General features: G+C 69.8%; 53 protein-coding genes, 1 pseudogene and 2 riboswitches (1 of these 56 only partly in view). Of the genes and pseudogenes, 24 read left to right on the top strand and 30 right to left on the bottom strand.

Annotated elements, in window-relative coordinates; genetic code table 11:
- The 3 genes in view from iolD to PKE84_RS00270 are tightly spaced (at most 26 nt apart) and all read left to right on the top strand, a layout consistent with a single transcriptional unit that may run on beyond the window.
- On the top strand, window positions 1–278 hold the end of the coding sequence (gene iolD / locus PKE84_RS00280) for a 3D-(3,5/4)-trihydroxycyclohexane-1,2-dione acylhydrolase (decyclizing) (RefSeq protein ID WP_271175740.1). The gene continues 1,624 nt to the left of window position 1, outside the view; the window shows 278 of its 1,902 coding nt (coding positions 1,625–1,902); its start codon lies beyond the left edge, outside the window; it ends in the stop codon at window positions 276–278.
- Complete coding sequence (locus tag PKE84_RS00275; RefSeq protein ID WP_271175197.1) at window positions 275–1,192, top strand: sugar phosphate isomerase/epimerase family protein; 918 nt, start codon at window positions 275–277, stop codon at window positions 1,190–1,192. Before iolD ends, PKE84_RS00275 begins: the two co-directional genes overlap by 4 nt.
- Window positions 1,193–1,218: 26 nt before the next feature.
- Complete coding sequence (locus PKE84_RS00270; protein ID WP_271175196.1) at window positions 1,219–2,238, top strand: Gfo/Idh/MocA family protein; 1,020 nt, start codon at window positions 1,219–1,221, stop codon at window positions 2,236–2,238.
- Between the two features lie 43 nt (window positions 2,239–2,281).
- Here the strand turns inward: PKE84_RS00270 and PKE84_RS00265 are convergent, their stop codons facing one another.
- Window positions 2,282–3,043: a GntR family transcriptional regulator gene (locus tag PKE84_RS00265; protein WP_271175195.1), complete on the bottom strand. Its 762-nt coding sequence runs from the start codon at window positions 3,041–3,043 to the stop codon at window positions 2,282–2,284.
- Between the two features lie 64 nt (window positions 3,044–3,107).
- Window positions 3,108–3,689 carry an exonuclease domain-containing protein gene (locus tag PKE84_RS00260; RefSeq protein WP_271175194.1) on the bottom strand — a complete coding sequence of 194 codons (582 nt, stop codon included), beginning with the start codon at window positions 3,687–3,689 and terminating at the stop codon, window positions 3,108–3,110.
- A gap of 95 nt (window positions 3,690–3,784) precedes the next feature.
- Here PKE84_RS00260 and PKE84_RS00255 point away from each other — a divergent pair, with 95 nt between their 5' ends.
- From PKE84_RS00255 to PKE84_RS00225, 7 genes are all read left to right on the top strand, one after another.
- Window positions 3,785–4,531 carry a class I SAM-dependent methyltransferase gene (locus PKE84_RS00255; protein WP_271175193.1) on the top strand — a complete coding sequence of 249 codons (747 nt, stop codon included), beginning with the start codon at window positions 3,785–3,787 and terminating at the stop codon, window positions 4,529–4,531.
- 38 nt (window positions 4,532–4,569) lie between these two features.
- Complete coding sequence (ychF, locus tag PKE84_RS00250) at window positions 4,570–5,661, top strand: redox-regulated ATPase YchF (protein WP_271175192.1); 1,092 nt, start codon at window positions 4,570–4,572, stop codon at window positions 5,659–5,661.
- A 33-nt stretch (window positions 5,662–5,694) separates the two neighbouring features.
- Window positions 5,695–6,069: a hypothetical protein gene (locus tag PKE84_RS00245; protein ID WP_271175191.1), complete on the top strand. Its 375-nt coding sequence runs from the start codon at window positions 5,695–5,697 to the stop codon at window positions 6,067–6,069.
- Between the two features lie 332 nt (window positions 6,070–6,401).
- A complete protein-coding gene (locus PKE84_RS00240) occupies window positions 6,402–6,818 on the top strand; it encodes a hypothetical protein (RefSeq protein ID WP_271175190.1) in 417 nt (138 codons plus the stop codon).
- Between the two features lie 450 nt (window positions 6,819–7,268).
- Window positions 7,269–7,640, top strand: coding sequence for a hypothetical protein (locus PKE84_RS00235; RefSeq protein ID WP_271175189.1), 372 nt, complete (start codon window positions 7,269–7,271; stop codon window positions 7,638–7,640).
- Window positions 7,641–7,705: 65 nt separating this feature from the next.
- A complete protein-coding gene (locus PKE84_RS00230) occupies window positions 7,706–8,728 on the top strand; it encodes a hypothetical protein (RefSeq protein WP_271175188.1) in 1,023 nt (340 codons plus the stop codon).
- Entirely contained in the window at window positions 8,725–10,302 is a 1,578-nt protein-coding gene (locus tag PKE84_RS00225; protein WP_271175187.1) for a phenylacetate--CoA ligase family protein, read from the top strand. The genes PKE84_RS00230 and PKE84_RS00225 overlap by 4 nt, the downstream gene beginning before the upstream one ends.
- A 61-nt stretch (window positions 10,303–10,363) precedes the next feature.
- Here the strand turns inward: PKE84_RS00225 and PKE84_RS00220 are convergent, their stop codons facing one another.
- Window positions 10,364–10,906 (bottom strand): sugar O-acetyltransferase, encoded by a 543-nt coding sequence (locus PKE84_RS00220; protein WP_271175186.1) that lies wholly within the window; start codon window positions 10,904–10,906, stop codon window positions 10,364–10,366.
- An 80-nt stretch (window positions 10,907–10,986) separates the two neighbouring features.
- Between PKE84_RS00220 and PKE84_RS00215 the strand changes: the two genes are divergently transcribed.
- Window positions 10,987–11,448 (top strand): DUF8821 family protein, encoded by a 462-nt coding sequence (locus PKE84_RS00215; RefSeq protein WP_271175185.1) that lies wholly within the window; start codon window positions 10,987–10,989, stop codon window positions 11,446–11,448.
- Window positions 11,449–11,492: 44 nt separating this feature from the next.
- Window positions 11,493–12,059, top strand: a complete 567-nt coding sequence (locus tag PKE84_RS00210; RefSeq protein ID WP_271175184.1) for a GNAT family N-acetyltransferase — start codon at window positions 11,493–11,495, stop codon at window positions 12,057–12,059.
- Here the strand turns inward: PKE84_RS00210 and PKE84_RS00205 are convergent, their stop codons facing one another.
- Together PKE84_RS00205 and PKE84_RS00200 are read right to left on the bottom strand one after the other, a co-directional pair.
- Window positions 12,060–12,440: a hypothetical protein gene (locus PKE84_RS00205; RefSeq protein ID WP_271175183.1), complete on the bottom strand. Its 381-nt coding sequence runs from the start codon at window positions 12,438–12,440 to the stop codon at window positions 12,060–12,062.
- 111 nt (window positions 12,441–12,551) lie between these two features.
- Window positions 12,552–13,208: an alpha/beta hydrolase family protein gene (locus PKE84_RS00200; protein ID WP_271175182.1), complete on the bottom strand. Its 657-nt coding sequence runs from the start codon at window positions 13,206–13,208 to the stop codon at window positions 12,552–12,554.
- A 109-nt stretch (window positions 13,209–13,317) separates the two neighbouring features.
- On the opposite strand from PKE84_RS00200, the gene PKE84_RS00195 reads away from it, so the two are divergent.
- Entirely contained in the window at window positions 13,318–14,511 is a 1,194-nt protein-coding gene (locus PKE84_RS00195; RefSeq protein WP_271175181.1) for an epoxide hydrolase family protein, read from the top strand.
- Window positions 14,512–14,575: 64 nt separating this feature from the next.
- Here the strand turns inward: PKE84_RS00195 and PKE84_RS00190 are convergent, their stop codons facing one another.
- Window positions 14,576–15,730, bottom strand: a complete 1,155-nt coding sequence (locus tag PKE84_RS00190) for a chitinase (RefSeq protein ID WP_271175180.1) — start codon at window positions 15,728–15,730, stop codon at window positions 14,576–14,578.
- 229 nt (window positions 15,731–15,959) lie between these two features.
- On the bottom strand, window positions 15,960–18,314 hold the full coding sequence (locus tag PKE84_RS00185; RefSeq protein ID WP_271175179.1) for an arylsulfatase: 2,355 nt from the start codon (window positions 18,312–18,314) through the stop codon (window positions 15,960–15,962).
- Between the two features lie 193 nt (window positions 18,315–18,507).
- Between PKE84_RS00185 and PKE84_RS00180 the strand changes: the two genes are divergently transcribed.
- The 3 genes from PKE84_RS00180 to PKE84_RS00170 all read left to right on the top strand — a co-directional run bounded on the left by PKE84_RS00180 (window position 18,508) and on the right by PKE84_RS00170 (window position 20,264).
- Complete coding sequence (locus PKE84_RS00180) at window positions 18,508–19,338, top strand: mechanosensitive ion channel family protein (RefSeq protein WP_271175178.1); 831 nt, start codon at window positions 18,508–18,510, stop codon at window positions 19,336–19,338.
- A gap of 59 nt (window positions 19,339–19,397) precedes the next feature.
- Window positions 19,398–19,877, top strand: coding sequence for a nucleoside deaminase (locus tag PKE84_RS00175; RefSeq protein WP_271175177.1), 480 nt, complete (start codon window positions 19,398–19,400; stop codon window positions 19,875–19,877).
- Window positions 19,878–19,976: 99 nt separating this feature from the next.
- A complete protein-coding gene (locus tag PKE84_RS00170; RefSeq protein WP_271175176.1) occupies window positions 19,977–20,264 on the top strand; it encodes a DUF4287 domain-containing protein in 288 nt (95 codons plus the stop codon).
- A gap of 41 nt (window positions 20,265–20,305) precedes the next feature.
- On the opposite strand, the gene PKE84_RS00165 is transcribed toward PKE84_RS00170, so the two are convergent.
- Genes PKE84_RS00165 through PKE84_RS00150 form a run of 4 tightly spaced genes read right to left on the bottom strand, consistent with a single transcriptional unit; the run spans window position 20,306 to window position 25,356 of the window.
- Entirely contained in the window at window positions 20,306–21,256 is a 951-nt protein-coding gene (locus PKE84_RS00165) for an NADP-dependent oxidoreductase (protein WP_271175175.1), read from the bottom strand.
- Window positions 21,253–22,350 carry an NYN domain-containing protein gene (locus PKE84_RS00160; protein WP_271175174.1) on the bottom strand — a complete coding sequence of 366 codons (1,098 nt, stop codon included), beginning with the start codon at window positions 22,348–22,350 and terminating at the stop codon, window positions 21,253–21,255. The genes PKE84_RS00165 and PKE84_RS00160 overlap by 4 nt, the downstream gene beginning before the upstream one ends.
- A gap of 43 nt (window positions 22,351–22,393) precedes the next feature.
- Complete coding sequence (locus tag PKE84_RS00155; RefSeq protein WP_271175173.1) at window positions 22,394–23,848, bottom strand: aspartate aminotransferase family protein; 1,455 nt, start codon at window positions 23,846–23,848, stop codon at window positions 22,394–22,396.
- Window positions 23,849–23,871: 23 nt separating this feature from the next.
- The gene (locus tag PKE84_RS00150) at window positions 23,872–25,356 is read right to left on the bottom strand and encodes a CoA-acylating methylmalonate-semialdehyde dehydrogenase (RefSeq protein WP_271175172.1); all 1,485 of its coding nucleotides are present in this window, start codon (window positions 25,354–25,356) and stop codon (window positions 23,872–23,874) included.
- Window positions 25,357–25,447: 91 nt separating this feature from the next.
- Between PKE84_RS00150 and PKE84_RS00145 the strand changes: the two genes are divergently transcribed.
- Window positions 25,448–27,097, top strand: a complete 1,650-nt coding sequence (locus PKE84_RS00145; protein WP_271175171.1) for a PucR family transcriptional regulator — start codon at window positions 25,448–25,450, stop codon at window positions 27,095–27,097.
- Here PKE84_RS00145 and PKE84_RS00140 read toward each other — a convergent pair whose 3' ends face one another.
- Genes PKE84_RS00140 through PKE84_RS00115 form a run of 6 tightly spaced genes read right to left on the bottom strand, consistent with a single transcriptional unit; the run spans window position 27,098 to window position 33,057 of the window.
- Window positions 27,098–27,451 (bottom strand): cupin domain-containing protein, encoded by a 354-nt coding sequence (locus PKE84_RS00140; RefSeq protein WP_271175170.1) that lies wholly within the window; start codon window positions 27,449–27,451, stop codon window positions 27,098–27,100.
- Window positions 27,448–28,311 carry an ABC transporter permease gene (locus PKE84_RS00135; RefSeq protein WP_271175169.1) on the bottom strand — a complete coding sequence of 288 codons (864 nt, stop codon included), beginning with the start codon at window positions 28,309–28,311 and terminating at the stop codon, window positions 27,448–27,450. Before PKE84_RS00135 ends, PKE84_RS00140 begins: the two co-directional genes overlap by 4 nt.
- Window positions 28,308–29,303: an ABC transporter permease gene (locus tag PKE84_RS00130; RefSeq protein WP_271175168.1), complete on the bottom strand. Its 996-nt coding sequence runs from the start codon at window positions 29,301–29,303 to the stop codon at window positions 28,308–28,310. Before PKE84_RS00130 ends, PKE84_RS00135 begins: the two co-directional genes overlap by 4 nt.
- Window positions 29,303–30,481: a polyamine ABC transporter substrate-binding protein gene (locus PKE84_RS00125; protein WP_271175167.1), complete on the bottom strand. Its 1,179-nt coding sequence runs from the start codon at window positions 30,479–30,481 to the stop codon at window positions 29,303–29,305. Before PKE84_RS00125 ends, PKE84_RS00130 begins: the two co-directional genes overlap by 1 nt.
- 1 nt (window position 30,482) lies before the next feature.
- The gene (locus PKE84_RS00120) at window positions 30,483–31,625 is read right to left on the bottom strand and encodes an ABC transporter ATP-binding protein (RefSeq protein ID WP_271175166.1); all 1,143 of its coding nucleotides are present in this window, start codon (window positions 31,623–31,625) and stop codon (window positions 30,483–30,485) included.
- A 25-nt stretch (window positions 31,626–31,650) separates the two neighbouring features.
- A complete protein-coding gene (locus PKE84_RS00115) occupies window positions 31,651–33,057 on the bottom strand; it encodes an NAD(P)/FAD-dependent oxidoreductase (protein WP_271175165.1) in 1,407 nt (468 codons plus the stop codon).
- A 217-nt stretch (window positions 33,058–33,274) separates the two neighbouring features.
- Between PKE84_RS00115 and PKE84_RS00110 the strand changes: the two genes are divergently transcribed.
- Window positions 33,275–33,697, top strand: a complete 423-nt coding sequence (locus tag PKE84_RS00110; RefSeq protein WP_271175164.1) for a hypothetical protein — start codon at window positions 33,275–33,277, stop codon at window positions 33,695–33,697.
- Here PKE84_RS00110 and PKE84_RS00105 read toward each other — a convergent pair.
- A complete protein-coding gene (locus tag PKE84_RS00105; RefSeq protein ID WP_271175163.1) occupies window positions 33,694–35,163 on the bottom strand; it encodes a helix-turn-helix transcriptional regulator in 1,470 nt (489 codons plus the stop codon). The genes PKE84_RS00110 and PKE84_RS00105 overlap by 4 nt on opposite strands.
- A 153-nt stretch (window positions 35,164–35,316) precedes the next feature.
- Here PKE84_RS00105 and aceA point away from each other — a divergent pair, with 153 nt between their 5' ends.
- On the top strand, window positions 35,317–36,618 hold the full coding sequence (gene aceA, locus PKE84_RS00100) for an isocitrate lyase (protein WP_271175162.1): 1,302 nt from the start codon (window positions 35,317–35,319) through the stop codon (window positions 36,616–36,618).
- A 43-nt stretch (window positions 36,619–36,661) separates the two neighbouring features.
- On the top strand, window positions 36,662–38,317 hold the full coding sequence (gene aceB / locus PKE84_RS00095; protein ID WP_271175161.1) for a malate synthase A: 1,656 nt from the start codon (window positions 36,662–36,664) through the stop codon (window positions 38,315–38,317).
- Window positions 38,318–38,334: 17 nt separating this feature from the next.
- On the opposite strand, the gene PKE84_RS00090 is transcribed toward aceB, so the two are convergent.
- From PKE84_RS00090 to PKE84_RS00070, 5 genes and pseudogenes are all read right to left on the bottom strand, one after another.
- Window positions 38,335–38,688, bottom strand: a complete 354-nt coding sequence (locus tag PKE84_RS00090) for a DUF488 domain-containing protein (protein WP_271175160.1) — start codon at window positions 38,686–38,688, stop codon at window positions 38,335–38,337.
- 395 nt (window positions 38,689–39,083) lie between these two features.
- Window positions 39,084–39,521: pseudogene (locus tag PKE84_RS00085) on the bottom strand (GNAT family N-acetyltransferase); the annotation flags it as partial.
- A gap of 69 nt (window positions 39,522–39,590) precedes the next feature.
- The gene (locus PKE84_RS00080) at window positions 39,591–40,523 is read right to left on the bottom strand and encodes a PfkB family carbohydrate kinase (protein ID WP_271175159.1); all 933 of its coding nucleotides are present in this window, start codon (window positions 40,521–40,523) and stop codon (window positions 39,591–39,593) included.
- Window positions 40,516–41,544, bottom strand: coding sequence for an ADP-ribosylglycohydrolase family protein (locus PKE84_RS00075; RefSeq protein ID WP_271175158.1), 1,029 nt, complete (start codon window positions 41,542–41,544; stop codon window positions 40,516–40,518). Before PKE84_RS00075 ends, PKE84_RS00080 begins: the two co-directional genes overlap by 8 nt.
- Window positions 41,541–42,290, bottom strand: coding sequence for a class I SAM-dependent methyltransferase (locus PKE84_RS00070; RefSeq protein ID WP_271175157.1), 750 nt, complete (start codon window positions 42,288–42,290; stop codon window positions 41,541–41,543). The genes PKE84_RS00075 and PKE84_RS00070 overlap by 4 nt, the downstream gene beginning before the upstream one ends.
- Before the next feature lie 74 nt (window positions 42,291–42,364).
- Here PKE84_RS00070 and PKE84_RS00065 point away from each other — a divergent pair, with 74 nt between their 5' ends.
- Window positions 42,365–42,934, top strand: coding sequence for a carboxymuconolactone decarboxylase family protein (locus tag PKE84_RS00065; RefSeq protein ID WP_271175156.1), 570 nt, complete (start codon window positions 42,365–42,367; stop codon window positions 42,932–42,934).
- Window positions 42,935–43,020: 86 nt separating this feature from the next.
- Here PKE84_RS00065 and PKE84_RS00060 read toward each other — a convergent pair whose 3' ends face one another.
- The 7 genes from PKE84_RS00060 to PKE84_RS00030 all read right to left on the bottom strand — a co-directional run bounded on the left by PKE84_RS00060 (window position 43,021) and on the right by PKE84_RS00030 (window position 50,806).
- The gene (locus tag PKE84_RS00060) at window positions 43,021–43,380 is read right to left on the bottom strand and encodes an iron chaperone (protein WP_271175155.1); all 360 of its coding nucleotides are present in this window, start codon (window positions 43,378–43,380) and stop codon (window positions 43,021–43,023) included.
- A gap of 63 nt (window positions 43,381–43,443) precedes the next feature.
- The gene (locus tag PKE84_RS00055) at window positions 43,444–45,030 is read right to left on the bottom strand and encodes an MDR family MFS transporter (RefSeq protein WP_373877089.1); all 1,587 of its coding nucleotides are present in this window, start codon (window positions 45,028–45,030) and stop codon (window positions 43,444–43,446) included.
- Window positions 45,031–45,129: 99 nt separating this feature from the next.
- Window positions 45,130–46,272 carry a cysteine desulfurase family protein gene (locus PKE84_RS00050; protein ID WP_271175154.1) on the bottom strand — a complete coding sequence of 381 codons (1,143 nt, stop codon included), beginning with the start codon at window positions 46,270–46,272 and terminating at the stop codon, window positions 45,130–45,132.
- On the bottom strand, window positions 46,269–47,141 hold the full coding sequence (gene nadC / locus PKE84_RS00045; RefSeq protein WP_271175153.1) for a carboxylating nicotinate-nucleotide diphosphorylase: 873 nt from the start codon (window positions 47,139–47,141) through the stop codon (window positions 46,269–46,271). Before nadC ends, PKE84_RS00050 begins: the two co-directional genes overlap by 4 nt.
- Entirely contained in the window at window positions 47,135–48,700 is a 1,566-nt protein-coding gene (gene nadB / locus PKE84_RS00040; protein WP_271175152.1) for an L-aspartate oxidase, read from the bottom strand. The genes nadC and nadB overlap by 7 nt, the downstream gene beginning before the upstream one ends.
- A gap of 1 nt (window position 48,701) precedes the next feature.
- A complete protein-coding gene (gene nadA / locus PKE84_RS00035; RefSeq protein WP_271175151.1) occupies window positions 48,702–50,000 on the bottom strand; it encodes a quinolinate synthase NadA in 1,299 nt (432 codons plus the stop codon).
- The gene (locus PKE84_RS00030; RefSeq protein ID WP_271175150.1) at window positions 49,997–50,806 is read right to left on the bottom strand and encodes an NUDIX hydrolase; all 810 of its coding nucleotides are present in this window, start codon (window positions 50,804–50,806) and stop codon (window positions 49,997–49,999) included. Before PKE84_RS00030 ends, nadA begins: the two co-directional genes overlap by 4 nt.
- A gap of 234 nt (window positions 50,807–51,040) precedes the next feature.
- Window positions 51,041–51,141: riboswitch (glycine riboswitch) on the top strand.
- Between the two features lies 1 nt (window position 51,142).
- A riboswitch (glycine riboswitch) is annotated at window positions 51,143–51,242 on the top strand.
- Window positions 51,243–51,306: 64 nt separating this feature from the next.
- Between PKE84_RS00030 and gcvT the strand changes: the two genes are divergently transcribed.
- From gcvT to gcvP, 3 genes are read left to right on the top strand one after another with little or no spacing between them, the layout of a single operon-like run.
- Window positions 51,307–52,476: a glycine cleavage system aminomethyltransferase GcvT gene (gcvT, locus tag PKE84_RS00025; RefSeq protein WP_271175149.1), complete on the top strand. Its 1,170-nt coding sequence runs from the start codon at window positions 51,307–51,309 to the stop codon at window positions 52,474–52,476.
- A 2-nt stretch (window positions 52,477–52,478) separates the two neighbouring features.
- Window positions 52,479–52,850, top strand: coding sequence for a glycine cleavage system protein GcvH (gcvH, locus tag PKE84_RS00020; RefSeq protein WP_271175148.1), 372 nt, complete (start codon window positions 52,479–52,481; stop codon window positions 52,848–52,850).
- Window positions 52,851–52,864: 14 nt separating this feature from the next.
- On the top strand, window positions 52,865–55,813 hold the full coding sequence (gene gcvP, locus PKE84_RS00015) for an aminomethyl-transferring glycine dehydrogenase (RefSeq protein ID WP_271175147.1): 2,949 nt from the start codon (window positions 52,865–52,867) through the stop codon (window positions 55,811–55,813).
- Window positions 55,814–55,859 lie beyond the last annotated feature (46 nt).

The following is a 55,859-nucleotide window of genomic DNA, read 5'->3' as shown; positions in this document are numbered from 1 at the left end:
CCAGCCTCGGGGTCGAGGTCATCCGCATCGAGCCGGGGCCGGATTCGATCGCCGCACTCGGCGCGGCCGTCCGCCGCGCGAAGGAGTCGGGCGTTCGTGGCCCGACGCTCATCCATATCAACAGTGACCCCCTGCTCTTCGCGCCCGACGGCGAAGGGTGGTGGGACGTGCCCGTCGCGGAGGTGTCGGCGCTCGACAGCACGCGAGCAGCCCGGGCGGAGTACGACGACCACAAGAAGCGGCAGCGGCCGTACCTCGGCGAAGGAGAAACGCGATGACCACGGACAGCACCGGACTCCGGATCGGCACGGCGCCCGACTCGTGGGGGGTCTGGTTCGCCGACGATCCGCGCCAGATCCCGTGGCAACGCTTTCTCGACGAGGTGGTCTCGGCCGGGTACACCTGGATCGAACTGGGTCCGTACGGCTATCTGCCGACCGATCCCCACCAGCTGCAGGACGAACTCGGGTCGCGCGGGTTGAAGCTGTCGGCGGGCACGGTCTTCACCGGCCTGCACAAGGGCGGCGACCAGTACCAGCGCGCCTGGGACCAGGCGCTCGCCGTGGCAGGGCTGGCGACTGCGGTCGGTGCCGAGCATCTGGTCGTCATCCCCGACCTGTGGCGGAGCGACGCGACCGAAGAGGTCCTCGAGTCGCGCACGCTCGACGACGAGCAGTGGGCGCGACTGGCGGCCGGGCACGACCGGCTCGGCAAAGCGCTGCTCGAGGAGTTCGGGGTGCGTCAGCAGTTCCACTCCCATGCCGACAGCCACGTCGGCACGCAGCGCGAGGTCGAGCGCTTCCTCACCGAGACCGACGGGCGCTACACGAACCTGTGCCTCGACACCGGCCACCTGGCGTACTACCTCGGTGATCCGCTCCGTCTCATCGGGGCGTACCCGGAGCGCATCGGCTACCTCCACCTCAAGCAGGTCGACCGCGACATCCTCGCCGAGACCCTCAAGAACGACGTGCCGTTCGCCACCGCGGTCGCGCGTGGCGTGATGACGGAGCCGCCGACGGGGGAGCCCCCGTTCGCCCCGATCATCGAGGCCGTCAGCGCGATCGACCCGTCGATCTTCGCCATCGTCGAGCAGGACATGTACGGCACCGACATCGACCGCCCGCTGCCGATCGCTCGACGCACGCGCGAGCACATCTTCGGCTGCACCCGGCTGGCCCGCCAGGACTGACCCGCAGAGGCCCGAAAGGAATCAGCATGACCAACGAACCCCTCCGTGTCGCCGTCGTCGGCGCCGGGATCATGGGCGCCGACCACATCGCGCGCCTCACCGACCGCACGATCGGCGCCACTGTGGCCGCCGTGGTCGAGCCGGATGCTGCACGTGCGGCCGCCGCCGTCGCCCATCTTCCCGGGGTCGCCACGCGCACGCGCATCGAAGACGCCCTCGAGCACGACGGTCTCGACGCGGTCGTCATCGCGACGCCTGGGCCGTTCCATGAGGCCGTGCTGATGCCGGCGCTCGAAGCGGGCGTCGACATCCTCTGCGAGAAGCCGCTCGCCCCGAGCAGCGAAGCGGCATGGCGCATCCTCGAGGCGGAGCGGCGCACCGACCGCCCCCGGATCCAGGTCGGCTTCATGCGGCGCTTCGACGAGGAGTACATCCAGCTGAAGCGGTTGATCGATTCCGGCGACAGCGGCGCACTGCTCGCTCTGCACTGCGCGCACCGGAATCCATCGACGCCCCCGGGATATACGGAATCGATGCTGATCACCGACTCGGTGGTGCACGAGATGGATGTGGTCCCGTGGCTGGTCGGAGAGCCGATCGCCGCCGTCGAAGTGCGCAAGACGCGCCGCAATTCACTCGCGCCGGAGGGACTCCGCGAACCCCAGCTCGTCCTGATGGAGACCGAGTCGGGCCTGCTCGCGGATGTCGAGATCAGCGTCAACCTGCAGTTCGGCTATCAGGTGACGACCGACGCGGTCTTCGAGCGAGGCGTCGCGGAGATCGGCAGAACCGGTGGGCTCGCGCGCTACGCCGACGGGGCGTTCCGCCGTGCCGAGCACCAGTCGTACACGACGCGGTTCGCGCGCGCCTACGACTCGGAGGTGCAGCGCTGGGTCGACGCCGTGCGCCGCGGCACGATCGACGGCCCGAGCGCTTGGGACGGCTACCTCGCCGCGCTGGTCTGCGAGGCGGGACTCGAGGCGCAGGGCTCGGGTCGCCGGGTCGAAGTCTCCTACGGGGCGAAGCCGACCTTCTACGACAGCTAGGGAAGGCAGGGCGCGTCGGCCACAAGGCGCCGCGGGTGTGCGCCTACTTGTCGACGAGCGTGATCTCGAACGAGTAGAGGTCGGGGCGGTAGCAGTGATGACCGAACTCGACCGCGCTGCCCGAATTGTCGTAAGCCGTGCGATCCATGGTCAGCACGGGACCGCCATCGTCGATCTCGAGCAGGGCGCTCTCGTCTCCCGAGGCGCGCCGGGCTCCGATCGTCTGCCGGGCGACGCGCATCGTGGTGCCGCGGCCGCGCATCAACTGGTAGAGCCCGTGCTCGGCGAGGTCGGCCTCCGTGATGTCGAAGAACGCGTTCGGCAGATAGTTCTCGAGGATGCCGACGGGCACACCGTCCGCGCTGCGCAACCGGCGTACATGCAGCACCGGCGCGTTCTCCTCGAGGTTCAGCGTCGAGGCGACGCGCGGTCCCGCCGGCACGATCTCGTGCAGCAGCACGGTGGTGGTCGGTTGCTGCCCGCCGCCCGCGAGGTCGTCGTACAGGCTCGTCAGCTCGACCTTGCGCGTGACCGGACCGTGCACGACCTGCGTGCCGATGCCGCGCCGGCGCACCAGCAGCCCCTTGTCCACGAGCTCCTGGATCGCCCGACGAACCGTCGGCCGCGAGAGTCCGAGCCGCTCGCCGAGCGCGATCTCGTTCTCGAGCCGTGACCCCGGAGGCAGCTCGCCGTCGAGGATGGCCGTCTCGATGCGCGTCGCAACCTGGAAGTAGAGGGGGACGGGACCGGAATGGTCGAGGTCCATGAACAGCGTGCGCGGCAGTGAGCCGTCCGATTCGGACACTCGTCACCTCGCTCCCGCGGCGGATGCCCGCCTCATATGTCAAGACATTAGCATCCAGTGCGGGTCAGGCGGCTTGAGCGGCTCCGATGCGTCCGACGCGCGAGCCAGTGATCGCCGCGAGCTCGCTCACGGTCATCACGTCGTGCCGGCGTGCGGCGTGCACCATGATCGCCGCGCACGCTTCAGCGTCGGCGAGGGCGTCATGGTGGTGGAAGTCTTCGAAGCCGGCAGCCATCGCGGCCACCGGAAGGCGGTAGGACTCGAGGCTGTACGTCTTTCTGGCGACCTGCAGACTACAGACGTAGCTGAACTCGGGGCACTCGACGGCGGTCGCGGCGCAGGCCGCGCGGATGACGCCCATGTCGAAGCCGGCGTTGTGGGCGACCAGGTGGTCGCCCTCGGCGAAGGCGATGAGGTCGGGAAGCTGCTGCACCCAGCTCGCGGCGCCGATCACGTCGTCGGCGGTGATGCCGTGGATGCGCGTGTTCCACTCCTGGAAGAAGTCGTGGCCGAACGGCGGCTGGATGAGCCAGCCCGCGCGGTCGACGACGCGGCCGTCGCGCACCTTGATGAGGCCGACGGAGCAGGCCGACGCGGCACTCCCGTTAGCGGTCTCGAAGTCGATGGCGGTGAAATCCAGTGGCACGGCTTCATGCTCGCATGGCCCACCGACGGCGCCCGTCACCGCGCCCGCGTGCCGCGCATCCGGATGTGCAGGGGAGCGCGGCGTACGATCGGCTCATGCGCGAACGGAACGACAAGGATGCCCACGCCCGCTCGTTCGACAAGGCCGCCGACGTCTATGAGGCGGCGCGGCCCGGGTATCCGGCCGAGGCCGTCGCCTGGCTGCTCGAGGGCGTCAGCGGCCCTGTCCTCGATCTCGGGGCGGGAACCGGCAAGCTGACGCGCTCCGTTCTGGATCGGGGCTTCGATGCGGTGGCCGTCGACCCGTCGCCGGCGATGCTCGGCGTGCTCGCGGAGGCGCTGCCGGAGGTCGACACGCGCGTCGGATCGGGGGAGCGCATCCCGCTCGACGACGCGAGCGTGGGTGCCGTGGTCGCCGGCCAGGCGTGGCACTGGGTCGACCCGGCCGTCGCCGTTCCCGAGGTCGCGCGGGTGCTGCGACCGGGCGGGACGCTCGGACTCGTGTGGAACTTCCGGGACGAGAGTGTGGACTGGGTACGCGAACTGGGTCAGCTCATGCAGACCGAGACGGCGTACGCGAGCGACGAGGCGCCGCCCGTCGTCGGCCCACCCTTCGCCGAGATCGAACGCCACGACGTGCGCTGGGTGCAGCCGATGACGGTCGACGGGATGCTCGACCTGGCGCGGTCGCGCAGCTACTTCATCACGAAGGACGCCGACACGCAGGCCGCGGTGATCGCCTCGCTGCGGCGGCTCGCGTCCGAGCATCCGGATCTCGCGGGGCGTGACGTGTTCGAGCTCCCGTACGTGACCGAGTGCTACCGGGCGCGGCTCGGCGCCTAGGGCACCCGCTCAGCGCCCGGCCCGTAGAATGGTCGATCGTGGCTCTCACTATCGCAATCGTCGGACTCCCCAATGTGGGCAAGTCCACCCTGTTCAACGCGCTCACCAAGAACACCGTGCTCGCGGCGAACTATCCGTTCGCCACGATCGAGCCGAACGTGGGCGTGGTGAACCTGCCGGATGCGCGCCTCGACACGCTGGCCGGCATCTTCAACAGTGAGCGCATCCTGGCCGCTCCCGTGTCGTTCGTCGACATCGCCGGCATCGTCAAGGGTGCGAGCGAGGGCGAAGGCCTGGGCAACAAGTTCCTGGCGAACATCCGCGAGGCCGACGCGATCGCGCAGGTCGTGCGCGGCTTCGACGATCCGGATGTCGTGCACGTCGACGGCAAGGTCGACGCCGCCGGCGACATGGAGACGATCAACACCGAGCTGATCCTCGCCGACCTGCAGACCCTCGAGAAGGCCGAGGCCCGGTACGAGAAAGAGGTCAAGGGCCGCAAGCTCGACCCCATCGTGCTCGAGACCGCGCGTGAGGCCCACGCCGTGCTCGACTCGGGCAAGCCGCTGTCGAGCGCGACCATCGACCTCGAGCCCATCAAGGAGCTCGGCCTGCTGACGGCCAAGCCCTTCATCTACGTCTTCAATGTCGACGAGGCCGTACTCACCGACGACGCACGCCGTGCCGAGCTCGCCGCGCTGGTCGCCCCCGCTCAGGCGGTCTTCCTCGACGCCAAGCTCGAGTCGGAGCTCATCGACCTCGACCCGGCGGACGCCGCCGAACTGCTCGCCTCGACCGGCCAGGAGGAGAGCGGCCTCGACCAGCTCGCCCGCATCGGCTTCGACACCCTCGGCCTGCAGACCTACCTCACCGCCGGCCCCAAGGAGTCGCGCGCGTGGACGATCCACAAAGGCTGGAAGGCCCCGCAGGCGGCAGGCGTGATCCACACGGACTTCGAGAAGGGCTTCATCAAGGCCGAGGTCATCTCGTTCGACGACCTGGTCGAGACCGGATCGGTGCACGAGGCCCGCGCCAAGGGCAAGGCCCGCATGGAGGGCAAGGACTACGTCATGCAGGACGGCGACGTGGTCGAGTTCCGCTTCGGAAGTACATCTACGTCGAAGGGCTGAGGGCTGTGGCGGCTGCGGAAGATCAGTGTCGTCATGTCTCGTTCGTTCACTGATCACGAACGGAACGTCCTGCTCAGGCTTGTAACGGGAGCACAGCAGGAAGACGTCCTTCGTGCGCAGATCGACGCGAGCGAGTATGGCGAGCCCTGGTTCCGAGGGGCCCGGAGCTTCACCATCATCCCGGTGTCAAATGCGCCTGTCTATGAGGCGGACTCGGGGCCATCGGCGGAGCGAACACCCGGTCCCGGAGCACAGGTGCTGAAAGACGGCTCGCAACCCCTGCACGAGGGGAATCTCATCGGGGAGGTCTTCCTCTGGCTCCGCGCCGGGAAGATCAGCGACCTCGAGTATTCGTGGGTGACCGACGAAATGCCGGACTCTCTTCCGGCCCTCGACCAGTTCAGATGACAAGTGGCGACGTGGTCGAGTTCCGCTTCGGAAGTGCATCTACTTCGAAGGCTGACGTTGGTCAGCCTGTCCACTCCCGCGCTAGAGTGCCGGCAGGGGCGAGCGGATCGAGCACTTCCTCGACTGGGCTGCTAAGCCGAACGGACCGAATGGCGGGAAGGATCTGCGGGTATTTTGGAACGCAGTGCCTCATGCCGAGGGTGAAGCGCACACCGACGACAAGGATTGGGCCGCCAGCGAACCAGACCCAGACGCGCGCTAACGGGGCGATTTCCTCAACGACAACGCGCAATCGCGTGGAGTTCCGCTTTGGGTCACAGTGAAGGACTGCCATGACAAGCGGTGAAATGCCGATCGACGTACTGTCCGAGCTGCTCGGCGACCGCATGTATTCCGTAGAGTTCGTGGTCAACGACTACGTGCAGTTCAGATTCGACGGGCAGACGGGTACTAATCATCCCGTCGTCCTCAACAGTTATGTCTGGCCTTCCATTGAGGCGCTGGGTCGAACGTGGCACGAGACGGATTTGGGCTACGCGGATGCCATTCGTCAGCTGGCACCCGGCGTGGTGCAATCAGCTGTCGAAGCGACGGGCACGGGCATCCGGATCGAACTTGATACCGGAGTGATAGTGATCCACCCCTTGTTGGAGGAAGTCTTCGTCGAGATAGCTGAGCTCATGGGACTTCGCAGCGGGGCGTGGGTGGTCTGGCGTCCGGGCGAAGAGAGCTTTGAGGATCTGGTTTGACGTACCGTGACGTGGTGGAGTTCCGCTTCAACGTGTAGTTCCCTGCGGGGTCGCTCAGCCCTGCGCTCGCAATTCCGGAACTCTGACGCAGGATCGGGCCACCCTTCCGGAATTACGGGCGTGCTGCCGGCGTGTTGCCGCAGACTTCCGGAATTGAGCGGCGATCCCTGACTGGTGCAGGATGCTGCCCGCCGGTCCGCGTGCGATGCTGCCACGCACAACTCCGGATGTTCCGTGGGGGAACCGGCTGACCGTCCGGAGTTCGGCCGCGTCTAGCGGTGGGTCGAGGCGAGCTTCCGGACCTGCGAGTCGCGACAACCCCGACCTCGAACGGGGGGCACCGGGTTCCGTGGAGGCACGGATACCCCGCTTGTCATGAGACCAATACGATCCGAATCACGACATGACCGCCGTTTTATGACTGAAGCGGCATATGCGCGAGGAGGAGCTATGAGAGCGACGACGGCACCCGTCACCGTTGCGACACCACGGCGTCGATCGATGTGGCGCGCCGGCATCGTCATCCTGGGCCTGGATGCGGCCGGGATCGCCGTCGCCGGGCTGCTCTACGCCATCGGCGCCGTGTGGCCGCACGCGCTTTCGACCGAGACGGCACTGTTCGCCGCCGCTTTCCTCCTGCTGGCAACGCCGATCCTTATCACGGCACTCGCATTTCTCGTCTGGGCGCGTTGGGGGCGCACCTCACCCGCAGGGGACGCCGTCGCCGCTCTGGCGATCGTGCTGCTCGGGATGGCTTCGTTCATCGCAGAGATCATTCTCATCGTCAACGATTTCGTCGCGCACTCGAAGATGGCCCTCTGATGACCGGGCGAACCGCACGACTGATCCCCGAACCATTGCACCGACGCGAAGGAACCCGACCCGACATGCCCATCTGGCACGACATCATCGACGACGCCCGCCGCTACCCGAGCCCGCACAATTCGCAGCCGATCAAGGTGCGCCCCCTCGACGACGCGACCGCAGCGCTGTACTACGACCTCGACCTCGGTCTCCCCGCCGAATCGTTCGGCATCCCGTTCGGGCATGTCTGTGCCGGCGTCTTCCTCGAAGGTCTCCGCACCGTCGCGGCCGGCCACGGGTTCGACGTGACCGAGCAGCTGGCGTACTCCGAGATGGACTTCGAAGCCCGCGATCGTCTGCACCCGCTCGGAACCGTCAGCCTGAGCCCGCGCCCCGCCACCGACGGCGACCGCCGGCGACACGAGCTGTTCCTCTCCCGGCAGACGTCGCGGCGTCCCTATCGGGCGAAACTCGTTCCGGCGGACGTGCTCGCCGACGTGGCCGCGGTCGGCGCTGAAGGCGGGCACCGGTTCAGGACGACGGCGGACGCCGAGGCCGTTCACGAGCTCGTGCACATCAACCAGGCGACGCTCTTCTCCGACCTGCAGAACGACGCGGTCTACGACGAGATCATGCACTGGCTGCGGTTCACCGAGCAGGCAGCCGCCGAGACGGGCGACGGGCTCAGCGCGCGCGCCATGCTGATGCCCGGTCCGATCCTCCGGTACGCGATGAGTCACCGGAACCTCTGGTCCGCCCCGGTCATCGGACCCGTCATCCGCTCGATCTACCTCAACACGATGCGGGGTGTCCGCCAGCTCGGCTGGCTCGAGGGACCGTTCGAAGACCCGCGGGACTTCATCGAGGCGGGCCGGACCTTCATGAGGGTCTGGCTGACGCTGACCGCACACGGCGTGCACCTGCACCCGTTCGGAACCGTCATCACGAACCCGGGTTCCCACGCGGCGTTCGTGGAGGCGGTGGACGCGGACGAGACGGGTGGCCGGATGGCGTGGATGCTGTTCCGCTTCGGGTACTCCGCGACACCGCCGGTCGCGCATCGTCGACAGACCTCCGCGATGCTTCTCGAAGGGGCCGACCGATGAAGAAGTCGCTGATCTTCGGGTTCGTGTGGGCGCAGGACGGCTTCGTCCGCCTGTTCACCCACAGCGTCCACACCCACAAGGTCCTCCTCGGCCCCGGCATCGAGCCGTTCCGCTGGCTGCTCGGTCGCTGGCGCGCGTGGCGCACGTTCGAGCTGGCAGCGAAGAGCGTGCCCGCGTATCGCGCCTTCCTCGCCGAACGCGGCTCGGCCCCGACCCTCCGCCCTGGAAAGGACCTGGCGCGCGCGTACGCCGCCATCCCTGAGATGGACAAGGATTCGTACATCAAACGGTGGTCCATCCCGGAGCGGTCCCTCGGCGGCAAGCTCCCGCGACGGGGTGTCGTCGTCGATGAGTCATCGGGCAGCTCCGGCACCCCCACGAGCTGGGTCCGCGGAAGGGACGAGCGGCTCGCGACCAGGCAGCTCCTGCAGGTCGGCTTCACCCGCACGGCCAACGGACTCCCCAAGCAGCCGTTCGTGCTCAACGCGTTCTCGCTCGGCGCGTGGGCGACCGGCATGAACGTGACGACATCGCTGACCGAGGCGACGATGATCAAATCCATCGGGCCCGACCGGAACAAGATCATCGCGACGATGAAGGAGTTCGGCCCCGGCTACACGTACATCATCCTCAGCTACCCGCCGTTCTTGAAGGCTCTGTTCGACGACGACCGGATCGACTGGAGCGCCTACGACATCGTCGCCGCGTTCGGTGGCGAAGGCATCAGCGAGAACATGCGCAATCACATCCTGCGGTTCGCGCACACCGCGTTCGGCTCCTACGGGGCATCGGACCTCGAGATCAACATCGCCATCGAGACCGACTACACCGTCGAACTCCGCCGGGCCATCGCCGCCGACCCGGAGCTGGCCGCCCGGATCACCCGGCAGGGCGAGTACGGCGTGCTGCCGATGGTGTTCCAGTTCAACCCGTACGACTACCTGATCGAGACGAACGAGGAGGGCGAGCTCGTCATCACGATCGTGCGCAAGCAGAACATCAACCCGCGCATCCGGTACAACATCCACGACCGCGGGCACGTCATGCGGCTGCGGCACCTCACACCGATCCTGAAGGAGCTCGGGCACCAGAACGTCATCGACGAGCAGTTCCTCGACCTGCCCGTGCTCTTCCACTACGGACGCTCCGACCTCTCCGTCGACTACAACGGCGCCGTCGTGGCACCGGATGCCCTCCGGGATGTGATCTACGCCGACGAGAACCTGCTCGGCGCGATCGAGAACCATCGGCTCATCTCATTCGAGGACGCCGACGGCGACCGGCAGTTGCACATCGCGCTGCAGCTCACCGAGGCGGCCACGGCATCCGGCACTCTCGACGAAGCCGGCTACCGCCCGAAGGTGATCGCCGAGCTGCGGCGCGCGAACGGCGACTTCAACAACGCCATCCTGACCGCGCCCGACGGAACGCTGCCCACCATCGCCTTCTACGGGTATCGCACCGGGCCGTTCCAGCGCGACGGCGCCAAACTGAAGAACGAGTACGCCTGGCAGCTCACCGCCGACGAGATCGGGCTGTGGGACGTGAACCTCGACGACAGCTGCACGCGCTGACCGGATGCGGGTCGAGCGGCTGGACGCCCCTCGAGCGCACCCCGGACGAGCCGGCGCGCCCTCACCACTGCCGGCGGACGGAAGCCTTCGTGCCCGTGACCAGGCTCGCCGCCGGCACGTCGTCGGCCACCACGGAGCCGGCGGCGATCACCGAGTCGCGGCCGATCGTGACGCCCGGCAGGATCGTGGCGCCGGCGCCGATCCAGACGTTCTCCTCGACGACGATCGGGCCGCCGGTGAGCCACACTCGGCGTTCCTCCGTGTCGACCGGATGCCCGACCGTGATGAACGTCGCCTTCGGGCCGACCATCACGCGATCGCCCAGCCGGATGCCCGCGTAGTCGAGGAACGTGCAGTTCTGGTTGATGAACACCCGCTCGCCGAGCTCGAGATTCAGCCCGTTGTCGGTGAAGAACGGCGGGTAGATCGTGACGCGCTCCGGCAGCGGCCTGCCCAGGATCTGCTCGAACAGGTCCGCTTTGCCGGCGGCGTCGTCGAACGGCAGCACATTGAGTCGGGACGTGAGCTGGGTGACCGCGAGCACCCTCTCGGACATCGCCTGGAACTCGGGACTGTGGATGCGCAGGAGCAGGTCTTTGGTCACCATACGATCCTGGCACCGGGCAGCGCAGCGGCGCGCGATCACGCTACCGTTGGGTGCATAGTTGCTGATCAGGAGGACCCATGCCGTACGTCGTCGACTTCGTGAACGTTTCCACCGTCGGGCTGGAGTCGTCTCCGGTCGCTGAAGCGCTCGCCGGGTTGCGCGCCAACGAGGCCCGCTACTTCAAGAACAAGTACGATCACGTCTTCACGACGACGCCCGCGGACGAGGACCCGGAAACGCTCGACCGGATCGCCCGCATCCTGAAGGAGGAGCGCGACATCGTGATCGCGTCGCCGGCGCTGGAGGTGACGGCGTTCGAGGTCGACGGCATCCGGATGGCCTACGTGTTCTACCAGTCCGGGCTCTCGATCAACGTGATGTACACGATCGACGATGCGGGCAAGCGCGCGGTGGGATTCAAGCTCTCCGACGGCATGGAGGTGCCCGAGGAGCTGGCGGCCTTCAAGTTCGCGCGTCAGAAGTCGAAGCTCGCGGGCACCATCCGCGGGTCGTACTTCGTGATCAAGGGTGAGTACTGAGCCGACTCCGCTCCGATATCGGTGGCCCCGGGTACGCTGCGGACATGTCCATCGACGTACTCCCCGCGACCGGGCGCTGGGACGACTTCGCCGCCTTCATGGTGCCGCGCAAACCCGGTGGCGGCGGCTGCGTCTGCATGTCGTATCGGGATGCTCGGCTCGCCATGCCCGAGCGCGTGGAGTACATGCATGACGAGTGCTCCCGCGAGCCAGGGCCGGGAGTCCTCGTCTACGTCGACGAGAAGGTCGCCGGCTGGTGCTCCGTCGCGCCCAAGTCGACCTACCGCCGGCTGATGCACTCGCGGACGATCCCGCACCTCGACGAAGAACTCGACCCCTGGTCGATCGTCTGTTTCGTGGTGCGGGGCGGATTCCGCAAGCGCGGACTCATGCACGAGCTGCTCGACGGTGCCGTCGAACACGCGCGAGCATCCGGGGCGGCGATCGTCGAGGGGTACCCGGTCGATACCGACGGCGATCGGGTCGACGTGATCAGCGGCTACGTGGGCACGGTGAAACTCTTCGAAGCGCACGGATTCACACGGCACCAGCTCACGGATGCGCACTCGGGCGGCGCGCAGCGCTGGGTCATGCGACGCGACCTGACCTGATCAGTCCTGCGGGCCCGTGACCTGCTCGCGGATCCGGGCCGCCAACTCGACCAGCGCATCCTCGTCGCCGGGGCCCTCGCCCGGGAGCTCCGGGCCGGTCGAGAGGTTGTACGCCCGGAGGCCGATGAAGTTGATCGCCGTGAGATAGACGGGGCTCTCCGTCTGCAGCAGGTGGTAGGTGCGATCGAACTCGTCGCTCGGCAGGAAGACGTTGGTGTACGAAGCAGTCACCTCGAGCCAGGCGGCGCGGGGCGTCGGCTCGAACGCGAGGAAGGCCGTGTGCCCGGACTCGGTCGTGAGCCGCAGAACGCGCGTATAGGTGACGACATCGTTCTTCAGGACGGTGGCGGTGTAGTCGGTGACCTTTTCGCTGAGCGGCATGGAGGCTCCTTACTCTCACGGAGATCGCAGCGTTGCGCCTCGGCACGAAGCCTTCACCCGATCGGCGGAGGTGTCAACAGCAGGCGGGCTCTCTCGGTCGTCCGTCGATGGTCACGCGGACGCGAGCACGTCGTCGATGAAGTCGAGGACCGAGCTCGCGACGAGCTCGGCGACGGCGCGCGCGTTCACGGGTGACGACGCGAGCACCTTCATGCCGTGATCGGCGCCCGGGACCGGGATGACACGGATGTTCGCGCGGTCGGCCGCCTCGGAGGCGACTGTCGCCGCGGAGCCGAAGGTGTCCCGTTCGCCCTGCAGCACCAGTACCGGGACCTCCGGGGCCAGCAGTTCCTCGAGCCGTGACTTCTCGGGGCGGCCCGGCGGATGCAACGGGAACGCCAGGCACACGACGGCGACGGCATCGACGGATGCGGCGGTGCGGCAGGCGACGCGTGCACCCGCACTGCGACCGCCGACGATCAGGGGAAGCCCGTCGGCGAGGTCGGTCACCGTCGGCGCCGTCTCCTGCCACGCGATATCGAGAGCAGCCGGGCGCGCTGCCACTCGGCGGCCGGCGACGCGCCACGGCTGTTCGTAGCGGGCCACGGTGATGCCCTGCGCCGGGAGGCGGGCAGCCAGCGCGGCGAGGTCGATGGCCCCGATGCCTCCACCCGCTCCATGACCGAGCCACAGCACGGCGCGCGGGTGTTCGGCCGCGTCGACGACCAGCTTGCCGGGACCGAGAGACGTCGGCACATCGATATCCATGACTCCGACGGTACCCGCAGCGCCAGGCGGTGTCCCTTCAGGCGGTGTCCCTTCCGGGCCGTGCGGTCGCGCACTAGCGTTGGCCCGTGGGCGATCGAGGGCAGCGCTGATGATGGACGACCGCATCCGGCCGTTCGCGTATCGGGCGAGCGATCGCGAGCTCGCCGAGCTGCGCCGGCGCCTGCGCCGCACGCGCTGGCCCGACCGCGAGACCGTCGGCGACTGGTCGCAGGGGGTGCCGCTCGCGTTCCTCCAGGACCTCTGCGCCTACTGGGCCGACGGCTACGACTGGCGCGCGACCGAGGCGCGGCTGGCGCGCATCCCGCAGTTCGTGACCACGATCGACGGCGTGGACATCCAGTTCCTCCACGTCCGTTCACGTGAGCCGGACGCGACTCCGATCGTGCTCACGCACGGCTGGCCCGGGTCGTTCTTCGAGTTCGAGGCGGCGATCGGCGCTCTGACGGATCCGGTCGCGCACGGGGGAGAGGCGGGGGATGCGTTCGACGTCGTCGTTCCCTCGGTTCCGGGGTATGGGTTCAGTGGCAAGCCCGCGACGACCGGATGGGGCATCCACCGGATCGCCGACACCTGGGCCGAGCTGATGGCGCGTCTGGGCTACCGGCGATTCATCGCGGCCGGCAGCGACTGGGGCACGAGCATCTCCACGAGCCTGGCGCTTGAGCACCCCGACCGGATGCTCGGCATCCACCTCGTCCCGCCGCTGGCGGCCCCGGATCGCGACGCTCCCGACCTCACCCGGGCGGAGCGACAGGCGCTCGCGGAACTCGACGAGCGGGGCGCGACCGGATCCGGGTACTCGGCGGTGCACGCGAGCCGCCCCCAGACGATCGGCTACGCGCTCGTCGATTCGCCGGCCGGTCTTGCGGCCTGGATCGTCGAGAAGCTCTGGGAGTGGAGCGATCGGGACCCGGATGCCCGCAGCGCGCTCACCCGCGACCGGATGCTCGACGACATCACCCTCTACTGGCTGACCGGCACCGCGGCATCGTCGGCCCGGCTGTATGCCGAGAGCATCGCGGAGGTCTCCGCCTGGTTCACCACGGCGAACGGTCCGCCGGTGACGGTGCCGACGGCGGCGACGGTGTTCCCGCGCGAGGTGCCGCGTCCGTCCCGGCGCTGGGCGGAGCGTCGCTTCACGAACATCGTGCACTGGGGTGAGCCGCCGCACGGAGGCCACTTCGGCGCGTGGGAGCAGCCCGATCTCTTCGTCGCGGAGCTGCGCGCCGGCGCCGCGGCGATCGCCGCCGCCCACGGCGCGCCGCCGTCGTTTGCCAGTTGATGCGGTCTCAGCCCCGGTCTCACCGCATCAACTGGCAAATGACGAACGCGCGATGGCCGCTGGGTCAGTACCACCAGCTGGCGAACCGGGCGAAGGCCTTCGAGAAGGCCCACGGTGCCTGAACCACGCCGGAGCAGTCGTTCGAGCCCTTCACGCCGGGGCACGAGCCGTTGTCGCGCTGCAGCGCCCAGAAGCTCAGCATGTTGAGGTGCTTCGAGGCCGCCCAGGTCACCAGGGGCGACGCCTGCGCCACGGTGAACGTCTCCTCGGGCCCGAAGTCGTCGATCCCGTTCATCTGGATGATCCCGACCGTGTGCCAGAGGGCCGCATCCGAGGCGTGCGGGGCGATGGTCGCGCGCAACTGGGTGACGAGGCCGGCCGCAGCGCTCTTCGCGTCGGCGAGCATGTCGTGGGTGAGGCCGTCCCAGTAGTCGAACGTCATGATGTTCACGGCGTCGATCGGCGCGCGGTACTTGGCCGCCGACTGGAGGAGCGCGACGCCGGTCGCACCGAGCCCCTGCGGGGTCGAGGGCAGGGTGTAGGCGATCGACAGCGGGCGATGCTGCTTCGCGGCCCAGGCCTTCACCTCGACGATGGCCTGGTTGCGGCGGTCGATGCCGGCCAGGTTGCTGAGCGAGTCGACCTCGATGTCGAAGTCCAGCCGCTGCGCCTTGTAGGTCGTGATGACCTTCTCGTAGGCGAGGGCGATCTTGTGGACATCCGTGCAGCTGTCGGCGATCTCGGTGTTCGTCGTGTCGGCCGAGTAGCCGCCGAAGGAGGGGATCACGTCGCCACCGCGCAACCGGATGCGGTCGATGGCGGCTCCGAACGTGCTCGCGGCGACCGGCGTGGCGGTGTTTCCGGCCCAGTACACGGTGCAGGATCCGGGCGCCTCCGTCTGGAGGAACGCCAGCGAGAGCACCTTCGAACCGGACTGCGCGGAGATGTCGGCGAGGTCGCTGACCGAGGTCACGTCCACGTAGGGCGCGGAGAAGTGCGGCGGGAGGGGGAGCGCGGGCAGGATGAACGGCGCATGCGACCCGGCGGAGGCTGCGGTGGCGGCAGGGGCTGAGCCGACAGCGACAGAGCCGGCGGAGGCGGCGGCTGAGCCGGCAGCGGCTGGGCCGGTGGTGGCGGCGCTGGCCGGGGCGACGGCGGCAGCGACGTAGAGCGCCGCCCCGAGCATCCCGGCGGCCAGAGTGTAGGCGGCACGTTTCATGTACGACTCCCTCGATGTGTACGAGCGCACAGGATCGTCCGCGCACCCGTTGAGCGAATATCACCTTTAGTTAGTAAACCCAACTAACAAACACCGAATGTAGCAGCAGGCGCATCGCCCCCACAAGGGGGACAGCGAAGAAAGGATTCACCGCACCACGCGCCGCGAACGCGACGAGGGCCGGGCATCCCGGAAGATGCCCGGCCCTCGTGCGACGCGAAGGGCGCGTCTACTGGTGCCGCATGGCAGCGGCCAGCCACTCCTCGGGGTCGAGGAGATGGCTGTGGTCGTCGAGCCCGAGGTCGATCTGCGCCCAGTCGATCGTGCCGGTGAACGTGCCGTTCGGTGTCGTGTAGCCCTCGTAGGCAGGCATCCCGGTGTCGGTGCCGACATCGAGACCCTCGTCGAACGAGAAATACATCGGGTGGGTCCGTTCGACCACGGCGCTGCCCGAGGCGTCGCCGTCGATGAACAGCGTCACGGTCCCGCCCTTGCCGATGCCGCCGCCGTCGTAGGCGAACTCGGCCCGCACCTGGTGGCGTCCCGCGCCGATCCGCTTCTCGGAGAGGGCCGTGCTGCGCAGCAGCCCGCAGAAGTTGTAGTGGAAGCCGAGCTTGCCGCCCTCCGCGAAGAAGGACCAGCCACCGGTGCGACCGCCCTGCGCGAGGATCGCGCCGTCCACCTCGCCCGAGCCCGGGACCACGATCTCCGCGGTCGCCGACCATGACCGGTTCTTCACGTTGATCGCGACGTTCTCGTTGAGCCGCACCATGCCCGGGTACAGCCGCAGGGTGTTGCCGCTGACGAGAGTCGGACGTCCGGCGAACTCCGGATTCATCCGCTGAGCGGCGCGGTCGTCGAGGGGGAGCACGTTGTACCGGGTCGCCTCGATGAGGAAGAGCTGCTGCAGCTCCGCCAGCTTCTCGGGGTTGGACTTCGCCAGGTTATTCGACTGGGTCCAGTCCACGGTCGTGTCGTAGAGCTCCCACACGTCATCCGAGAAGTCGGGCGCCGCGCTCACCACATCCCAGGGCGTGCGGTGCCGGGTCTGCGCCGTCCAGCCCTTGTGGTATATGCCGCGGTTGCCCATGATCTCGAAGTACTGCGTGAGGTGGCGCTCGTCGGCGGCCGCATCGTTGAAGCTGTAGGCCATCGAGACCCCGTGCATCGGCACCTGCGTGACGCCGTTCACCGTGTGCGGCTGCGCGAGCCCGGCCAGCTCCAGGATGGTCGGCGCGATGTCGATCACGTGGTGCCACTGGTTGCGCACCTCGCCGCGGGCCGGGATGCGACTCGGCCAGTGCACGATGGTGCCGTTTCGGGTTCCGCCGTAGTGGCTGGCGACCTGCTTGGTCCACTGGTACGGGGTGCACATCGCGTGCGCCCAGCCCACCGCGTAGTGGTTGTACGCCTCGGGTCCGCCGATCTTGTCGAGGTTCTCCTTCCAGAAGTCGACCGTCTCGTACTCGGCCCCGCCGTTGGCGGCGGTCGAGAGCATGAACGCCCCCTCGAGGCCTCCCTCGGCGGAGGCGCCGTTGTCGCCGATGATGTAGATGACCAGGGTGTCGTCGAGCATCCCGAGCTGGTCGATCGCGTCGATCACGCGGCCGGTGTGGTGGTCGGCGTATTCGAGGAAGGCGCCGTACACCTCCATCTGGTGGGCGAGGATCGGCTTGCGCTCCTCCGGCACGTCGTCCCAGGCCGGGATGCCCTCGGAGCGCACCGTCAGCTCGGCTTCCTCCGGCACGATGCCGAGCTGCTTCTGCCGGGCGAACGTCTCCTCACGCAGAGCGTCCCAGCCCTGGTCGTAGCGGCCCTTGTGCTTCTCGATCCATTCCTTCGGCACGTGGTGCGGCGCGTGCGTCGCTCCGGGCGCGAAGTACACGAAGAACGGCTTGTCGGGCGTCAGCGCCTTCTGCTGGTCGATGTACTGGATGGCCTTGTCGGCCAGGTCGGGCATCAGGTGGTAGTCGGGGTCGTTCGGCGGCTCGATGAGCGACACCCCGTCGATCAGTGCCGGCGTCCACTGGTTGGTCTCGCCGCCGATGAAGCCGTAGAACTTCTCGAAGCCGCTGAAGGCGGGCCAGTGGTCGAACGGGCCGGTCGGGCCGCTCTCCCAGACGGGCACCTCGTGGCACTTTCCGAACTGGGCGGTGTTGTAGCCGGACTGCCGCAGGATCTCGGGCAGTGGAACGCACGAGTTGGGCCGCGTGGACCGGTAGCCGGGCGCCGGCGTCGCGGTCTCGGTGATCTGGCCCATGCCGACCTGATGATGGTTGCGTCCGCTGAGCAACGCTGCACGTGTGGGGGAGCAGATCGCGGTGGTGTGGAAGCGGCTGTACCGCAGCCCGGCGCCGGCCATGCGCTCGGCCGTCGGCATCGGCACCGGTCCGCCGAAGGCGCTCGACGCGCCGAAGCCGACGTCGTCGAGGAGCACCAGCAGTACGTTCGGCGCCTGCTTCGGTGGCCGCTTCACCTCGATCGGCGGCAGCTTCTCTTCGAGCTTCTTCGCGTCCATCACGATCGGGCCCACATAGGCCTGATCGGGCGTCGGAAGCACCGTGCCTGGCAGATTGTCGGACATACCCCACCCCTCGTCGAAGCGGACCAGCCGGGACGGGAGGCCCGCACCTCGACCCTGGCATATGGGAATATCGGGCGACAAGGGAACGATCGCGGAATACAGCAGACGCGCGGCGAACGGATGGACACCGTCCGGTGACCCCGGCTAGATTGCAGCAGACGGGGCGTCCGGCCGGGCGCAGGAGGGGGCGGCAGTGCTTCGTTTCGCGACGCCGGATGCCGCGGGCTTCTTCTCGACCCTCGACCCGTGGGCGGTGGTGTTCGCCATCGTCGCCGTCGTGCTCGGTGTGGTGCTCGGCATTGCCGCGAAGCACGGAACGCTGGCGTTGCTGTCGAAGGTCAACGGCCTGTCGACGGATGCCCGCAACCGCATCGCGCGGTCGGTGCGCCTCACGATCATCCTGCTCGGCATCGGGGTCGCCATCGCGTTCCTCGGGGCTCCCATCCAGCCGGTGATCGCGCTGGCCATCATCGTGGCGGTCATCGCCGTGCTGGCGCTCCGCGGTGTCTCCGAGAACTTCGCGGCGGGGATCGTCATCCAGACGCGCCGTCCGTTCGTGATCGGCGACGTCGTGGACATCGACGGATACACGGGCACGGTGCGCGAGCTGAACGGGCGCTCGGTGGCGATCGACACGGCGGATGGGCGCGTGGTGCACGTGCCGAACTCCGTCGTGCTCGGGTCGACCTTCGTCAACGACTCCCAGCGCGCCGGTCGCCGTAGCGAGGTCCACGTGCGCGTGGGGCGCGCACCGAGTGAGACGCCCGCCGACCTCGCAGAGCTTCTCGCGACGGCCTGCGCGTCCGCCGACGGCGTGCACCGGCGCGAGGATGTGCGCGTGCTGGTCGACACCGTGGAGCCGAAGCGGGTGACCCTGCTGGTGCAGTTCTGGCACCATCCGGCGCACGGGCCCGCGGTTCGCTCCGCGGTGGTGCAGACGCTCGCCGCCAAGCTCTCCGATCGGGAGGCGACCGTCAGCTCGGCGGAGTCCGCCGCTCCGGTAACCCCTCCACCCGCCATCTGACGAAGCCGACACGTCGCCCACTGACGAGGCGCGACACGATCCCGATCGAGGAGACCAGCATGATCGACGACACCGACGTGGAACGGCTGGCCCGGGCGGTGGAACTCGCCCGCGAGGCGCTCGAAGCCGGCGACGAGCCGTTCGGCTCTGTGCTCATCGCTCCGGACGGCCACGTGTTGTTCGAGGACCGCAACCGTGCCGGCGGCGGCGACGAGACGCGGCATCCGGAGTTCGAGATCGCCCGCTGGGCAGCCGGCAACCTCACACCAGACGAGCGGGCGTCCGCGACGGTCTACACCTCGGGGGAGCACTGCCCGATGTGCTCGGCCGCGCACGCGTGGGTCGGCCTCGGGCGCATCGTGTACGCCGTCTCGAGTGCGCAGGTCAGCGGCTGGCGGGCGTCGTGGGGGCTCGCGGCCGGGCCGGTCGCGGCGCTGCCGATCACCGTCGTGGCGCCGGACATTCCCGTCGACGGGCCGGTGGCGCGGTACGAATCCGAGGTGCGGGAGCTGCTGCACCGTTCCGCCGTCCGCGCCTGACCGCTACAGTCTGATCAGCGCTCGCTACGGGCGCTCGGTCTCGTGACGATCACCGAGGGGTGTCACGCGACCGCGTCACGACTACGAGGGGGAGACCGCATGTCGTTCCAGGCATATCTCGACAACATCGAAGACAAGACCGGCAAGACGCCGCGCGAGTTCGTCGAACTCGCGACCGAACGCGGCTACGGACCCGGCACCAAGGCCGGCGAGATCCTCGATTGGTTGAAGACCGACTACGACCTCGGGCGCGGGCACGGCATGGCGCTCGTGCACGTGATCACGAAGGGTCCGACGATCAGCGAAAAGTTCGTCGGCGACGACGGGGTTCACCGCGACGAGTCCGTCACGCTCTGGCTCGACGGCAAGGCCACCAAGCCCCAGTAACGCGCCCAGCGCCGCGACCCGCCGTAGCGCCGCGACCCGCCTCAGTGCCGCGGCGAGAGCAGCGCCAGCTTGCCGCCCGGGTGACCACTCTGCAGAAACGTGAGCGCCTCGCGCGCATCCGGTAGCGGATACGTGCGCGCGATCGGCACGACGAGTTCGCCCTCTCCTGCGCGGCGCAGCAGGTCGGCCCGCACGCTGTCGCGGTACTCCATGCTCTGCGGCTGCCGCCCGTTGATGGCGACGAAACCGTTGCGCTCCGCACGGGGCCCGGCCGCGATGGTGACGATGCGCGACCGGTCGTCGACGAGCTCGAGCGACGCATCCACCGCTTCGTCGGTGCCGATCGCGTCGAGCGCGGCGGCGAACCCGTCCGGCGCGGCGTCTCTGGCCCGCTCGACCAGTCCGTCTCCGTACGTGATCGGGATGCCCCCGAATCGGCGGACCTCGTCGAAGCGCGCCTCGCTCGCGGTGCCGACGACCCGCACGCCGAGCGCTCGGGCCTGCTGCAGCACACTCACGCCGACAGCACCGGATGCGCCGTGCAGCAGCACCGTCTCACCCTCGGCCGCTCGGACGACGTGGAGCATCTGCGATGCCGTCGACCCCGCCAGCAGCAGGTTCGCCGCCTCGGGGAAGCCCAGCCCGTCGGGCTTGGCCAGCACATCGCCGGAGGGCACCGTGAGCTCGGTCGAATAGCCGCCGCTGATCCGGAACGCGACGACCGGGTCTCCGACGCGTCCGCCTCCGGTGGCGATCTCGGTGTCAGGTCCGATGGCCGAGATGATCCCCGCCACCTCGTACCCGATCGGCACCGGCAGCTCCAGCCCGGGGTTCGGCATCGACACGTGCTTGTAGTCCGCGGGGTTGACCCCGGACGCCCGCACCCGGATGCTGACCTCGCCCTGGCCGGGAGCCGGCACCTCGCGCTCGATGAACTCCCAGTCGTCGAAGCCGCCGAAGCGGGTGGCCACCCAGCCGTGCGCCGTGGTCATGACGACGACGCCCGTCGCGGGGTGCGCTTGCGGGGCGGCGGGGGAGACTGCGGCTTCGAGCGCAGCAGGAGAGCGGTCGTGCTGTCGTCGAGATCGACGAGCTCGTCGCGCGACTTGAGGAAGTCGCTGAACGACCGGAAGCCGAGCGACTTCTCGCTGAACGACGGATCCATGCGCTTGATCTGCGACTTCACCGACGAGCTGTGCAGCCACTCGGCGTCGTCCTTCTCGTGACCGAGCTGCATCGCACGCTCGAGCAGGCGGGTCGCGGCGGCCTGCCGGTCGGCGATCGACTCCTGCTCCTCCACCGGCTGCTCCTCGACGGCGGCGGGGGCCGTCTTCGGGGCGCGGGTCGACTTCTTGCGAGGCGTTTTGGCCGGCGCGGCGGTCTCCGCAGAGTCGCTGCCCTCCGCGCCGGAGGCGGCGCCCCCGGCGGTGCCCTCGGCCACCGGTGCCACGTCGCCGGCGGCGACGAGCGACTCCTCGACCTCGTCGAGCGTCTGGTCGGTTCCCGCATCGATCGGGGCGACACCGGGCAGGTCGTCGTAGATCACGAACTCGTCGCACGCGGCGGCCAGCGCCTTGCTGGTCGAGCCGGCCATCCCGATGCCGACCACGTAGCGGCCGAGCCGCTTGCAGCGCTGGGCGAGCGCGATGTAGTCGGAGTCGCCGGCCACGATCACCACGTGGGTGAGGTCGGGCAGGCGGAAGAGGTCTTCGACCGCGTCGACGGCCAGGCGGATGTCCGCACCGTTCTTCGCGTACGCGGCCGCCGGGAACAGCTGGACGAGGTCGACCGCGCGGGCGACCAGCTGCCCGCGGTAGTCGGCGTTCACCGCGGCCGACCAGTCGGCGTAGGCGCGGTCGAGCACGAGGGTGCCGAACGACGAGGCGAAGTCGATCACCGCCCCGAGGTCCACGGTCGCCTTCTGGAGGCGCTGGGCGATCTTGGGATCCGTGGCCATGCCGTCTGCGCCCGCCTTGGCGCGATCGCGCTGGAACTGGCTGCGCCCGTTCACCTGGTCGTAGCGCGAGATCACGATGTTGTCGAAATCGATGTAGACGGCGACGCGGCCGTCACCTGGTTGACTCATGACCTCAGTCTGGTCGATGTGCGCGGCCGGCGCACACCGACGGCTAGCGGACGTACCCGTCGGCCACCGTCAGCGCGTCGTCGATCGCCGCCAGCCCGCGGCGCAGTTCGGCCTCCTCGATCACCAGCGGCGGCGCGATGTGCATCCGGTTGAAGTGCGTGAACGGCCAGACGCCCGCCGCCTTGCACGCGGCGGCCACGGCGCCCATCGGCGCGGCGTCCGCTCCCGTGGCATTGAACGGCACGAACGGCTCCCGGGTCTCCCGGTCGCGCACCAGCTCCAGCGCCCAGAACAGCCCACGCCCGCGCACCTCGCCGAGCGAGGGGTGCGTGTCGAGCCACGACGTGATCTCCGGCTCGATCACCCGGGACCCGAGGTCGCGGACGCGCTCCAGGATGCCGTCGCGCTCGAACACCTCGAACGTCGCGACACCGGCGGCGCAGGCCAGCGGATGCCCGGAGTAGGTGAGGCCGCCCTGGAACGGCACGTCGTCGAAGAAGTCGGCGATCCGGTCGGAGATCACGACGCCGCCGAGCGGCACGTATCCGGAATTGACCCCCTTGGCGAAGGTGATCAGGTCGGGCACGACATCGAAGGCGTCGACGGCGAACCACTCGCCGATGCGGCCGAAGCCGACCATGACCTCATCGGCGATGTAGACGATGCCGTAGCGGTCGCACAGCTCGCGCACCCCGGCCAGGTAGCCGGGCGGAGGGACCAGCACGCCGTTCGTGCCGACCACCGTCTCGATGATGATCGCGGCGACAGTCGCAGCGCCTTCGAGCACGATGACGTTCTCCAGGTGCTCGAGGGCACGCTGCGTCTCCTCCTGCGGCGTCGTCGAGTGGAACGCCGACCGGTACAGGTAGGGGCCGAAGAAGTGCGCGACCGACCCGTCGCTCGGCTCGTTCGCCCACCGACGCGGGTCACCGGTGAGCGAGATCGCGGTGGACGTGCCGCCGTGGTACGAGCGGTACATCGAGAGCACCTTGCGGCGTCCGGTGACGCGGCGCGCCATCCGCACCGCGTACTCGTTGGCGTCGGCGCCGCCGTTGGTGAAGAACACCCGGTTGAGCGTTCCGGGCGCGACCCGGGCGATGCGGCGCGCGAGCTCGCCGCGCACGTCGTTCGCCATCGACGGCTGGATGGTCGCCAGCCGGCCCGCCTGCTCCTGGATGGCGCGCACGAGATCCGGATGCTGGTGGCCGAGGTTGAGGTTCACCAGCTGCGAGCTGAAGTCGAGGTACGCGTTGCCGCGATAGTCCCAGAACGTCGAGCCGGCGCCGGCGGCGATGGGCAACGGGTCGATCTGGGCCTGCGCGCTCCAGGAGTGGAACACGTGGCTGCGGTCGTCGCTGCGCACCTGCGTCTCGGCATCGCGGTCGCCGAACGGGTGCGAGGCGCCGTTCCGATCGGTGAAGCCGTCGCGGGCCGGAGCGGCCGGAGCGGACGGAGCGGACGGGGCGGACGACGTGCTGGTGTCGATGGTGTCGGTCATGGCAGGCCTCTCACTGGGCGGGATCAGGAGTTTCCGGGGAACGCGAGTTCGATCTTCGAGTGCAGCGGGTCGGGCCAGCGCGAGGTGACGACCTTGCTGCGCGTGTAGAAGTGGAACGACTCCGGCCCGTAGATGTGCGCGTCGCCGAAGAGCGAGTTCTTCCAGCCGCCGAAGGAGAAGGCGCCGATCGGAACGGGGATCGGCACGTTGATGCCGACCATGCCCACCTCGATGTCGAACTCGAACTGGCGGGCGGCGCCGCCGTCGCGGGTGAACAGCGCGACGCCGTTGCCGTACTGGTTCGCGTTGACCAGGGCAACTGCCTCCTCGAAGGTGTCGACCCGGACGACCGACAGCACGGGGCCGAAGATCTCGTCGGTGTACACCTTCATCCCGGTGGTGACGTCGTCGATGAGACTCACGCCCACGAAGAAGCCGTCGGAGTCGAACTGCTTCGCGGTGCCGTCGACGACGACCGTTGCGCCCTCGGCACCGGCGCCCGTGACGTATGACGCCACCTTGTCGCGGTGCTCGCGGGTGATCAGCGGACCCATCTCGCTCGCCGCGTCGGTGCCGTCGCCGATCACGAGGGAGTCGAGGCGGCGTTCGATCGCGGGGACGAGCCGGTCGCCGACGTCGCCGACGGCGACGAGCACGCTCACCGCCATGCACCGCTCGCCGGCGGACCCGTAGGCAGCGGAGACGGCGGCGTCTGCAGCGGCCTCGATGTCGGCGTCTTCGAGCACGACCATGTGGTTCTTGGCGCCGCCGAGCGCCTGGACGCGCTTGCCGTTGGCGCTCGCGCGCTGGTAGATGGCACGCGCGATCGGAGTGGAGCCGACGAAGCTGACGGCGTCGACATCCGGGCTGTCGAGGAGGGTGTCGACGGCGACCTTGTCACCGTGCACCACGTTGAGCACGCCGGCAGGGAGTCCCGCCTCGCGGAACAGCTCGGCGAGGTAGACCGACGCGCTCGGGTCCTTCTCGCTCGGCTTGAGCACGACGGTGTTGCCGCACGCGATCGCGCTGGCGACCATCCAGAGGGGCACCATCACGGGGAAGTTGAACGGCGTGATGCAGGCGACGACGCCGACCGGCTGCTTGACGCTGTGCACGTCGACGCCCGAGGAGACCTGCTGGCTGTACTCGCCTTTGAGCTGGTTGATGAGCCCGGAGGCGAACTCGACGTTCTCGAGGCCGCGACCGATCTCGCCGGCCGCGTCGGAGAGCACCTTGCCGTGCTCACCGGTGACGATCGCGGCGAGTTCGCCCGACCGCTCGGCGAGCAGGTGACGGAGGCGGAACATCACGTCTGCGCGCTTCGTGAGGCTGGTGGCGCGCCATCCGGGGAGGGCGGCGCGGGCGGCCGCGATGGCCTGCTCGACGTCGGCGGCGCTGCCGAGCACGACGTCGTGGCGACGCTCGCCCGTCGCTGGGTTGAAGACGGGTCCGGTGCGGACGGGGTCGCCGGTCGCCTGACCGTCGATGTAATGGCGGATGAGGGCCACGCGGCTTCTCCTCGGTGCTTGTCGGACGGATTGCCCGGATGGAACTGTAGGCTTACATGCCAATGATCACAGAGAGCGAGGCGAGTGGTCGATGCCAGAACGTCGCACGTTGGAGCCCGACAGAACAGATCGTCCGGACGAGGCGGCGACGGTGCTCCTCCCCACCGTGCGGGAGATCCTGCGGTACGACGACGTCGCGCGTGCGCTGCCGGAGGTGCTGTCGGGCGATGCCGCCCTCGATCGGCCGGTTCGCTGGGTGCACGTGTCGGAGAGTGCGCAGTCGGCACGCCTGATCAGCGGAGGTGAGCTGCTGCTCTCGACGGGTGTTGGGTGGCCTTCCGACGAGCGAGAGCTCGCCGCGCTCGCCGACCAGCTGATCCGCGACGGCGTCGCGGGCCTCGTGCTCGAGCTGAGTGACCGGATGCCCACAGCGCCGCCCGCGCTGGTCGCCGCGTTCCAGGCAGCCGGTCTCCCGTTCGTCGTGCTGCACCGCGAGGTCCGCTTCATCGCCATCACCGAGGCCGTGCACTCCCGCATCATCGACGACCAGATGGTGGCGCTGCGCGCCCGGGACGAGATCCACGCCCTGTTCACCGAGTTGAGCCTGCGCGGGAGCCCTGCGGACTTCATCGTCTCGCAGGCCGGCCGGGCGCTGGCAGCGCCCGTCGTGCTGGAGGACGTCAACCATCAGGTGATCGCCGCGGAGACGCTCGGCGCCGCCGACGACGCTCTCGACGATTGGGAGCACCGCTCACGGGCCGCCCACCGCGGCGACGGCGACGGCTGGCTGATCACCCCGGTCGAGGCCAGGGGGACGCGATGGGGTCACCTGATCGCGCTGCCGGGGGAGCCGCATCCCGCCGGCCGGTCGAACGTGCTGGAGCAGGCGGCGGTGGCGCTGGCGCTCAGCCGGCTCGCCGACCGCGACGACGACGAGTGGACCCGCCAGAGTCACGATCGGCTGCTCGGTGCGTTGCTCGGGCGCCGCTTCGCCAGCGAGAGCGGGCTCGTCGCCCGCGTCGAGGCGGCCGGATTCGCGGTGACGGGGCGCACGCTGATCGGTGCGGCGGTGACGGTTCGAACGGCCGGCGCGGATGCCGCACGTGTCGTCGCGGCCGCGCTGACGGCGGCCAGGGAGGTCGGAGCCGATGCGCTCGCCGCCGCCCACCCGTCCCAGAACCGGGGAACGGTCGTGCTGGCGCTCTCGGTGCGCCGCGGGCGCCCGATCACCGACGCCGTGTTCGGGGACATCGCCCGGGCGGTCGCACGAGAGCTGCGGTCGCCGGAGAACTCGGTGCAGCTCGCCGTGGGATCCGAGGCTCCGGGCATCCCGGGACTGCTGGCCTCGATCGAGGAGGCGACCGAGCTGCTCGGCCGCGCGGACTCCGGGCGCGGGCGAACAGCCGTGGTGCACCGGGTCGAGCGCCGGCCGCTGCTGCGGCTCGTGAACGCGATGGGAAGCGATCCGCGCATGCAGGAGCACAGCGAGCAGATGCTGCGCCCGTTGATCGAGTACGACCTGGCCAACGGCGGCGACCTGCTGGAGGTGCTGCGCGCGTATCTGACGCACCCGGGCAATCGCACGCGGGCGGCGGGGGCGAGCCACCTCTCCCGCTCGGTGTTCTACCAGCGGATCGCGCTGATCGAGGACCTGCTCGGGATGGACCTCGACGACGGCGAGACCCTGAGCGCCCTGCATGCCGCACTGCTCGCGCGGCGTGCGGACGGGTACCCGCGCTAGCTACGTCAGGTAGACCTTGCGCAGCGTCTCGGTCACGGTCCAGGTGGTGCGGTCTCCCTCGGTGAGCCGCACGATGTCACCCGGTCCGATCGCCAGCACCACTCCGGATGCCTCGAAAGCGATCGTCGCCCGCCCGGCGACGACGACGAACAGCTCGTCCGCCTCGACGTCGGTCATGGCTCCGGTTGTCATCTCCCAGACGCCGATCTCGAGACCGCCGAACGTTCCGAGTTCGACGAGCCCGGTCGCCGGCTCTCCCGAGACCCGTTGGTCGTCCTGAACGATCTCGTGAGCCAGCGGAAGGGCGGCCGCGCCGATCAGGGCTGTGGTCTCGAAGGCGTCCATCCCGGTCATGCGCTCGCCAGGGTCTTGGCCATCTCTTCGGTGTTCGCGCCACCGCGCCGCAGCACGAGGGCGACCACCGCGAGGGCAACGAGCGTCAGCACGAACATCACGGCGGAGACCGCAGCGATCTCCGGGCGCAGTCCCACCCGCAGCGAGCTGAAGATGTACACCGGCCAGGGTGTCGAGCCGGGCACCTGCACGAAGCTGGAGACGATCGTGTTGTCCAGGCTGAGGGTGAACGACATCAGCGCGCCCGCCCAGATGGCCGGGCTCGCGACGGGCAGGGTGATCTGCCAGAACCGCTTGAGCGGCGGCGCGTACAGGTCGGCGGCCGCCTCCTCGAGCGACTCGTCCATGCCCTGCATCCGTGCCCGCACGATGAACGTGACGACGGCGACCGACAGCACGGCGTGCGAGACGACCAGCCGCACGAGACCGTCGCTGAACATCCCGATCCCGAAGTCGGTGCCGAGGCTGACGAACCAGGGGAGCATCGACACCGCGTCGACGATCTCGGGGGTGAACAGGGTGATCGAGAGCAGCAGCGTCGCCCACAGCACCCAGGAGGTGCGCGCCTTCGACCGGGCGAGGGCGAGACCGCCGAGCGTGCCGAGGATCGTCGACAGCACGGCGGCGCCCAGGGCGGCCTCGAGCGAGGTGACCACCGACCCGCGGATGACCGGGTTCGCCCAGGCGTTCGCGTAGGCGGTGACGCCGAAGCCCTGCCAGGTCGCGAGCAGCCGCCCGGTGTTGAACGAGTAGACGAGCATCACGACGATCGGAAGGAACAGGAACGCGAACACCAGCACGCCCCAGACGGTGAGTCCGATGTGCACGCCATCGCGGCGCCGGGCCCGCTTCGTGCTCATCGCGCGTCTCCCGTCGCGACTGCCGTCAGGTCGACACTGCGCGACCTTCGGAGCGCCCAGCGGGCGATCAGCAGCACGGCCCCGACGATGACGACGGCGGCCGCGATGAAGAGCATCAGCAGCACCGCCATCGCCGAGCCGAGCGCCCAGTTCTGCGCGGTGTTGAACTGGCTGGCGACGAGCTGGCCGACCATGTTGCCCTGAGCGCCGCCGAGGACCGAGGCGGTCACGTAGTCGCCCATCAGCGGGATGAACACCAGCAGGCAGCCGCTGGCGATGCCCGGCGCCGCCAGGGGGAGGGTGATCTGCAGGAACGTGCGCACCCGGTTCGCGCCCAGATCGGCGCTCGCCTCGCGCAGCGGCTGACCGGCGCGATCCATCGCGACGTACAGCGGCAGGATCATCAGCGGCAGATAGTTGTACACGACGCCCAGCTGCACCGCCGCCTGGGTGTACAGGATGTCGAGCTTGCCGTGCAGGAGTCCCATGCTCTGCAAGGCGTTCGAGAGGAAACCCTGCGGGGAGAGCACGATCTGCCAGCCGAGGGTGCGCACCAGGAAGTTCGTCCAGAACGGCACGAGCACGAGGGCCAGTGCGAGCGCCCGGTACTGCGGCTTGAGCTTGACCGCGAGCCAGTAGGCGAACGGCACAGCGATGACCAGGCAGATCGCGGTGCCGAGCAGCCCGATCTTCAGAGTGTTGAGGAACGTGCCGAGGAACGTCGCATCCAGCGCTTCGCCGTAGCGGTCGAAGGAGAGCCTGTCGTTGGCGTGCGCGGAGAACAGATCGGGCTTGTAGCCGAAGCTGTACCAGAGCACCAGCGCCAGCGGGATGATGAAGAAGAACAGCACGAAAGCCCAGGTCGGGAAGCCGGCGATGGTGGTGCCGGAGACCCGGAGCCGCCGGCGTTTCCGGGGCGGTACGGGCGGTACGCCGGTCGCCGGTGCGAAACGCTCCGTTCCGAGCGGGGTGTCGGTGAGAGCGGTGGTCATCACGAACCTGCCTTCGCCATCATGCGGTTGACGATCGAGACGAGGCGCTCCGCCGCGTCGTTGAGCTCGGCCGGGGTGAGCCGTGAGATGACCTCGGCGGAGGGGAAGACCAGCTCGGGGAGGTCGAAGCCCTCCTCCTTCGCTCGTTCCTCCAGGCCCTTCACGCCGGTCGAGTAGCCGATGTAGTCGACCTCGCGGTACGACGCGTCCGGCTCGAGCATCGCGTCGATGAACGCGTAGGCCGCATCCGGATGCTGGGCGCCCGTCGCGATCGCCCAGGTGTCCATCCAGAGGTTGGCCGTCGGTGTCGGGTACACGAACTTCCAGTTCTTCGGGATCGTGTCGGTCGCGAGCATCCCCTGGCGAGCGTCGCCGTTGAAGGCCTGGATGAGGGAGAAGGTGCCCTCGGGGATGCCGCTGGTGACGGCGGTCGAGTTGAACGCCTTCACGTGCGGGGCGAGCGTGTTCACCAGGTAGGTCTCGCAGGCGTCGAGGTCGGCCTTCTTCGTGGTGTTCGGGTCGATGCCATGGGCGCCGAAGTACATGCTGGTGACCTCCCACGGGTCCTCCAGCACGGCCACGTTCTTGCTGGCCTCGTGCTGTGCGGCGTCGAGGAAGTCGGCCCAGGAGCTCATCGGCCGGGTGATGACGTCGGTGTCGTAGGCGAAGCCGGTCGTGCCCCAGTCTTTGCAGACCGTGTAGCGGTTGCCGGGGTCCCACGACTGATTCGTGTAGAGCGGGTCGAGGTTGCCGATGTTCTTCAGCCGGGAGTGATCGAGCTTCTGCAGCAGCCCGTTGGCGACCATCATCGGCACGTAGTTGCCGGTCGGCACGACGATGTCGTAGCCGCTGGTCCCTCGCGTGGCGCCCAGCTTGGCGATCATCTCCTCATTGGAGCCGTAGCTGTCGAGCTGCACCGTCACGCCGCTCTTCTTCTGGAAGGCGTTGATGTTCGCCGGGTCGTCGTAGTCGCCCCAGCTGTAGACGTTCAGCTGGCTCTCGAGCGTGCCGTCCACTCGCGCGGAGGCGCCGAACGCGGTCTGCCTGCTGCAGGCGGTCAGCACGAGTCCGGCGCCGGCGACGGCGAAACCGCTGAGCAGGGCCCTGCGGGTGAGACGGGAGGAGCCGACCTCGGGGATGAGCGCGACGACGTCGGCGGCGCGGCGGGAGCCCCGCATCTCAGGCGGCCTCGTCGTCGCGGGCGGCGTCGCGTGGCTCGTCGGCGGGGAAGACGTGGAGGTCGGCGTCGCTCCAGCCGCACCAGACGGTGTCGCCCGTGCTGAGCTGCTCGGCCTGGGCCGGTGGGCGGCGCGAGAGCAGTTCCTGTCCGCTCGCGGTCACGACGACGTATTGGATCACGTCGCCGAGGAACGAGATGCCTGCGAGCGTGCCGCGCACGGCGGTGGTGCCCGGCCGCGTGGCGCTCACGGAGACGGCCTCGGCGCGGACGGCGACCCGCACCCGGCTGCCGGGGGCGCCCGGCGCGTCGGGCACGCCCGCCGACCGGACGGCGCCGTCGGCTCCGAGCAGCGCGCCGTCGGGCTGCACCGTCGCGTCGATGAAGTTCTGCTTTCCGATGAATCCCGCGACGAAAGCGTTCGCGGGCGACGCGTACACGGCCTCGGTCGTGCCGACCTGCTGGATCGTGCCGCCCTGCATCACCACGATGCGGTCGCTCATCGACAGCGCCTCCTGCTGGTCGTGCGTGACGAACACAAATGTGATGCCGAGCTGGCGCTGCAGCAGCTTCAGCTCGATCTGCATCTCCTCGCGCAGCTTGCGATCGAGGGCCGACATCGGCTCGTCGAGCAGCAGCACCTTCGGGCGGTTCACCAGCGCCCTGGCCAGGGCGACGCGCTGCTGCTGGCCGCCCGAGAGCTTCTGCGGGCTCCGGTCGGCGAAGCCGCCCATCCGGGCCATGTCGAGCGCGTCGCGCACCCGCGTCGCGACCTCCGAGCGCGGAACCCGCTTCTGCCGCAGCCCGTAGGCGACGTTCTCGGCGACCGTCATGTGCGGGAACAGCGCGTACGACTGGAACACGGTGTTGACCGGGCGCTTGTACGGCGGAATGTCGAGGACGCTGGTGCCGCCGACCTCGATGTCGCCCTCATCCGGATGCTCGAACCCGGCGATCATCCGCAGCAGCGTGGTCTTGCCGCAGCCCGACGGGCCGAGCAGCGACAGGAACTCGCCCGACTGCACGTCCAGGTCGACCCCGGCCACCGCCGTCGCATCGCCGAAGCGCTTGGTGATGCCCCGCAGCCGCACCGAGCCGTCGGCATCGGGGGCGGTCGGGGCAGAGTTCTTCTGGGTGAGCGTCATGCGGGGTCTCCTTGCGGGCGGCTGGTCAGGAGTCGAAGCCGAGTCCGACGGCGTCGAGGGTCTTGAGGAACAGATTGCGGGTGCCCGCGTTGTGGTCGGCCCGGTCGAGGGACCAGCGGGTGAGGTTGATCCCGATCGCCGCCGCCGGCTCGGGCGGGAACGGCAGGGGGCGGCTCTTCACCATCGCGAGCTCGGTGCGCTCGGTGCTGCGGCCGGCGAGCAGGTCGAGCATCACCTTGGCTCCGAAGTGCGTCGCCGCGACACCGAGTCCGGTGTAGCCGGTGGCGTACGCGACGCGGCCGCCCCTGGCGGAGCCGAAGAACGCGCAGAACCGGCTGCAGGTGTCGATCGCGCCCGCCCACTTGTTGGTGAACCGGATGCCCTCCAACTGCGGGAACGTCGTGAGGAAGTGCTCGGCCAGCCGCTCGAAGGTGACCGGCCGGTTCTCGTACTCCTCGCGCACCCGGCCGCCGAAGTGGTAGATCGCGTCGTAGCCGCCGAACAGGATGCGGTTGTCGGCCGACAGGCGGTAGTAGTGGAACTGGTTGGCCGAGTCGCCGAGGCCCTGGCGGCCGGACCAGCCGATGGACGCGAGCTGCGCATCCGTCAGCGGCTCGGTCATGAGCACGTAGTCGTAGACGGGCACGGTGGCCAGCCGGTTGCGCTTGAGCAGGGACGGGAACACGTTGGTGGCGAGGGCGGTGCGCTGGGCGGCGACGGTCGCCAGCGGGGTGCGGAGCGCGGTGCCGTCGCCGATCGACTCGACCGGGGTGTGCTCGAAGATCTCGACACCGGCGGCGACGCAGGCGCGGGCGAGAGCTCGGGCGAGCTTGGCCGGATGCACGAGCGCGGAGTCGCGCGTTCGGAGCAGCCCCGCGAGATAGCTGGGGGAGTCGACCTGGGCCCGCACGGCCTCGGTGTCGAGGAAGACGGCGTCGTCGCCGTTCGCCGCCTCGCGGAGCCAGTCGACCTGGTAGGGCTCGGTGGCGATGTCGATCGCTCCGTTGCGCTCGAAGTCGGCATCGAGCGCCAGCTCGGAGACGGTGCGCTCGATCTCGTCGAGGTTCTCCATGCCGAGGCGCTGCAGCTGGTCGAACTCCTGAGGGAACCGGCTGAGCCCGTTGTCGTCGCCGTGCGTGAGGCTGGCCTCGCAGAATCCTCCGTTGCGGCCGGAGGCGGCCCAGCCGATCCGCCGGCCCTCGAGCAGCACGACGCGCGCGGTGGGATCCTCCCGCTTGGCGAGCAGCGCGGTCCACAGCCCCGAGTAGCCGCCGCCGACCACCACCAGATCGCAGGCGAGGTCGGCCGTCAGCCGCGGGTACGCGTCGCCGGGCGCGTCCTCGATCCAGAACGTCGCCTGACGCGTGCCGTCGAGCGCATGCCGCACGGCCGATGCGTCCGGACGCATCCTCTCGAAAACGGTGTCACCCACGGATCGGTACCCGCCCCTCTGTCGGTTTGTGACATTCTCGCAAGCCTCACCGAACCGTCCCGACGGATTCCGTCGCGAAATCGTGACCATTCCATTCATTCCGTCCGAGGGGTGCGCTCCCTAGACTCTGCAGTGCTGCACACTTCGCACTTCTTCGTGCACCAGCTCGAGTTCGGGGGAAGCCATGAGACATCGGGTCTCCATCATCATTCGGAGCGTGGCGGGGGCCGCGGTGATCGTCGCCGGCCTGTCGCTGGCCGGATGCGCCGGGTCGCCGGCCGCATCGCCGTCGCCGGCGCCGACCGTGACGGTCACGGCCACCGCGACCGCGACGGTCACGGCGACCCCGGCTCCGGTCGCCGCCTCACCGGACGACGCCATGACGCCGCTAGCGGCGTGGACCGCCTGCGCGGTGCTGGGCGCTCATGAGTATCTCGCGCAGGCTCCGAGCACGGAGCTCCGGCCGTACAACGCCGCGCAGCCTCCGACGAAGAACCCCGACGGGTCCTACCAGGCGATCGTCGGCATGACTCTTCCGCCCGGCACGCACGAGGGCGTGGGCAACGTCATCGCCGTCTGCACGATCGGCGGGACGCTCGGCACGCCGACGCTCATCGACTTCACGCTGAAGGACATCTAGCCGTTCGACCGGCCGGCGGGCGCGTGCCGCTCGAGGAACGTATAGACCTCGGTGGCGTCGACGCCCGGGAAGGTCCCCGTCGGCAGGGCCGCCAGCAGACTCGTCGGGGTGCGTGCGCTCGGCCATGACTGGCCCTCCCAGGTACTCGCGAGCGCGGCGGGTGCGCGGCGGCAGCACGCCTCATCCGGACAGGTCGAGATGGCACGGTGCGCGGTCTCGCGGCCGCGGAACCATTTGACGTCGGCAAACGGGACTCCGACGCTCACCGAGTAGTCGCCTTCCTTGGCCTTCTCGATGCGTGAGGTGCACCAGTACGTCCCCCGGGGCGTGTCGGTGTACTGGTAGTACGGGCTGAACCGATCCGCGACGTCGAAGACCGTTCGCGCGGTCCAGCTGCGGCACACCGGTGTCCCCTCGATCGCGCCCAGCGCATCCGACGGGAAGGCGACCGCGTCGTTCTCGTACGCCTTGATGATCGTGCCCGACTCGTGCACCTTCATGAAGTGCACCGGGATGCCCAGCCGGGCGGTCGCGAGGTTGGTGAACCGGTGCGCCGCCGTCTCGTACGACACGGCGAAGGCGTCGCGGAGGTCCTCCATCGAGATGCGGCGGAAGTTCTTGGCCTCGGCGAGCAGGGCGACGGCGTCGCGCTCGGGCAGCAGCAGGGCCGCCGTGAGGTAGTTGGTCTCGACGCGCTGCCGCAGAAAATCGGCGTAGTTTCCCGGCTCGTCGTGGCCGAGCAGATGTGACGCGAAGGCCTGCAGGATCGGCGACCGCGAGTCCCGCGAGGCCGACTGCTCGGTGGGCAGGTAGATGCGGCCGTTGCGCTTGTCGGTCACCGAACGGGTCGAGTGCGGCAGGTCGCCGACGTAGTGCAGCGAGTAGCCGAGGTGGTCGGCCATGTCGGAGACGGTCTGCTGCGAGACGGGGCCGCCGGCGTGCCCGACCGAGGTGAGCAGCGACGCCGCGATCTCCTCCAGCTCGGCGAAGTAGTTGTCGCGGGCGCGCATCGTCGCGCGCAGCTCGGCGTTCGCCCGCCTGGCCTCCTCGGGGGTCGCCGCGCGCTCGCGGTGCAGGCGCTCCACCTCCTGGTGCAGCGCCAGGATGGCGCGGAGTCCGGCGTCCGCCTGGGCTTTCGACACGCGCACGGGCTCGATGCCGAGGGCCGCGAACACCGGCCCGCGCTGAGCCCGCTCGACCGCGATCTCGAGGGCGGCGCGCTCATCCGGAGGCGTCGGATCGAGCAGGTCGTCGACCGTCACTCCGAGCGCAGCGGCGATCGCGCGCAGGAGGGCGAGCCTCGGCTCGCGGTTGCCGTTCTCGATCGTGGACACCTGCGACGGCGCACGATCGATCGCCTGCGCCAGTGCCTCCAGCGTCAGGCCGCGCTGCACGCGATAGGCGCGGATGCGACGGCCCAGCGTGAGGGCGTCCACATTCACGTCGTCGTCGACGGTGTCGGTCATGCAGCACATCGTGACACCCCCGCGAAGTTCTGGCAAACAGAAGAACGCGGATTCTTCTGCCGGGCTTTCTTGGCCGGGACGTGTGCAGCCCGCCCAGGATCGAAGTCACCCAGCCGATTCGATCGACCACATCACACGACCACGGAGGTCAGGATGAGCACTCAAAACACCCGCCCCGGCGACACCGTTCAGACGGCGGCCGAGCTCCAGCTCGAATGGGATGCGGACCCGCGTTGGTCGGGCATCCGCCGCGACTACACCGCCGCCGACGTCATCGCCCTGCGCGGTCCCGTTCGTGAGGAGCGCACGCTCGCCCGCCGGGGTGCCGAGCGGCTCTGGGACGCCATCCGGAGCAGTGACGACACGGCGTGGATCGCGGCGCTGGGTGCGCTCACCGGCAACCAGGCCGTTCAGCAGGTGCGCGCCGGGCTGCAGGCGATCTACCTCTCGGGCTGGCAGGTCGCCGCCGACGCGAACCTGTCGGGGCAGACCTACCCGGACCAGAGCCTGTACCCCGTGAACTCGGTGCCGGCGGTCGTGCGCCGCATCAACAACGCGCTGCTGCGCGCCGGCCAGATCGAAGGCACCGACGGGCCGGTCGCCGACTGGATGGCACCGATCGTCGCCGACGCCGAGGCCGGTTTCGGCGGCCCGCTCAACGCCTACGAGCTCATGCACTCGATGATCGAGGCGGGCGCGGCCGGCGTGCACTGGGAGGACCAGCTCGCCAGCGAGAAGAAGTGCGGGCACATGGGCGGCAAGGTGCTGGTGCCGACCGGCCAGCACATCCGCACGCTGAACGCGGCCAGGCTGGCGGCCGACGTCGCGGGCGTTCCGACGATCGTGATCGCACGCACGGATGCGCTGGCCGCCACGCTGCTCACCAGCGACCACGACGAACGCGACCGTCCGTTCCTGAACGGCGAACGCACGGCGGACGGCTTCTACGAGGTGCGCAACGGGATCGATCCGGTGATCGCCCGCGGCCTCGCCTACGCGCCGTACGCCGACCTGCTCTGGGTGGAGAGCGCCGAGCCCGACCTGGAGCTCGCCCGCGCCTTCGCCGAGCGCATCCATCGCGACTTCCCCGGCAAGAAGCTCGCGTACAACTGCTCGCCGTCGTTCAACTGGAAGTCGCACCTCGACGACGACCGGATCGCGCGATTCCAGCGGGAGCTCGCCGGCTACGGCTACGCCTTCCAATTCATCACCCTTGCGGGCTTCCACGCCCTCAACCACTCGATGTTCACGCTCGCCCAGGACTACGCCGCTCGCCAGATGAGCGCCTACGTCGACCTGCAGGAGGCGGAATTCGCCTCGGAGCGCGACGGCTACACCGCCACCCGCCACCAGCGGGAGGTCGGCACGGGCTATTTCGACCGCATCGCGACAGCGCTCAACCCCGACAGCGAAACGCTCGCCCTGGTCGGCTCCACCGAGGAGCACCAGTTCTGATCGTCCGGCACGACCTGCACCACCGACACGAGAGAAGAAGACCATGATCGAGATCACCGGCAGCACCGGCGAACGCTTCGATGAGATCCTGACCCCCGACGCCATCGCCTTCATCGACCACCTGCACCAGGCCTTCGCCGGCCGCCGGCAGGAGCTCCTGCTCGAGCGGCTGCGCAAGCGCACCGACGCAGCGAACGGCCGCGATCCGAAATTCCTCACGACGACGGCCGCCATCCGGGAGGACCCGACGTGGAGGGTCGCGGGCGCGGGTCCGGGGCTCGCGGACCGCCGGGTCGAGATCACCGGACCGACCGACCCCAAGATGGCGATCAACGCCCTCAATTCCGGCGCCCGGGTGTGGCTGGCCGACCTGGAGGACGCCACCAGCCCCACCTGGGGCAACGTGATCGGCGGCCAGCTCTCGCTGCACGACGCGGTGCGCTCGAACATCCGGTTCACGAGCCAGGAGGGCAAGGAGTACCGCGTCACGACGCCGCCGGAGCTCACTCCGACCATCGTGATGCGCCCCCGCGGCTGGCACCTCGTGGAGAAGCACCTGAGCTTCACCGACCGCGCGGGGCGCACGTCGCCGGCGAGCGCGTCGCTCGTCGACTTCGGACTGTACTTCTGGCACAACGCCCACGAGCTGGTCGCCGCCGGGCGCGGGCCGTACTTCTACCTGCCCAAGCTGGAGAGCCACGAGGAGGCGCGGCTCTGGAACGACATCTTCGTGTTCGCCCAGCAGCGCATCGGCATGGCCACCGGCACGATCCGCGCGACCGTGCTGATCGAGACGATCCAGGCGTCGTTCGAGATGGAGGAGATCCTCTACGAGCTGCGCGAGCACTGCGCCGGCCTGAACGCCGGGCGCTGGGACTACATCTTCTCGATCATCAAGACGTTCCTGGCGCGCGGCCGGCGCTTCGCATTCCCCGATCGAGACCGCATCACCATGACGGTCCCGTTCATGCGTGCGTATACCGAGCTGCTGGTCGCGACCTGTCACAAGCGGGGCGCCCACGCGATCGGCGGAATGAGCGCGTTAATCCCGAACCGTCGGGATGCCGTCGCCACCGAGCGCGCCCTGGCCCGTGTCGCCGATGACAAGCGGCGCGAGGCGCGGGACGGGTTCGACGGCACCTGGGTCGCGCATCCGGATCTGATTCCGACGGCGCTCGCCGAGTTCGACGCGGTGCTGGGGGAGCGGCCCAACCAGGTCGACCGGCTGCGCGACGACGTGAGCGTGACGGCGGGCGACCTGCTCGACGTCGCGACGGCCGGCGGCACGGTGACCCTCGACGGCGTGCGCGCCAATGTCTCCGTCGCGCTGCGCTACATCGAGGCGTGGCTGCGCGGGATCGGCGCGGTGGCGATCGACAACCTGATGGAGGACGCGGCGACCGCGGAGATCTCGCGCTCGCTGCTGCGCCAGTGGATCGAGAACCGCGTCGTCACCGATGAGGGCTGGCCGGTCGACCGCGAACTGGTGACGGGCATCCTCGACACGGAGCTGGCGGCCCTGCGGGAGACACCCGGCAGCCGGTTCGACGACGCCGCTGAGGTGCTGCGCGAGGTGTCGCTCGGCGAGGATTTCCCCACCTTCCTGACGATCGGTGCATATGCCAGGTACCTGGCCGACGATGACGCCGACGATGACGCCGACGATGAGATCGACGAGGCGCTCGCCGTGGCCGTCTGACCCGCCGCGACACGCAGTCAGCCGGCGGCGGGTGCTTCCAGGAACTCCACGAGCACCACGCCCTGGTTGTGCTGCGTGTCGCGCGCTCCGATCAGTACCGTGACCACGGGATGCTCGCGCCCGATCGCACGGAGCTGCTCGACGGCCGGGTTCTGCTCCAGCTCGGCCTCGTAGCGCGCGCGGAACTCCTCGAACCGGGGCGCCTCGTGGTTGAACCACTCCCGCAGTTCGGTGGACGGGGCGACCTCTTTGAGCCAGAGGTCGAGGTGCGCGCGCTCCTTCGAGACGCCACGTGGCCAGAGCCGGTCGACGAGCACCCGGTACCCGTCGTCCGGCGTCGGTTCGTCGTAGATGCGGGCGATCCGGAACATCAGCGCGGCTCCTCGGGAAAGTCGATCTCGGCCTCGGCGCCCTCCGCGAGCGGGAAGGTCGCCAGGAACGTGACCCCCTCCGGGCCGCCGTCGAAGCGGGCGACGCGCTCGCCCTCCGGTTCGAAGAACACGTCCCCGGGGCGCAGCACGCGCTCTTCGCCGCCCTCGAGCTGATAGACGGCCGAACCCCTCTCGATGCTGCCGACGACCGGGCCGTTGTGCACGTGCAGACCGGCGGCGACACCGGGCAGGATGCGGATGCGCCTGGTCTCGAGCCGGGCGACGGACACCGGATGCGCGAGTACGGCATCCTGTACGGTCACCCGGGTGACCGGCTCGGGACCGGGTGCGCTCGTCGTCACCGCCGCCCCCGCCGGGTCGGGGGTCACGGTCTTGGCGCCGACGACCTCGCCGAACAGCTTCTCGCCGGTCGGGGCGAAGCCCATGCGCAGGTAGAACTCCTCCGGACCGCCGTCGCCCTGCTCCCAGAGCACCGTGATGCGCTCCACCCCGCGTCGCCGTGCCTCGGCCTCGAGCGCGTCGACGGCGAAGCGTCCGACACCGCGCCGCTGGGCGCTCGCCGCGACGTTCAGCCGCCAGATGCCCGCGCGGAACTCCGGCACGTCGTTGCCGGGATCGAAGTTGCCCATGATGAACCCGACGACCTCGTCGCCGTCGAGCACGATCCGCGGCCACGCGGTGGGGGTGACATAGGCCTCGGCGAGGGAGGTGGCGACGGGGGCGACGAAGCGCTCCTGGCCGGGCGCGAGCTGCAGGCGCACGGCGGCGTCGACGGTATCGGGTGTGACCTCTGCGATCGTGAGCGGCGACATGGTGCGATCGTAGCGGCGGCCGCCGTCACACGGGAGGGAAGGGCGGCACAGCGCTGCCCTTGCCGCCGGTCAGCGGGCGAGCAGCGCGTCGATCTCCGTGGCGGTCGGAGCCGTCGCCGGCCCACGGCGGGTGACCGCGATCGCGGCGGCGGCGTTCGCGCGCCGCGCGGCCGCGGCGAGGTCGTCGCCCCGGGAGAGCGCCGCCGCCAGCACGCCGCCGTGCGTGTCACCGGCTCCGGTGCTGTCGACGGCGTCCACCGCGAAGCCGGGCACGTGCACAGGAGGTGCGCTCACCTGGTCGGTGATCCAGCATCCGTTCGCCGCGTCTCTCACGACGACCGCCCCCGTCGGCCGGATGCGCGCGCGAAGGGACGTCGCGGCGGCCGGCAGATTTCCCGTGCCGGTCAGGATGCGGGTCTCGCGCGCGTTGGCCGTGAGCAGATCGGTGCGTGCCAGCACCCGGTCGAGCAGGTCGCCGTCGAGCTCGTCGGCCAACGGCGACGGATCCACGATCACCCGCACGCCGGCGGGGAGTCCGTCGAGCCAGCCGGGTAGCGCGGCCGCGTTCGCCGGGTGCGCGAGGCTGTAGCCGGAGACGAAGACGAGGTCGTCCGGCGCGACCGGAACACGGTCGAGGTCGGCACGGGTGAGCCGGCCCTCGGCTCCGACCGACGTCACGAAGGTCCGCTCGGCGGTGCCGTCGACCAGCACGACCGAGAAGCCGCTGTCCACGTCGTCAAGTCCGGCGCTCACGATCTCCACTCCGCTCGACGCCAGCGCGGCCCGTACCACCGTGCCGAACGGCCCGGTGCCGTACTGCCCGGCGAAGACGACGGGCAGGCCGTCGCGTTCGGCGGCGAGCATCACGGTGAGACCGCCACCCGCTGTGACCAGCGTCGTGCCGGCGATCGTGTCCCCGCCGGGCTCGGGGAGGGCGTCGATGCCGAGCACGAGGTCGGCGACGACGTTGCCCGTGAACACGAGACGCGGCTGCTCAGTCATCGGACGCTCCCTGTGCGTCGCCGCCCCGCGACCGGATGCGCAGCAGACCGTCGACGAGCGCCGGCAGCGCGAGGTCGTTGACACGCTCGACCGTCGCGACCGCCGCCTCCGGCCACGCAGCCGCTCCGCGCGTCGCACCGAGCACCGCGCCGGCCATCGCGGCGATCGTGTCGGTGTCGCCGCCGAGCGACGCGGCGAGACACAGCGCCTCCCACGCGTCGTCGGCGACGGCGGCGATCGTCAGCGCGGCCACTACCGACTCCTGCGACGCCACCGACGTGCCGACCAGCTGCACGAGCGCCTCCGCCCGGCGGTCCTGCGCGAGCGCCGTCAGCATCGGGATGCTCCAGCGCAGCCGCGCGGCGATATCCGCCCCGGCGACCCAGTGGCCGTGGCGCGCGCCGAGTGCGGCCGCCGCGATGCCGAGCCGGACGGCCTCGTCGGTGTCGGCGCCGGCGACCCCGGCGCTCACGGCCGCCCCGACGGCCGAGGCGCCGGCGATCCCGAGCCCGGTGTTGTGCGTGGCCGCGCTCGTGCGCGCGACCGCGTCGACGAAGGCGTCGAGGTCATCCGCACCGATCGCGATGCCGAGCGGGGTGATGCGCATCGCCGCGCCGTTGGTCGTGCCGAACCGGCCGGCCTCGGCGGCGGGAACGCCCCTGGTCAGTCGATCGAGCGCGGCCTTCGTCGACGGCCCGAGCAGGTCCAGGGACCCCCGGGCGCGCATCCGGTTCTCCCACGCGAGCAGCGCCCGCGCGAACGTGTCCGCGTCCACGCGACCGTCGCCGTCGATCAGCAGTTCGGCCAGCAGCACCGCCTGCTCCGTGTCGTCGGTGACCGAGGCCGCCGGCATCCCGGCGGCGATCCGCTGGTGCGGACCGGCGTCGACGAACCCGGTGATCCGCCCGTAGTCCGCGGCGATCTCGTCGGCGGACATCGACTGGGTGGGCATCCCGAGCGCGTCGCCGATCGCGAGTCCCCGGAACGCCGCGAGGGCCCGATCGCGCTCGGCTACGGTCATCGGGACGATCCGACGGTCTCGGCCTCGACGATGAGTTCGCGGGAGTCGTGGGCGACCGGTCCGCCGTTCCAGTCGCCGTGGATGCGGCGGACCGCGAAGCCGGCGGCGCCCAGCGACGCGCGCAATTCGTCCTCGCTGCGGAAGCGCAGCGCGCCCCGGTCTTCCAGATGTTCTCCGGTCGCCCAGCGATAGTGGCCGGTCAGCGACACCACGCCGTCGGCGACCTCGGTGACCTCGTTCCAGGCGGTGAGCGGACCGTCGGCCGTGCTCAGCTCCGTGCGCGAATCCTCCGGCGTCCACTCGAGCCACGCCGCAGCGAGCGGGTTGCGACTCTCGAACACGAGCAGGCCGCCCGGACGCAGCGCGGCCCGCAGGTCGTCGAGGGTCGCGGACCATTCGGCGTCGGCCACGAACACCTGCGCCACGTGCCCGGTCATGATCGCGAGATCGGCCTCCCCATTCGGCAGGTCGGCGGAGGTGCCCTGGATCCACTCGACGAGGCCACCGCCCTCCCGCGCGCGTGCGATGTCGAGCATCGCCCCCGCGGGGTCGACGCCGATCGTCCGATGGCCCTGACGGGCGAGCCCGACGGTGAGCAGACCGGTGCCGCAGCCGAGATCGACGATGGTCGCGTCCGGATGCTTGGCACCGACGCCGAGATAGAACGCCGTGTCCGCGCCGAACGGGTTGAGGTCGTCGTACAGCGCGGCGAGGCGCGAGTCGGTGTAGCTGGCGTCGGGTGTCATCGGATCCACGCTAGCGCTGGGCCCGCGGCGGTGCGAGCATGAGTTCGGATGCGCCAGCACGCGAGGAGGCGATCATGACGATCATCGAAACGCCGGACGAAGACGAGGTCACGGGCGAGGTCGCGCGGATCTACGCGGCCGACATCAAGGACCTCGGCTATGCGGCGAGCCATACGCGGGTGATGAGCGTGAACCCGGAGGCGTACGCCGGCTGGGAGCAGCTCATCCGCGGCATCGTCTCGCAGCTGGGGAAGCGACGGTACGAACTGGTGACGCTGGCGGCGGCGCAGGCGCTGCACTCGACAGCCTGTCGTCTGGCTCACGGGCGCAAGACGCGCGCCCTGATCGATGACGAGCAGCTCGAGCGGATCGCCCGCGACTACCGCGACGCGGGTCTGTCCGAGGCGGAGGTGGCGATGATGGAGTACGCGGAGCGCGTCGTCACGGCGTCGGCCGACATGACGGAGGCCGACAGCCTGCGGCTCCGCGAGCTCGGCTTCACCGATCGCGAGATCGTGGACATCACGCTCGCCGCGTCGGCCCGCGGCTTCTTCAGCCGATCGTTGCAGGCGCTGGCGGTCGAGCCCGACACGCCGCCCGACCTGCCCGAGCGTCTCCGCGGCGCGCTGCTCGCGCCGCTCTGACCCAGCGCCCCCGACTCCGCGAAAGGTGCGATCCGTCGCCTATTCGCCCCGAATGAGCGACATTCGGCACCTCTCGCCGCGCCGGGTCAGGCGAGCTCGCCCAGGCGGTAGTCGACGATGGTGCGCAGCGTGGCGGAACTGAGCGGCGCATCCGGCGCGAAGTGCAGCGTCGCGCCCGTGATGCTCCCCTCGGCGAGCTCTCCCCGAAGCGCCGACGCGGCGGGCGGGCTCATCAGCAGCAGACTGCATTCCTTCGCCGTGGCCGAGAGCCCGACCAGGTCCTTTCCGCGCACGCGGAAGATCGGCACGCGGTATTTGATGACCTGCTCGGACTCCGGCACGATCTCGGCGATGCGGTCCCGCACCGTGCGCAGTGCGCCCGCGAACGGCTCATCGATCTTGTCGAGATACTCCTCGACCGTGTCTGCGTCGACTCCTCGTGCCATGCGAACACCGTACGCCGGTGCCCGAGGCAGTGCGCGCACCTGAACTCAGCGCGCGAACCGGGCTCAGTGCGCGAACGCCCCTTCCGGTGCGATCACGTCGGCCGGCTTGCTGATGAAGAACGACCCCACCACCGCGAACAGCGAGATGATCGCCGCCGCGAGGAAGGCCATGCTCACGCCTCCCGCCGTCGCCTGGTCCACCGACTCGCCGGCGGCCACCAGGGTGGCCGTGTGCGCCGAGAAGATCGCGATCAGCAGGGCGGTTCCCGCGGCGCCGGCGACCTGCTGCACCGTCCCCACGATCGCGCTGGCGTGGGAGTACAGGTGCGGCGTGACCGCTCCGAGCCCCGCCGTGAACAGCGGAGTGAACATCAGGGCGAGCCCGACGCTGAAGCCGACGTGGGCGGCGAGGATGAGGTAGGGCGACGTGTGATCGGTGACCAGGGTGAGGGCCCAGAGCACCACGCTGACGATGATCGCGCCCGGCACCACCAGCACACGGGGGCCGAACCGGTCGTACAGCCGCCCGACGAACGGCGCCATCACCCCCATCACGATTCCGCCCGGGAGCAGCAGGAGCCCGGTCGCCAGCGTGTCGAGGTGCAGCACGTGCTGCAGGTACAGCGGAAGGATGATGATCACGCCGAACAGCGATGCGGTGCTGATCGCCATGAGCACGATGGCCACCGTGAAGATGCGCGAACGGAACGTGCGCAGGTCGAGCAGCGCGCGGTTCTGGCGCTGCAGCAGCAGCTGACGAACGATGAACCCCGCCAGCGACAGCACACCGACTCCGAGCGACACCCAGAGCACGACCGATGTTCCGGCCCCGCCGTCGGTCACGCCCGTCTGGCTGAGCCCGTAGAGCAGGCCGCCGAAACCGAACGCCGACAGGATGACGGAGAACACGTCGAGCTTGACCTTCTCCGGCTCGGTCACGTTCTCGACGAACTTGATGCCGATCAGCAGCATCACCACGGCGATCGGCAGCACGATGAGGAAGATCCAGCGCCAGTCGAGGTAGTTGAGGATGAAGCCCGAGATGGTGGGGCCGATCGCCGGCGCGACCGAGATCACGATCGAGACGTTTCCCATCGTGCGGCCGCGCTTGTTCGCGGGCACCAGGGTCATCAGGGTGGTCATCAGGAGCGGGAGCATGATCGCCGTGCCCGACGCCTGGATGACCCGGGCGCCCACCAGCACGGCGAACCCGGGCGCGAGCGCCGCCGTGAGCGTGCCGATGGAGAACAGCGACATCGCGGCGATGAAGATCGACCGCGTGCTGAAGCGCTGCAGGAGGAAGCCCGTGATCGGGATGACGACCGCCATGGTGAGCATGAAGGCGGTCGACAGCCACTGCGCGGCCAGTGCGTCGATCTTCAGGTCGTCGATCAGGGTCGGGATGGCGACCGACATGATCGTCTCGTTGAGGATCACGACGAAGGTCGCCGACAGCAACAGCCAGATCACCCGGTTGTTGCGCTTGGTGTGATCGGGAGCAGTGAAGTCGGGGGCAGTGTGAGCGGGGGAGGCCTGCCGCGTCGTGCCCCCGTCGCGCACGGCGGCGTCGGCGGCGGAACCGTCGACGCGGAGGTCGGCGGAGGCGGGGTCGGCGAGCGCTTCTGGCGCGGGTGAGGTGTTCTCAGTCACGCGTTCCACAGTATCGACGGGTGCCGACATCCGGGGTTTCGTCGAGGTAAACGATCGGTCCGTTCACTCTCCGCGTAACCCATGCATTCGCATTGCGGGTCAGCGGCCGAGGCCCGCCACGGTGCGCACCGCATCGGCGACAGCAGGGGCGACGGCGACCAGCGCCGCTTCGTCCACTTCCGGTCCCCAGGAGAACCGCACCGCCGTGCGCGCCAGATCCTCGTCGACGCCGAGCGCGAGAAGCACGTGCGAGGCATCGTCGCTCCCAGCGGCGCATGCCGACCCGCTCGACGAGACGATCCCACGCCGCTCCAGTTCGAGCAGCACCGTCTCGCCGTTGGTGCCGGGGAACACGAACGACGCCACGCCGGGAAGCCGCGACGACGGGTGCCCGGTGAGTCGCGCATCCGGCACCTGGGCGAGCACGGCGGCGACGAAGGCCTCGCGCGCCGCTGTCGCCCGAGCCGCGTTCTCAGCGCGCGACGCGAGTGCGAGGCGGGCGGCCGTGGCGAGCGCGACCGCTCCCGCCACGTTCTCGGTGCCCGAACGGCGCCCGCGTTCCTGGCCGCCTCCGTGCAGCACGGGTTCGACGGGAAGCCGGCCGCTCGCATAGAGCGCCCCGATGCCCTTCGGCGCCCCGATCTTGTGCCCGGACACGCTGAGGGCGTCGACGCCGAGCGTCTTCACGTCGAGGTCGAGCCAGCCGGCCGCCTGCACGGCGTCGGTGTGGAACGGGATGCCGTGCCGGTGCGCCAGCGCGGCCAGTTCGGAGATCGGCTGAACGGTGCCCACCTCGTTGTTGGCGAGCATCACGCTCGCGAGCGTGGTGTCGGGGCGCAGCGCGGCGGCGAAGACGGCGGGATCGACGAGCCCGTCGGGGCCGACCGTCACCGTGGTCACGGTGAAGCCGTGGTGCCGCACCAGGTAGTCGACCGATTCGAGAACGGCCTCGTGCTCGATCGGCGTCGTCACGATGTGCCGCCCGCGTGGCGATGCCAGGGCGATCCCCTTGATCGCGAGGTTGTCCGCCTCCGTCCCACCCGAGGTGAAGGTGACCTCCGACGCCCGGCAGCCCAGCCACTGCGCGACGGTCGCGCGGGCATCCGCCAACGCCCGGGCCGCCGACTCGCCGACGGTGTGGTGGCTCGACGGGTTGCCGAAGTCGCCGGTGAGATACGGCCACATCGCTTCGAGCACCTCGCGGCGGACCGCAGAGGTGGCCGCCGCGTCGAGGTAGATCACGGCGTCGCCGGCTCCCCGGCCACGATCACGTCGAGCCCGAGGTCGAGCGACCGGACGCTGTGCGTGAGCGCGCCCACCGAGATCACGTCGACGCCCGTCTCGGCGATGTGCCGCACGGTGGAGAGGTTGACGTTTCCGCTCGCCTCGACGACCGCGCGGCCGCCGATGATCGCGACGCCTTCGCGCAGCTCTTCGATCGAGAAGTTGTCGAGCATGATCGTGTCCACGCCCGCGGCGAGCACCGGGGCGATCTGGTCGATGCGGTCGACCTCGACCTCCAGGTGTGTCGTGTGCGAGAGCTGCGCACGCACGGCGAGCAGCGCATCCGTCACCGACAGACCGGATGACGCGGTGAGCACCGCGAGGTGGTTGTCTTTCGCCATCACCGCGTCGGAGAGGGAGAACCGGTGATTGTGGCCGCCGCCGGAGCGCACGGCATGCCGCTCGAACGCGCGGAGGCCCGGCGTCGTCTTGCGGGTGTCGACGATCCGCGCGGAGGTGTGGGCCGCCTCCCGCACGTACTGCGCCGTGAGGGTCGCTATCCCGCTCATCCGCTGCACGAGGTTGAGCGCGACGCGTTCGGCCTGGAGCACCGAGCGGGCCGGACCGCTGACGGTCGCGAGGGTGTCGCCCGCCTCGAAGACGTCGCCGTCCGCGACCGCGAGTTCCACGGTGATGGCGGGGTCCGTCAGGGTCATGGCCGCGGCGAAGACGGCGCCGCCGGAGAAGGTGCCGGGCTCGCGCGCGGCCAGGCGGGCCGTGGCATATGCCGATTCGGGAATGAGGAGTTCGGAGGTGATGTCGCCCCAGGGCGCGTCCTCGGTCAGAGCGGCGCGCACGACCGTCTCGATGATCTGAGTGGTCAGCATGGAACGGTCACCTCGGTGTCGGCCGCTACCGTACCGCTCACCGAATGGCGTGCGGGTCCGGCGGCGGGGAAGGGGAAATCGGAACGGAAGTGCGCGCCGCGCGACTCCTCCCGCGAGAGGGCGGCGTCGACCACCAGGCGCGCGAGGTCGAGCAGGTTGGCGTCTTCCCGTTCGGCGCGGCCGGCAGGGGCGTCCGCCGCCGTCCACTGCGCGAGTCGCAGGCGGGCGCGTTCGAGCGTCTCGCGGGTGCGATGGAGACCGGCGGCCTCCCAGAGCAGGGCCTGGAGGGCGGCGCGGTCGACGGTCGTCGCATCCGGGGCCGTGGCGAGCGGCACGATGGTCGCGTTGCCTGCGTCGCGGAGCCAGGTCGGGCCGCCCCACTCGGCCTGCGCAGGCACGCCGTCGGCGAGGTCGGCTGCGGCGCGATGTGCGAAGACGATGCTCTCCAGCAGCGAGTTCGAGGCGAGCCGGTTCGCGCCGTGCGCGCCCGTGCAGGCCACCTCGCCGACCGCGTACAGGCCCGGGAGGGTGGTGCGCCCGGCCGTGTCGGAGGCGACGCCGCCCATCCAGTAGTGGGCCGCCGGCGTCACCGGGATCGGCTGCCGCGACCAGTCGAGCCCGGCCGCCCGGCAGGCCGCGTCGATCGTCGGGAAGCGCCGCGCCAGGAAGTCGGCGCCGAGGGCTGTCGCGTCGAGCAGCACCGGCTCGCCGTCCTGTGCGGCCATCTCGACGGCGATCCCGCGGGCGACCACATCGCGCGGGGCGAGTTCGGCATCCGGATGCACGTCGAGCATGAACCGCTCGCCCGTCCGGTTGAGCAGCACCGCGCCCTCACCGCGCACGGCCTCCGAGATGAGGAACGAGCCCCCGGTGGCCAGGGCGGTCGGATGGAACTGGTAGAACTCGAGGTCGGCCAGGGCGGCTCCGGCGCGCCAGGCGGCGGCGACGCCGTCGCCGGTGGTGACCGCCGGATTCGTCGTGTGCGCGTAGAGCCGGCCTGCGCCGCCGCTCGCCAGGATCACGGCGTCGGCCTCGAGTGTCTCGAGCGTGCCGTCGTCGCGCGAGACCACCACGCCCCGCACCGTACCGTCGCCGACGACGATCTCCGTGAGGAACGCGTGCTCGACCACCCGGGCCGCCGAGGCCAGCACGGAGCGCACGAGCGCCCGCTCGATCTCCGCCCCCGTCGCGTCGCCGCCGGCGTGCAGCACGCGGGCCGACGAGTGCGCGGCCTCGAGCCCGCGGGCGAGCTCGTCTCCCGCGCGGTCGAAGGCCACGCCGAACGCGATCAGATCGCGGATGCGCGCGGGACCCTCCGCGCAGAGCACCTCGACGGCTTCCGGCACGGCCAGTCCGGCGCCGGCGCGGAGGGTGTCGGCGATGTGCGCCTCGACCGTGTCGTCGGGGAACACGGCAGCAGCGATCCCGCCCTGGGCGTACGCCGTGTTGCTCTCCGACAGCTCGGCCTTCGTGACGACCGTCACCCGGTGGCGGCGGCTCGCCTCCAGGGCGGCGACGAGCCCGGCGACGCCGCTGCCGACCACCACGATGTCGGCCATGTCAGGCCGCCATCGTCGTGTCGGGACGTGCCGCGAGCATCCGCTCCAGCGCGACGCGGGCGGGCACGGCCACGTCGGCCGGCACCGTGATGCGGTTGAGGACCTCGCCGTGCACCAGTCCCTCGAGCACCCAGGCCAGGTACCCCGGGTGGATGCGGTACATCGTCGAGCACGGGCACACCACCGCGTCGAGGCAGAAGATCGTGTGCTGCGGGTACTCGGCGGCCAGCCGCTGCACCAGGTTGATCTCGGTGCCGATCGCGAAGGTGGAGCCGGCCGGCGCGGCCTGGATCGCCTTGACGATGTAGTCGGTCGAGCCGTACTCGTCCGCGGCGTCGACGACCGGCATCGGGCACTCGGGGTGCACGATGACCCGCACACCCGGATGCTCGGCACGCGCCTGCTCGATCTGGCCGACGGTGAAGCGCTTGTGCACCGAGCAGAAGCCGTGCCACAGGATGACGCGCGCGTCGGACAGCGTCTCGACGTCGTTGCCGCCGAACGCCTTGCGCGGGTTCCACAGCGGCATCTGCTCGACCGGGACGCCCATCGCCTTAGCGGTGTTGCGCCCGAGGTGCTGATCAGGGAAGAAGAGCACGCGCTGGCCGCGCTCGAGCGCCCACTTCAGCACGGTCTCGGCGTTCGACGAGGTGCAGACGATGCCGCCGTGCTCGCCGCAGAAGCCTTTGAGCGCGGCCGACGAGTTCATGTAGGTCACCGGGATGACCGGGACGCGTCCCTGGGCATCCGGCTCCGTTCCGTACAGCGCCTCGAGCTGCTCCCAGCACTCGGTGACCGAGTCGATGTCGGCCATGTCGGCCATCGAGCAGCCTGCTGCGAGGTTGGGGAGGATGACCGCCTGCTCCGGGCGCGAGATGATGTCGGCCGTCTCGGCCATGAAGTGCACGCCGCAGAAGACGATCGCCTCGGCCTCCGGCTTCGCCTTCGCGGCGTTCGCGAGCTGGAACGAATCTCCGACGAAATCCGCGTACTGCACGACCTCGTCGCGCTGGTAGAAGTGGCCGAGTGTCACGACGCGGTCGCCGAGCGTCGCCTTCGCCGCCATGATGCGGTCGTGCAGTTCCTCCGGGCTCGCCGTGCGGTACTCCTCCGGCAGCTCGCCCTGGCGCGGCGCGGCGGCGGGGATCGGGTCGGCCATGGAGGCGCCGGGACCGTACGACGGGAGCAGCGAGTCGAACTCCCAGGGCGCTTCGACCAGGTCGGGGGTGCAGGTGTCGCCCTCGAGCTCGCCGCGCGCGATGAGCTGGATGGTGGTGTCGACCGAGGCGGTGATGCTCATTTCGCGTGTCCTTCGTCTTCTTCCGATGAGGTACTGCCTGTTGCGGTGCTGCCTGTTGCGGTTGGTGGTGCGTCGAACGGGTGGCGCTGACGGGGGAGGGGCCCCTGGTCGGCGAGGTCGATCGAGCCGTTGTAGCGGTAGAGACGCGGCGGCCGGTGACGCGTGCCGGTGAGGTACTGGTCGGTGGCGACCACGGTTCCCGAGCCCTCGATGGTGCGCCGGAAGTTCGCCGGATCGAGCGCACGGCCGAGTACGGCTTCGTGCACCTCGCGCAGCTGGGCGAGCGTGAAAGTCTCGCCGAGGAAGGCGTGCGCGATGCGGCTGTACTCCATCTTGGTGCGGAGCCGCCAGAGGGCGTAGTCGACGATGAGATTGTGGTCGAAGGCCAGCTCGGGCAGGTCGTCCGCGGGGAACCAGCGCACGTTCTCGCCCACGCTCGCCCGCGACGCCTCGTCGCTGCGCACCAGGGCCCAGTACACGATCGACACCACGCGGTCCGCCGCGGTCGAGCGGCGCACGTCGCCGAACGCGTAGAGCTGCTCGAGGTAGCGCGGGCGCAGACCGGTCGTGTCATGCAGGGTGCGGGCCGCCGCGAACGGGAGGTCCTCATCCAGGTGCAGCGGGCCGCCCGGCAGGGCCCAGCGCCCCTCGAACGGGCTCCGGATGCGTCGCACGAGCGGCAGCCACACCTGCGGCACGTCGCCCGTCTGCTCGTCCGTGCGCAGCGCGAAGATGACCGTCGAGACGGCGAGCAGCGCGCTCACCGGCTCGTGCGCCCGTGCCTCTGGGTTCTCGCTGGACGACATCGCCGCTCCATCCGGGTAAGAGTCAGAATGACCCTAAGTGTGATCCGATCTTAGTGTCATCTCGACCAGAACTCCAAACGCGCGGCGACATCCGGTGAACAGGCGGTGCGCATCCGGCCGCATTCGCGCCGGCATCCCGCCCCACGATGGTCCGGATTCGGGGCCGCGGTCGGATATGCTGGCTTCGTTCGCGCCTGCGCGCGGACGGCGAGTGCAACTGAATACTGGGCCATCGAGGCCGATGCGGGAGAGCCGGAGCGCAGAGCGTGCGTCACCGGCACCGAAGGAGCAATCCTCCCCGACAATCTCTCAGGTACGCGTACCGCATCGGACTGGCCACTCTGAAAAGCAGAGCAGCGCACCAACGCTGTTCTCGCCCACGGTGAAAGCCGCGCCTGTGCGCGGTGAAACTCTCAGGCCGGATGACAGAGGGGGAGTTCTCACGCCGCCGAAAGGCGAGCGCCCAACTCCCGGCGACGGCCGGCGGAACCGGAGAACTCATGACCTCGAACGACGCGGAACGCTTCTCACCGCTGCACGACGCCCATCAGGATGCCGGCGCCTCCTTCACCGACTTCGCCGGCTGGCAGATGCCGGTGCGCTATTCGAGCGATCTGGCCGAGCACCACGCGGTGCGCACGGCGGCCGGGCTCTTCGACCTCTCGCACATGGCGGAGATCCTCGTACTCGGGCACGAGGCGGGCGCAGCCCTCGACTACGCGCTCGCCGGACGCCTGTCGGCCATCGGCATCGACCAGGCGAAGTACAGCCTCCTTCTCTCGCGCTCCGGCGGCATCATCGACGACCTCGTCGTCTATCGCACCGGCGACGACCGGTACATGATCGTCGCGAACGCCGCCAACCGCCACCAGGTGGTCGAGGAGCTGCGCGACCGCACCGCCCCATTCGACGCCGAGGTCTATGACGAGAGCGACGACATCGCGCTCATCGCCGTGCAGGGCCCGGCGAGCCTCTCCATCCTGCTGGCGACCCCCGGCTTCGCGGTCGAGGGCGGCGCGAACGACGGCGACGACTTCGGCGACCGCCTCGCGTCGCTCAAGTACTACTGGTCGCTTCCCGCGCTCTACGAGTCGCACCCGATCCTCATCGCACGTACGGGCTACACGGGCGAAGACGGCTTCGAGCTCTACCTCGCGCCTGACAACGCGAGGCAGCTGTGGGATGCCCTGCTGGAGGCCGGCGCCGAGCAGGGCCTGGTGCCCGCCGGGCTCGCCAGCCGCGACACGCTCCGCCTCGAAGCCGGGATGCCGTTGTACGGCCACGAGCTCGGCCTCGACACCTACCCGGCCCAGGCCGGCCTCGGCCGCGTCGTCAACCTCGCCAAGGACACCGACTTCGTCGGCCGCGCGGCGAGCGAGGATGGCCCGGATGCCGAGGCACCTGTGCTCGTGGGGCTGATGGGTCACGGCAAGCGCGCGGCCCGCGCCGGCTACCCGGTCTACGCGACCGACGCGACCGACGGCGCCGACGAAAAGGTCGGCGTCGTCACCTCCGGCGCCCTCTCTCCCACCATCGGCGTCCCCATCGCGATGGCCTACGTCGCGCCGCGCTTCGCCCGGCCGGGAACCGAACTGCACGTCGACGTCCGCGGCACGCGCCTCGGTTTCACCGTCACCGCCCTTCCCTTCTACAGCAGAAAGAAGAACTAGCCATGGTCGCACCCCAGGATCTGCAGTACACCGCCGAGCACGAGTGGGTGCTCGTCGATGGCGACACCGTGACCGTCGGCATCACCGCCTACGCGGCGGAGAAGCTGGGCGATGTCGTGTTCGTCGAGCTTCCGGAGGTGGGCAGCACGCTCGCCGAGGGCAAGGTCGTCGGCGAGATCGAGTCGACCAAGTCGGTCGGCGAGCTGTTCGCCCCGGTCGACGGCACCGTCACCGAGATCAACGACGCCGTGGTCGACGCGCCCGAGCTCGTCAACACCGACCCGTTCGGCGAGGGCTGGCTCGTGAAGGTCGCCTTCACCCAGCTCCCCACGCTCCTGAGCTACGACGAGTACGCCGCCATCACCGGCGAGTAAGGCTGACACTTTCGATGACCGACCTCTTCCAGACGCGTCACATCGGCACCGACGGCGACGCGCAGCGCACCATGCTGTCCGCCCTCGGCTACGAGAGCGTGACCGACCTCGTCACCGCCGCCGTCCCCGAGTCGATCCGCGTCGCCGACGACGCCGGATCGGTGCTGCCACCGGCCGCGAGCGAGCGCTCCGCCCTGCGCGAGCTACGAGCCCTCGCCTCGCGCAACACCGTGAACCGCTCGATGATCGGTCTCGGGTACTACGGCACGATCACCCCGGCGGTCATCAAGCGCAACGTGCTCGAGAACCCGAGCTGGTACACGGCGTACACGCCGTACCAGCCCGAGATCTCGCAGGGCCGCCTGGAAGCGCTGATCAATTTCCAGACCATGGTCTCCGACCTCACCGGTCTCGTCACGGCCAACGCCTCGATGCTCGATGAGGGCACGGCCGTCGTCGAGGGCATGCTGCTCGCCCGCCGCGCCTCCAAGTCGAAGAGCGCGCGGTTCATCGTCGACGCCGACACCTTCCCGCAGACGCTCGCGCTGCTGCGCAACCGCGCCGACGCCGTCGGCATCGAACTCGTCGTGCTCGACCTCGCCACGACGGCACCGGATGCCGCGGAACTGTCCGACGCCTTCGGCCTCTTCGTGCAGTATCCCGGTGCATCCGGCCGGGTCTGGAACCCCGCCGAGGTCATCGCCACGGCGAAGGCCGGGGGAGCGATCGTCGTCGCCGCGGCCGACCTCCTGGCCCTCACCCTCCTGACCTCGCCGGGCGAGCTCGGGGCCGACGTCGCGGTCGGGACCAGCCAGCGCTTCGGCGTCCCGATGGGCTTCGGGGGACCGCACGCCGGCTACATGGCGGTGCGCGCAGGACTGGAACGTCAGCTCCCCGGCCGCCTGGTCGGCGTCTCGCAGGATGCCATCGGCAAGCCCGCCTACCGCCTGACCCTGCAGACCCGCGAGCAGCACATCCGCCGTGAGAAGGCGACGTCGAACATCTGCACCGCCCAGGTGCTGCTCGCCGTGATGGCTGCGATGTACGCCGTGTACCACGGCCCGCGCGGACTCAAGGTGATCGGTCAGACGGTGCACGCCTCCGCCGCGATCGCGGCCCGCGTGCTCCGCCAGCACGGGGTCGACGTCGTGTCCGAGTCGTTCTTCGACACCATCCAGGTGCGGGTCGCCGACGCGGCGGCCACCGTCGCCGCAGCGCATGAGCGCGGCATCCTGCTGCACGCGGCCGGCGACACCACCGTGTCGGTCTCGTTCGACGAGGAGACCGCCGCCGACCTCGGCTCCGGTTCGCCGCTGCTCGCCGAGCTGCTCGAGATCTTCGCACCGGATGCCGGCGAGCCGGCCGCCATCGACGCCGATCCCGCCGTGTTCGAGTCGGCGGACTCCGGTTGGTCGGCTTACGCGCCGCTGAGCCTCCGCTCGTTCGACGCGTCCCTCGCGCGCACCAGCGACTACCTCACGCATCCGGTCTTCAACACGCATCACTCCGAGACGGCGATGATGCGGTACCTCAAGTACCTCGCCGACAAGGACTACGCGCTCGACCGCGGCATGATCCCGCTCGGCTCGTGCACGATGAAGCTCAACGCGGCGACCGAGATGGAGGCCGTGACCTGGCCCGAGTTCGCGGCGCTGCACCCGTTCGCCCCGCGCGAAGACGTCGAGGGCTCGCTCGCCCTCATCGACCAGCTGGAGACCTGGCTGGCCGACGTGACCGGCTACGACTCCGTCTCGCTGCAGCCGAACGCCGGAAGCCAGGGCGAGCTCGCCGGGCTGCTGGCCATCCGCGGCTACCACCGCTCGCGCGGCGACCTGCAGCGCACGGTCTGCCTCATCCCGCAGAGCGCGCACGGGACCAACGCGGCGTCGGCGGTCCTCGCCGGAATGAGCGTCGTCGTCGTCGCCTGCGACGAGCTCGGAAACGTCGACCTCGACGATCTGCGCCTCAAGATCGCCGAGCACGCCGACACCCTGGCCGCACTGATGATCACGTATCCGTCGACGCACGGCGTCTACGAGCACGAGGTGGTCGCGATCACCCAGGCCGTGCACGACGCGGGCGGCCAGGTCTACGTGGACGGCGCGAACCTCAACGCGCTGCTCGGCTACGCACGCTTCGGCGACTTCGGCGGCGATGTCAGCCACCTCAACCTGCACAAGACCTTCTGCATCCCGCACGGCGGCGGCGGCCCCGGCGTCGGTCCGGTCGCGGCGAAGGCGCACCTCGCGCCGTTCCTGCCCGGCCACCCGCTCGCCCAGAGCGCCGAGCACTACCTCGCCGGCGGCGGCGTCGTCGAGCACGCCGGGGGACCGGTCTCGGCCGCGCCGTACGGCAGCCCGAGCATCCTGCCGATCAGCTGGGCCTACGTGCGCATGATGGGCGCCGAGGGGCTGCGCGACGCGACCGGAGCCGCCGTGCTCGCGGCCAACTACGTCGCCGTGAAACTCCGCGAGCACTTCCCGGTGCTGTACGCGGGCGACAACGGACTGGTCGCGCACGAGTGCATCCTCGACGTCCGTCCGCTGACCGAGTCGACCGGCGTGACCGTCGACGACGTGGCCAAGCGCCTGATCGACTTCGGATTCCACGCGCCCACCATGAGCTTCCCGGTCGCGGGCACGCTGATGGTGGAGCCGACCGAGAGCGAAGACCTCGGCGAGCTCGACCGGTTCGTGACCGCGATGGTGGCGATCAAGGCCGAGGCCGACGCCGTGGCGGCGGGGGACTGGCCCTCCGACGACAACCCGCTGCGCAACGCGCCGCACACGGCGGAGTCGGTCATCTCGGGCGAATGGGAGCACGCGTACACGCGCGAGCAGGCCGTCTACCCGGTGCCGGGACTGGTGCGCAGCAAGTACTGGCCGCCGGTGCGCCGCATCGACCAGGCGTGGGGCGACCGCAACCTGTTCTGCGCTTGCCCGCCGCCCGAGGCCTTCGCCTAGCCTCTCCCGTCCCGTCCCGCCCGCATCCCGCGGCACACGCAATCGA

Source organism: Leifsonia poae, assembly GCF_027921845.1.
Lineage (GTDB): Bacteria > Actinomycetota > Actinomycetes > Actinomycetales > Microbacteriaceae > Leifsonia > Leifsonia poae.
Note: the sequence above shows the minus strand (reverse complement) of the source record. Positions and strands in the feature narration are given on the sequence as shown.

What these genes read in the sequence shown, in the direction of transcription:
- aceA (WP_271175162.1), top strand. Translation starts at nt 35,317, where the DNA reads ATGAGCACTCAAAACACCCGCCCCGGCGACACCGTTCAGACGGCGGCC.
- PKE84_RS00175 (WP_271175177.1), top strand. Translation starts at nt 19,398, where the DNA reads ATGATCGACGACACCGACGTGGAACGGCTGGCCCGGGCGGTGGAACTC.
- PKE84_RS00135 (WP_271175169.1), bottom strand. Translation starts at nt 28,311, where the DNA reads ATGAGCACGAAGCGGGCCCGGCGCCGCGATGGCGTGCACATCGGACTC.
- PKE84_RS00105 (WP_271175163.1), bottom strand. Translation starts at nt 35,163, where the DNA reads ATGACCGACACCGTCGACGACGACGTGAATGTGGACGCCCTCACGCTG.
- PKE84_RS00170 (WP_271175176.1), top strand. Translation starts at nt 19,977, where the DNA reads ATGTCGTTCCAGGCATATCTCGACAACATCGAAGACAAGACCGGCAAG.
- gcvH (WP_271175148.1), top strand. Translation starts at nt 52,479, where the DNA reads ATGGTCGCACCCCAGGATCTGCAGTACACCGCCGAGCACGAGTGGGTG.
- PKE84_RS00065 (WP_271175156.1), top strand. Translation starts at nt 42,365, where the DNA reads ATGACGATCATCGAAACGCCGGACGAAGACGAGGTCACGGGCGAGGTC.
- PKE84_RS00070 (WP_271175157.1), bottom strand. Translation starts at nt 42,290, where the DNA reads ATGACACCCGACGCCAGCTACACCGACTCGCGCCTCGCCGCGCTGTAC.
- PKE84_RS00195 (WP_271175181.1), top strand. Translation starts at nt 13,318, where the DNA reads ATGATGGACGACCGCATCCGGCCGTTCGCGTATCGGGCGAGCGATCGC.
- PKE84_RS00030 (WP_271175150.1), bottom strand. Translation starts at nt 50,806, where the DNA reads ATGTCGTCCAGCGAGAACCCAGAGGCACGGGCGCACGAGCCGGTGAGC.
- PKE84_RS00125 (WP_271175167.1), bottom strand. Translation starts at nt 30,481, where the DNA reads ATGCGGGGCTCCCGCCGCGCCGCCGACGTCGTCGCGCTCATCCCCGAG.
- PKE84_RS00120 (WP_271175166.1), bottom strand. Translation starts at nt 31,625, where the DNA reads ATGACGCTCACCCAGAAGAACTCTGCCCCGACCGCCCCCGATGCCGAC.
- PKE84_RS00165 (WP_271175175.1), bottom strand. Translation starts at nt 21,256, where the DNA reads ATGACCACGGCGCACGGCTGGGTGGCCACCCGCTTCGGCGGCTTCGAC.
- gcvP (WP_271175147.1), top strand. Translation starts at nt 52,865, where the DNA reads ATGACCGACCTCTTCCAGACGCGTCACATCGGCACCGACGGCGACGCG.
- PKE84_RS00200 (WP_271175182.1), bottom strand. Translation starts at nt 13,208, where the DNA reads ATGGATATCGATGTGCCGACGTCTCTCGGTCCCGGCAAGCTGGTCGTC.
- PKE84_RS00155 (WP_271175173.1), bottom strand. Translation starts at nt 23,848, where the DNA reads ATGACCGACACCATCGACACCAGCACGTCGTCCGCCCCGTCCGCTCCG.
- aceB (WP_271175161.1), top strand. Translation starts at nt 36,662, where the DNA reads ATGATCGAGATCACCGGCAGCACCGGCGAACGCTTCGATGAGATCCTG.
- PKE84_RS00240 (WP_271175190.1), top strand. Translation starts at nt 6,402, where the DNA reads ATGACAAGCGGTGAAATGCCGATCGACGTACTGTCCGAGCTGCTCGGC.
- PKE84_RS00075 (WP_271175158.1), bottom strand. Translation starts at nt 41,544, where the DNA reads ATGACCGTAGCCGAGCGCGATCGGGCCCTCGCGGCGTTCCGGGGACTC.
- PKE84_RS00230 (WP_271175188.1), top strand. Translation starts at nt 7,706, where the DNA reads ATGCCCATCTGGCACGACATCATCGACGACGCCCGCCGCTACCCGAGC.
- PKE84_RS00225 (WP_271175187.1), top strand. Translation starts at nt 8,725, where the DNA reads ATGAAGAAGTCGCTGATCTTCGGGTTCGTGTGGGCGCAGGACGGCTTC.
- PKE84_RS00235 (WP_271175189.1), top strand. Translation starts at nt 7,269, where the DNA reads ATGAGAGCGACGACGGCACCCGTCACCGTTGCGACACCACGGCGTCGA.
- PKE84_RS00215 (WP_271175185.1), top strand. Translation starts at nt 10,987, where the DNA reads ATGCCGTACGTCGTCGACTTCGTGAACGTTTCCACCGTCGGGCTGGAG.
- PKE84_RS00245 (WP_271175191.1), top strand. Translation starts at nt 5,695, where the DNA reads ATGTCTCGTTCGTTCACTGATCACGAACGGAACGTCCTGCTCAGGCTT.
- PKE84_RS00205 (WP_271175183.1), bottom strand. Translation starts at nt 12,440, where the DNA reads ATGCCGCTCAGCGAAAAGGTCACCGACTACACCGCCACCGTCCTGAAG.
- nadB (WP_271175152.1), bottom strand. Translation starts at nt 48,700, where the DNA reads ATGGCCGACATCGTGGTGGTCGGCAGCGGCGTCGCCGGGCTCGTCGCC.
- gcvT (WP_271175149.1), top strand. Translation starts at nt 51,307, where the DNA reads ATGACCTCGAACGACGCGGAACGCTTCTCACCGCTGCACGACGCCCAT.
- PKE84_RS00210 (WP_271175184.1), top strand. Translation starts at nt 11,493, where the DNA reads ATGTCCATCGACGTACTCCCCGCGACCGGGCGCTGGGACGACTTCGCC.
- PKE84_RS00140 (WP_271175170.1), bottom strand. Translation starts at nt 27,451, where the DNA reads ATGACCGGGATGGACGCCTTCGAGACCACAGCCCTGATCGGCGCGGCC.
- PKE84_RS00080 (WP_271175159.1), bottom strand. Translation starts at nt 40,523, where the DNA reads ATGACTGAGCAGCCGCGTCTCGTGTTCACGGGCAACGTCGTCGCCGAC.
- PKE84_RS00060 (WP_271175155.1), bottom strand. Translation starts at nt 43,380, where the DNA reads ATGGCACGAGGAGTCGACGCAGACACGGTCGAGGAGTATCTCGACAAG.
- PKE84_RS00270 (WP_271175196.1), top strand. Translation starts at nt 1,219, where the DNA reads ATGACCAACGAACCCCTCCGTGTCGCCGTCGTCGGCGCCGGGATCATG.
- PKE84_RS00145 (WP_271175171.1), top strand. Translation starts at nt 25,448, where the DNA reads ATGCCAGAACGTCGCACGTTGGAGCCCGACAGAACAGATCGTCCGGAC.
- PKE84_RS00255 (WP_271175193.1), top strand. Translation starts at nt 3,785, where the DNA reads ATGCGCGAACGGAACGACAAGGATGCCCACGCCCGCTCGTTCGACAAG.
- PKE84_RS00275 (WP_271175197.1), top strand. Translation starts at nt 275, where the DNA reads ATGACCACGGACAGCACCGGACTCCGGATCGGCACGGCGCCCGACTCG.
- PKE84_RS00090 (WP_271175160.1), bottom strand. Translation starts at nt 38,688, where the DNA reads ATGTTCCGGATCGCCCGCATCTACGACGAACCGACGCCGGACGACGGG.
- PKE84_RS00130 (WP_271175168.1), bottom strand. Translation starts at nt 29,303, where the DNA reads ATGACCACCGCTCTCACCGACACCCCGCTCGGAACGGAGCGTTTCGCA.
- nadC (WP_271175153.1), bottom strand. Translation starts at nt 47,141, where the DNA reads ATGCTGACCACTCAGATCATCGAGACGGTCGTGCGCGCCGCTCTGACC.
- PKE84_RS00185 (WP_271175179.1), bottom strand. Translation starts at nt 18,314, where the DNA reads ATGTCCGACAATCTGCCAGGCACGGTGCTTCCGACGCCCGATCAGGCC.
- PKE84_RS00190 (WP_271175180.1), bottom strand. Translation starts at nt 15,730, where the DNA reads ATGAAACGTGCCGCCTACACTCTGGCCGCCGGGATGCTCGGGGCGGCG.
- nadA (WP_271175151.1), bottom strand. Translation starts at nt 50,000, where the DNA reads ATGAGCATCACCGCCTCGGTCGACACCACCATCCAGCTCATCGCGCGC.
- PKE84_RS00160 (WP_271175174.1), bottom strand. Translation starts at nt 22,350, where the DNA reads ATGAGTCAACCAGGTGACGGCCGCGTCGCCGTCTACATCGATTTCGAC.